Here is a 57671-nt window from a genome sequence, read left to right on the forward strand (position 1 = left end):
TTCGGCAAGTTCATCGAGAGCCTGTTTATCAAAATGGGTCCTTGGCTGAAATGGATTGACTTGGATCTCTCCGAGAGGAATTTCAAAAATCCCGGTTTTAACCACTTCCGGCAAAATTTCCTCAGACTTGTTTTTGGCTGGACTGTCTTCCAGAAGCGCACCGAGTCCTCTGCCTAGTGCTGTTTTTTTTCGATTGGATTTTTGATCAGCCATAATTAACTAGTCACTTTTTGAAGGCCGTTTTTTAACGCGATTTCGCTGGCCAAATTTAAATATGCCACGGCTCCCTTGCCGTCTGCATCAAAGGCGATGGCAGGCATTCCAAAACTCGGAGCCTCACTGAGGCGCACATTTCTGGGGATAATGGTGTCGAAGACCATATTTTTGAAATGAAGGCGAACTTCCTCTACCACTTGATTGGAAAGTCGAAGCCGGACATCGTACATAGTCAAAAGAATCCCTTCAATTTCCAAATCGGGATTGAGGCGGGTCTGAATGATTTTGATCGTATTGAGCAATTTACCCAGCCCTTCCAGGGCAAAGTATTCGCATTGAACCGGAATGATCACCGAATTGGCAGCGGTAAGCGCATTGATGGTAATCAATCCCAGAGAAGGCGAACAATCAATAATGATAAAATCATACTCTTCCCGAAGTGGGGCGATGACTTCTTTCATTTTTTCCTCCCGATTATCCATATTGATCATTTCGACCTCTGCACCGACTAGGTCAATATGGGAAGGAACCAAATGAAGGTGTTCGATTTCGGTTTTCAGGACGATATCTTTGACTTCATTTCCATCTACCATGCATTCATAAATGCTGGTATTGATCGATTTGGGATTGTGTCCGAGACCAGAAGTTGTATTTGCCTGTGGATCTGCATCGATGACAAGCGTTTTGTATTCAAGGATAGCTAAGCTCGCCGCTAAATTCATAGCTGTGGTTGTTTTTCCCACTCCACCTTTTTGATTAGCTATGGCAATGACTTTTCCCATGGTTCGGTTTAAAATTTAATCTCAATATTAAGCAAAATCCGTTCTTTATCGGTTCCGATGTCGGCTTTTTTTCAGAATGGTTACTTGACATAGAATGTCAAAAGCAACCAAAAATCAAGAATAAAAGTGCAGCAAACCGATTATTTGACTACAAATCCAAAAAAAACTATCCGATACTAAGTGAAAATCTTTCCCTGAAATTTTGATGAATTTTAACGGTTTGATCTGAACTGAGAGTTCTGAATAAATTGGATTGGCAAAAAAAGTCGGGGTTGTTTTTACCCCGACATTTCATTTATTTCTTTTTGTTGGCTTCTGCTGCCTTCATGGCATCTTCCAATCGCTGCTGAAACTTGGATTTTTTCTTCGTAGCATTTTTGACTTTGTTTTCCTCTACTTTTTTACGGATTTTTTCATCATCCACAAAGAGTTTGATCAACGCCTGCTGTCCGAAGGTTACGACATTGGATACGAAATAATAAAAGCTCAATCCCGCCGGATAGGAGTTTAGGATAAACATAAACATGACTGGCATGATGTAGCCCAGATTTTTCATAGGACCAGCTGCTGTCGTAAGCTGATTATTGAAGTGCGTATACACAATCTGAGAAACCGTCATCAGCAAGGTAAACAAACTGACGTGTGAACCATAAAATGGAATGGTAAACGGCAATTTGATAAACTCATCATAGGTGGAAAGATCCTTAGCCCATAGGAAAGATTCCTGTCGTAGTTCGATCGCATTCGGGAAGAAAAAGAACATGGCAAACAAAAACGGCATCTGAAGCAAAAGTGGCAAACAGCCAGAGATCGGACTCACACCCAGCTTAGAGAAAAGCTTCATCTGCTCTTGCTGCATTTTGGTTGGGTCATCTCCGTACTGCTCCTTGAGTTCGTCGATTTCCGGCTTGATGACACGCATTTTAGCCATTCCCATGTAGGACTTATAGGTCAAAGGGAACAATGCAAGCTTGATCAAGAATACAATCAAAATGATGATCACCCCGTAATTGTTGAAGAATTTCTCCAAGAATTCAAAGAGGTTTACTATGATATATTTGTTCACCCAGCTGACGAAAAAGTAACCCATGTCCACATTTTCTTCAAATCCTTCGGTTACATTTTTCAGTACTTTGTACTTGTCTGGGCCGAAATAATGGCTATAGGCCAGTTCGCCATTTTCCATCGGAATGGTCAGGCTAGTCTGCATATTCCGAACAAATGAACTGTCGGTCGGAGTACTTTGCGAAATGCTTACATTTTGGAATTCCTGCTCAGTGATGATTGCTGCGGTAAAAAACCGCTGGCTAAACCCAACCCATTTGACAGGTTCTTCGATGGTCTCAGATTCTGAATCATCCCCAACGCCTAGGTTGTCATAAGTCCCCTCATTGGTAAAATAGTTCAGTTGTGTCTGACGGCGGGATTCGGCTAGGTCTCTTTCGTGGGCTCGGATTTGATCTTCCCAGTCAAAAGTGATTTCTCCACCAGAAAAAATATTTTGATAGCCGTCGATTTTAAGCGTTCGCTTGACTTCGTAGCTTCCCTCTGCAAGACTGAAGGTCTGTGTGATTGAACCGCTCTCCGTGCTGGCCTGAAGCGTAAGGATGGAGGTGGATTGGCCTTCCTCGTTTTCTGAAGTGGAGGTATTTGCTTGAAAATACAGATCATTCAGATTGATTGCTCCATCAGTCCCGGGGAGAATCAAGTTCATCGTGGAGGTTTCCTCGTCAAATAGGACTAAAGGCCCTTCATCCCGGCTTTTGTATTCTTTGAGAATCACCTCTTCGATGGCGCCCCCTTGATTGGATATTGCGACTTCAATCTGCTCATTTTCGAGGGTAAATAGCTCTTCTTCACCAAGAGTCAGGCTAGCCAAGGCGCCGAATTTAGCCACTCGGTCTGCATCGAGCGTACTGTCATTTTGAGCGATGGGCTCCGTGGGAGCTACTGGCTGAGGTGCTTCACCTGCGGCTGTTTCAGTGGTGGTTTCCGTCTCTACAGGAGGGATTTCGGGAGTACTCGCAAAAAAGATAGAGTAGACCAGAATAACCGCGGCAAAGAGGATCAGACCTGTCGCTTGATTTTTGTCCATAGGTAATTAATATGCCCGAAATCGGGGTTGTATTTACTTTACTTTCTTATTGTCAATAGCCGCTTCAATAAATTTTTTGAAAAGTGGCTGTGGATTGAGTACTGTGCTTTTGTACTCGGGATGAAACTGAACCCCTACAAACCAAGGATGGTTCTTGATCTCAACGATTTCTACCAGATTTGTTTCTGGATTTTTTCCGGTAGCTACCATTCCGGCGCTTTCCATTTCGTTGATATATTGATTGTTAAACTCATATCGATGCCGATGTCTTTCCTGTATTTTGGATTTTCCATAGGCTGAATATGCTTTAGAAGCTCGTTTCAGTTCGCAAGAATACGAACCCAATCGCATAGTCCCACCCATTTGGTCGATATTCTTCTGCTCTTCCATCAAGGCAATGACCGGATGCGGGGTGTGAGGTTCCATTTCCGTGCTGTTGGCATCTTTGAGATGGAGGACATTCCGTGCAAATTCAATGACCGCAACCTGCATTCCGAGACAGATTCCAAAAAACGGAATTTTATTTTCGCGGGCATAGCGTACAGTTTCGATCTTGCCTTCAAAACCCCGTTCACCAAATCCCGGAGCAACCAGGATTCCGTCCAAATCTTCTAATTTCGATTCGTAGTTATCCGCATTGATTTCCTCTGAGGAGATCAGCTTAAGGTTGACCTGACATTCGATCGCTGCACCGGCATGGGTAAATGCCTCAATAATGGATTTGTATGAGTCCGGTAGGGATACATACTTTCCAATCAAGCCGATGTTTACCTCCTGAGTTGGATTTTTGAGTTTGCCCAAAAAGTCTTTCCAGTTTTCCAGATCGGTATTCTGCTTGGACGAAAGCTTCAATTTACTCATGACTCGCTCGTCAAGTTTTTCCTTCTTCATCAGAAGAGGGACATCGTAGATGGTTTCTGCATCCATGGCTTCGATGACCGAGTTGAGCTGGACATTGCAGAAAAGCGCCAGTTTTTTCTTGACATCCATAGGGAGGTGGTATTCGGTACGGCATACCAGAATGTCCGGTTGAATTCCCGCCTCCAAAAGTTGTTTTACTGAATGTTGGGTTGGTTTTGTTTTTAGTTCTTTGGCGGCTTTGAGAAATGGGATGAGTGTCAAGTGAATGACTAGAAAATTATGAGGTCCTAGATCCCATCTTGCCTGCCTTACTGCTTCGATAAAAGGAAGCGATTCAATATCGCCCACGCATCCACCGATTTCGGTAATGACTACATCAAATTTCCCATCCTCACCTAATTTGTAAAAATTACATTTGATTTCGTCTGTGATATGAGGGATGACCTGGACGGTTTTTCCGAGATACTCCCCTTTACGTTCTTTCGTAATGACGTTGTTATAAATCCTTCCCGTGGTGATGTTATTGTCTTGGGAAGTTGTCACGTTTAGAAAACGCTCGTAATGCCCTAGATCAAGATCAGTTTCTGCACCATCGTCAGTGACGTAGCATTCCCCATGTTCATAGGGATTAAGCGTACCCGGATCGATGTTGAGATAGGGGTCAAATTTCTGGATGGTTACCGAAAAACCTCTGGCTTGCAAAAGTTTGCCAAGAGAAGCGGCGATGATGCCTTTGCCGAGTGAGGAAGTCACTCCGCCGGTGATGAAGATGTATTTGGTGGATGAAGCCATAAGAATGGTGCAGGGATGAGATTTGATTGAATTCTTATGGGGCTCAAAATTAGGAAAATTATCCGATTCCTCTGATTAATTTTTGCATCTCTTGGAAAATGAATTTCGGATTTAGGATTATACAGTTAGTTTTTCAGGAGTGAATTCTTCGGCTGCTTTCTAGTAATTTATCTCGCATTCGGCTTGATAAACTATGCTACTTACAGGTTTTTTATTTTGATACTAGGGATGGAAGATGAGTAGTTTATTCTAGAATAAAACTTCATATTTTGTCGTTAGACTTAGATTATTACCATGGCTTGTTTAACCTGTTCTCGCTAAAAATTGATGTGATTTGAAATAAATAATGAAGGAGATTGTTTAAAAAATGAATAGTGAAAATCAAATCTGGAGCAGTTTCTTTCGGCTATGGTAAAATAGCATAGACTCCCTTGATGATTTTATTAAATTTTAACTTAAAGAATTTAAAAATAGAGATTAAATATATATCTTGCGGTAGTTTTTTATCAAATACATAATTCTATTAATCATGAGAGAACTTATCAAAGAAGCAATCGCCGATCTTAAAAAGAATGAAGGCTTTATTTATGTAACTTCTGAAGGCAAAAGAATTGATCTTCACGAAGCAGCTACTCGGGGAATTCCTGTCACTCCAGTCAATCCAAAAGATGATGTTATCAAAAAATTGGAATCTGCTGGATTGTATGTTACAGATGGTCGTTTTATGAATGATTTAAACGAATTGGTAGGTTTGATTAGCGGAAATTCAACTGGAAAGACTTCTAAAAGAAGAACTTTTACAGACGCTGAGAAATCCAAAATACTCGAAGAGTGGAAAAAAGTAGAAGCTGCTGGGAAAAAGACCAAAGCTGCTTTTGCCCGTGAAATAGGGGTAGGTTATCAAACCTTCATCAACTGGTTGAGAGGATAATTAATCTAAAGCAAAATAAAAAAGGGGACGAGTTCCCCTTTTTTATTTACCTCATTTCCGAAAGTTTATTCTTAATCAGGATTACAGCCACGCTTAAAGTGATAAATGCCAAGGTAGCTTGCATCATGATCCCGGTTTTTACAAATTCCGGTAAACTAGGCGTGGCAAAAGAAAATGATATAGAAGGGAGTGTTAATTCTGGAAACTCAACAAACATTTTGGTCCAAATACTTTCTATTGGACTTTGGAAAAATGATAATAATATAACGACTGCAAATATAGAAGCGATCATGCCCCATTGTTTTTTAGAAATTATTGGTTCATAGGTCGTTATACTTTTTTTCTCCTCTAGCCTAGACATGACTGATCGCAAAATGTCCTCATGGGGAGATTTAGGACTAGCTTCTTGAATCCATTTGAATAAGGGATCATGCTCATTTTTCAACCGATCATTCATGATATTTTCAAGCTTTCTTTATGATACAAACTAGTGATTTCTTTTAATAAATTTTTTCGGCCGCGGTGGAGAAGAATCTTTATGTTTGATTCAGAAAGTTCAGTGATTTCCACTATTTCTTTGATGGATTGTTCGTCTAGGTAGAATAGTGTCAACACAGCTGATTCGGCGGACTTGAGTTTGTCCAGAGCTAGCTGAATCATCTGCTTTCGCTCATTCGCTTCCAGCTCGTCCAGTCCGGTTGGAAAATCACTCACCTCCTGAAACTCCTGATCTATTTCGTCTAAACCTAGCAGTTGACTTTTTTGTCGACGCAGTTTGCTCAGAGCTTCGTGATAAACAATTTTATAAAGCCAGGTTTTGAAGCTGGATTTTCCTTCAAATGAATGGAGGTGATGATAAATTTTGATAAATGAATCCTGTGCGACCTCCTTGGCATCTTCTTGGTTTTTAAGAATCCTCAAGGCCAGGGTATAAGCAAAAGACTGATACTTCATGACCAATGGTCCAAAAGCCTGTCGGTCTCCTCTGATGACAGCGGCGATATAAGTAGCATCTTCTTCGAACTTCATTTTTTACTTGGATGCAGGAAGTATGTAAAAAGTTACAGAATTTTTTTTCCCGTTTGTAACCTTTTGCCGCAGGCTGGCATCCAAGAAAGAAAAACTAACCAAAATTATCATGGCTTCAGATATTCTAATTCCCTTCTTCATTTTCTCCTCCATTTTCGGGATTGCGTATGTTTACTTTACCACCCGAAACAAAGAACGACTCGCGCTGATCGAAAAAGGTGCAGATGCTCGTCTCTTCAATTCAGGAAAGCGTTTTAGTTTTGGTGAAATCATCCTTAATCTAGCGCTTTTGTCCATTGGAATCGGAGTGGGTGTCTTAGTCGGTGCTATGCTGGAGCAGGGAGGAATGGATTCTGATGTTTCTTTTCCTGCCAGTATTTTCATTTTTGCGGGGATTGGTCTTACGGTCAGCTTTTTTGTGAATCGTAAATTATCCCAAAGCGAAAGTTAATTTTCTCAAAACAACAGCCTAAAATGCCTCTTCCTCAGGGAGAGGTTTTTTTGTTTTCGCTCCGCTCTCAATAATCTGATTATTTTTGTGAAAAAATTACATCGCATTGGACCATTCCGTACTTGTCAAATTATTTCGTGATCAGGGGTTTATTACTATCCGGGAGGGAAACGGTAAATCCATAACCCTCATCAAACCAGAGGACTGGAAACAAGACCAGGGAAATGAATGGATATATTTACTGTTTGATTTGTTCCAGATCAGGACTATTTCGGAGCAATTTTCAGAGGTGTCTTTGGACATCGTGGAGTTTGCCTCCAAACCCACGATCTACTCGAGTCCTGCAAATAACCGGGTTCCTGCGGACTTGAAAAATGACGGACTGATCAGATTTTCCCTTATCCGTGATCCCGATTGGAATAAATTTTTGTTTCAACTTTCCCAGCCTGTCCTAGCCAAACTGGACTCTTCCAATATACCTGATGTGGAAATCAAAAATTATTTCCCACTCTATGGTCCTAATGTCAAAGAAATTTATCTCGGTGCCGAAGGCGACGTGAAAATCATCAAAGGATGAATTTTAGCAAAGAACTAAACCAAAACGAATTATTTGAAAAAGTTGCTTTGGCTGCTCAAAAGCTGAACTTAGAAACCTATGTGGTAGGAGGTTTTGTCCGTGATCTGATTTTGGGGCGCCCGAGCAAGGATCTGGATTTTACTTGTGTGGGCAGCGGAATCGCCCTAGCCGAAGAAGTGGCCCGGCAGTTTGACTACCATGTTCCCTTGTCTTTGTTCAAAAATTTTGGGACAGCCATGCTTAAAGTGGGAGACAGCGAACTGGAATTTGTCGGAGCTAGAAAAGAATCTTATCGCAGCGAAAGCCGGAAACCCATTGTTGAAGATGGAACTTTGGAGGAGGATTTGGAGCGAAGGGATTTTACGATCAATTCGATGGCTATTTCACTCAACTCGGATAACTATGGGGAGCTCTTGGACCCCTTTGATGGGCTGGGTGATTTACGCAAGAAAATCATAAAAACGCCGCTCGACCCGGAGGTTACCTTTTCTGACGATCCCCTCCGGATGATGCGAGCGGTGCGATTTGCCAGTCAACTGGAATTTGACATCGATGCAGATACGTTTTTTGCCCTCGGTCAGCACGCCCATCGCCTACGGATAGTTTCTGCAGAGCGGATTATCGTCGAATTGAATAAAATTATCCTGACAGAGAAGCCTTCCTACGGCTTCAAATTGCTATTTGTGGGCAAACTCTTGCATGAGTTTTTTCCCGAAATGGTCGAACTCCAAGGTGTCGACTCTGTGGATGATAAATCCCATAAAGACAACTTCTACCATACGCTACAAGTCTTGGACAATGTCAGTCAGGTCACCAATGATCTTTGGCTGCGATGGGCTGCGATTCTACATGATATTGCCAAACCTGCCACCAAGCGGTTCAACTCCAAGGTGGGCTGGACTTTTCATGGGCATGAGGATAGAGGAGCCAGAATGACTCCTGCTATTTTTAAGCGTCTAAAATTGCCCATGGATGAGCGGATGCGGTATGTGCAAAAGTTAGTCAGGCTTCACCTTCGCCCGATAGCGCTGGTAAAAGATGAGGTAACTGATTCGGCTTTGAGACGCTTGCTGTTTGATGCCGGCGATGATATTGATGACCTGATGAAGCTCTGCCGTGCGGATATCACCTCAAAAAACAATAAAAAAGTCAAGCGATACTTGGAGAATTTTGACAAGGTGGAGCAGAAGCTTCGGGAAGTCGAGGAGAAAGACCATGTCCGTAACTTTCAGCCTCCAATCAGTGGGGAAGAAATCATGGAAACATTGGGTCTCGAGCCCTCAAAAATCGTAGGGGAGATCAAAGAAGAGATAAAAGAAGCTATATTGGAAGGCAAAATTCAGAATAATCCCGAAGAAGCTCGACGATTGATGCATCACCTAGCCCAAGCGAAAGGCTTGATAAAACCCTAAAAAAAATAATAACTAAAAACAATTATTGTATATGAAAAGTGTAATCACCTTACTGGTTTTGGTCATGACCCTACACATGAGTTATGGTCAGGAAACAAACGATTCGATTCCAAAATTAGATTCCAAAACAAAACGCATACTTAATATCGAGGATCAGGCCGCTTATCAATTGGCGATGCGGTACAATGATCCCGGCATGGCAAAAACCAAATTGTATAATCTGATCATCCGAAACCCGGAGAATTTAAGATTTCAAGAAGCCTTGGGAAGCCTATATTTTGAGATGGGTGAATCCACCTCTGCTGCCTTGGTTGCTTTAGATATTCTTGAAGTTAATGATAAAAGCATAGGCGCATTGGAAATAGCCGCCTATTCCCTGGAGCAGGTAGGAGCATTGGATCGGGCTTTGCCTCATTTCGAATCTCTGTATTTATTAACTGGGGATAATTTCAGTCTGTATAAGAGTGGTTTTTTGCAGTATAGCCTAAAACGTTATGAAGAAGCGATGAATTCCGCAAATTTATTGGTAAGAGAAGCTAAAGCTGATGAAAAAATCGGATTTCCAAAAACTCAAACGGAAACTCAAGAAGTGTTAATGAAAGCTGCAGCACTTAATCTGAAAGGAATGATTTATCTGGAGCAAGGTTCCAAAGAAGATGCTAAAGTAGCTTTTGAGGAAGCAATCCAATTGGATCCTAGTTTTGATATGGCCAAAGAAAATCTTCAAAAAACTCAATAAGAATAAATCAGCGTCATAAGAAACCGGCCTTTGGTCGGTTTTTTTTGCTCAAATAAAATCCAAAATGATCAGATAAAAAGGATGTAGGCGAGAGTGGTAGTAACGATCGATAATCCAAAACTTAACAAAATAATCTTACCGTAGTTTGTGACCCATTGTTTGACCTTACCACCATTCATGACGACCAATTCACTTTTAGGTTTGATCACTTCTTGAATGATAGCAAGGGTTCCAAGAAAATAAATCAATAGGATCAATATAAAGCTCGCGACTGCCTCCATTTTTCAAAAGTAACAATGCAGGACTTTCTTAAAGAATAATATTAAAAAGTTAACGATTTGATAATAAAGCAAAAGCGGCTCACTTCTGTGAACCGCTTTCTGGGTTTTATTTATTTCACTGCGATAGGATCTGGATCTCCATCTGGATCTCCGTTCGCCGTACCGTCAGTTTGGGGAGTGCCGGTTAGAAGAATTCCCGCTACATGTGGAGAAGCCATCGAGGTGCCGCTGTAAGTGGCGTATCCACCGGGGACAGTTGACTTAACGGCTACTCCCGGCGCGGCATAATCTACTGGAGGATTTCCGAAATTAGAAAAGGATGCAAAGTTATCACTAGAATCAATTGCCGACACGGTATAGATATTATCTCCGTTTGCTCTTGCTGGGGATGAATTACTCGCATCTTGAGATTCATTTCCAGCTGCTAAAGCTACTTTCACTCCAGCGCTAGCCATACTGATGACAGCTGCGTCAAGTGCATCAGAAGCTGGGCCTCCCAAGCTCATATTTGCTACGTCACCAGGGTTGGCATTGGCAGTGACAAAATCCACCCCAGCAATCACTCCTGAATAGGAACCTGATCCTCTACTGTCCAATACTTTGATCGGAACGACTGTCGCACCAGCGGCTACTCCTATTACCCCAATATCATTATCATTGGCGGCGATAGTTCCAGCTACGTGTGTGCCATGACCATTTCCGTCTACACTTAGATTCGCATCTTTTCCTTTGGTAAAGGCATTGAATCCAGCACTTGCATCTACGGTGAGGTCTGGATGACTTGCGTCTATTCCTGAGTCAATCACATAAGCTTTAGCAGACCCAGTGTAAGCAGCGCCTCCATTTACTCGGTTGATTCCGTAAGGAGTTTCCTGGGTAGGATCACTTCCTCCTCCTCCTGGACCTTTGCCTGAAGGTGGGGCTAGGGCAACTATTCTATCGGGCTCGATAAGCTGGACCGCAGGATCTTTGGATAATTCGTTGAATTCTTCATCACTCAAACTAACCGAAAAACCTTCGATAGCATTGGCGTAAACATGCTCCAAATTGCCTTCAGCGATGCGGTATTTAGTCAAGAGTGCCGTCCCGATCTTCCGCATTGCCGTTTGATTGGCCGCATAATCCTTGGTTTTTCTAAAATTCAGTTGATTAGGATTCAATCGTACAATGTACTGCCCTGGGATGATATCTCCGTTTTTAGCATTTACTACTTCTTGGAGTGGACCTGTCAACGTAGGACTTTCTTCCATTGGCTGGCAGGCAAATGTCAGCCCACCCAGCATTAGCCCGGCATATAGGGCTGGTTTTTTCCATGAATGTTTGTTCATAAGGTTGGTTGATTAATGAATAAAATTAGGTTAAACGGTACTTATTCGAAATAAGTGGTTTAATATGGAATAAAAATTCCAATTGTCCTATTGAAAAGCTGAAAAATAGCGAAAGAAAATATTCATTTAAATTGAAATGATTTTTGATCGCAGATAAATGAGTTTCATCCCTGAGCAAGAAAAAAGCCCCTTGGGGTAGGGGCTTTAATTTAGTTTTTGTGAAGACTTTTAGATTCTATCATGGTTCCGGCTCGGGTTTTATGATCCAGTGTACTGCCTAGGTCAATGCGGTCGAGCTTTTCAATTCTTCCAGAGGAAGGCGTTCCAGTAATTTGCTCGATGGCTGTTCTTAGTAGCAATTCATTGACATCCCCAAATTGCCGTGCTCGTTCTTGATTTTCTGTCACGGTGATGTTGGGCGTAAAGCCTTCCGTATAATCCGACTCATCATCGCTGTTGAAACTTTGAGTCACTATAGGCAGGATCCCGTAGCTATTCTCCGGGTTTTCATCATCTTCAAAGGGAATAGAACCGACGTTTTTACCAGTGGTCACATCTCCGATCAAAAACACGTCCATGTAAGGTCTGAGTCCATTGATAATCAATTCAGAGGCAGAGGCTGTTCGTCCAGAAGTCAAAAAATACACTCGATTTCCAGATAATGTATTTCCAAGATTTTGCTCTTTTGTTCTGAACTCAGTCTGCACATCCTGAAAATCATCAAATTGACTCAAGAAGCTGTTGTATTTTGTTTTCGAAAAAACAGATCCCTCACCCACACCGGGAGCGATCAAACTGGCTAAGTTGACAGCAGAGGAAACAAAACCCCCGCCATTATATCTAAAATCAACGATCAAATGATCAATCCCTTCCGCTTTGAACTCCGCAAAAATTGCATCCATTTCCTGATCGTAAGAGGTACTGTTGTTGCCAGAGCCAGGAGCAAAGAAATGATAGACCACATATCCAATCTTTTGATTTTCGATGGTATAAATGCTGTCAAGGAAGTTGGGATTTTCGGCCAATTGAACGGGAGTTAATTCGAGGTCGCCCTGGCTTTCATATTGATCACTTTCCTCATTAAACCGCAAAAAATTAATGGTATGGGTACTTGATATTTCACTGAGAATGGTCTGAAAATTATCAACATTCATTTGCTGCCCGTTGATCGTTTGGATGATATCCCCTCGCCGCAACCCTGAATCTTTGGCAGGGCTGTTACGCTTTACATAGCTGATTTGGGCGATTACATTATCACTTTCGGCACTTTCTCGGTAGAGAATAAATTCATATCCCGCTTCGAGTTCGATACCATTGAGTGAATTGATTAACTCTTGAAAATCTGGATAAATCACCGAGAATCGGTCTGTCGGACGGAAAAGCAAGGATTCGAAGTAATCTTCCGGATCTGACTCTTCGGCAATTGGAGTACCGATATCATCCAGCCAATAATAAACTTCGTCCATTACGTCCTGAATCCACTGGTTTACCGCGGCATTTGACCCCGGGTCTACTTGAGGGGTAGGTTCTTCTCGATCCTTACAGCTGATCGAAAGTCCGAGGATAAGGAGTAAAGTTGAATATTTGAGTAGTTTCATATTCTTAAGCATGACAAATCCAATAAACTAACGCTGATTTCAGATAGATGTTTTGCTAGTAGGGAGAACCAAAGGAAACGTCATGTGTCTGACTATCCAGGAGTTTTCCCGCCTCACATTTCAGCACTCGATAAGGGTATTTTCTAAGGAGATCATGATTATGGGTAGCCATCAACACAGCCGTTCCTTTTTTATTAATCTCCTGAAAAAGCTTGAAAATCCCGTCAGCGACATCCGGGTCCAAGTTTCCGGTAGGTTCATCAGCCAATAAAATCGAGGGCTCGTTGAGCAATGCTCGGGCAATAACCACCCGCTGCTGCTCTCCGCCGGAAAGCTGATGGGGCATTTTCGAAGAAGAATTGTTTAGCCCTACCAGAAGGAGAACCTCGGCCATTCGTTCTTTGATTTTTCCTTTGTCTTTCCATCCGGTGGCCTTCATGACAAAGGCTAGGTTTTCGGCGATAGACCGATCATTAAAAAGCTGGAAATCCTGAAAAATAATTCCCAGTTTCCTCCTTAGAAAAGGGACTTCATTATTTTTTATTTTGTTTAAATCAAAGCCGGCAATTTCTACCTTCCCGCTTCTGAGGGGTAGATCCGCATAGAGTGTTTTGAGCAAGGAGCTTTTTCCGCTTCCCGTTTTTCCGATAAGAAAAACAAACTCATGTTGCTCCACGGAGAAGCTTACATTGCTCAGAATAGGATCTATTCCCTGAAAAATCGTGGCCTGGTCGACCTTTAGTACTGGTTGGGTGGCAAAATCCATCTGCTGTTAGAGTTCTAGTTTTTGTAATTTTCCAAAGGGAAGGTTTTTGATCAAGTTTTCCAATGCCTCCTCTTTCCCTTCCAGACCAAATTTTTCGATGTTTTTCATGGGACGGTCGGCTCTAAAATAAGCCACCAAGACAAAGTTTTCGTCCCGAATCTGTATGTAGTCGGGAATTTTTGCTTTTCCTTTTACTTTGATAATGTACATGGTTTTTTCCAAAAAAAGCGGTTGACCCATTAGAGGCCAACCGTTTTGATTTTTTATTTGCCGGCGGCTTTGGCATGATCTGCCAGAAACTGTGCCAAACCTGAGTCTGTCAAGGGATGCTTAAGCAATCCGGTGATTACTTTTAGCGGACAGGTAACGACATCTGCACCGATTTCGGCGCATTTGATCAAGTGCATTGAGTGGCGAACGGAAGCGGCCAATACCTCAGTGGCATAGCCGTATGTTTGGTAGATGTGGACTATCTGCTCGATCAGCTCCAATCCGTCAAATGAGATATCATCCAATCTGCCGATAAATGGGGAAACATAACTTGCTCCCGCTTTGGCTGCCAATAAGGCCTGACCTGAGGAAAATACCAAGGTACAGTTGGTCCGGATGCCTTCACCGTGGAAATATTTGAGCGCTTTGACGCCATCTTTGATCATCGGGATTTTGACCACGATTTTATCGTCGATTTTGGCCAGTTCCTTTCCTTCCCTGATCATTCCTTCAAAATCGGTGGAGATTACTTCCGCACTGACTTTGTCGTCGACGATATCGCAGATTGCTTTGTAATGTGCTCGGACATTTTCGTCACCGGTGATTCCTTCCTTTGCCATTAGCGAAGGGTTGGTAGTTACACCATCAAGAACGCCTAAATCGTATGCTTCACGGATTTCGTCAAGATTGGCGGTGTCAATAAAGAATTTCATTTTAAGAAGGTTTTAAATAGATGAGAAAGATAAATGGCTTGACAGGTGGTCAATCCGATACTAAACGTAACAAAGTTAAAAGATTAATCCCGTTTGGAAAGCTCAAAAATTAAAGCTTGATATTTTTCAGGGCAAAAAAGAAGCGGCATCGCACCGCTACAACCGCTTACCCTTGCTTCCTTCCGGACCTGGGGGATTCAGCAGGAGCTGGTCGTGCCGCTAGGTCACAAAGGTACGCTAAAATCCACTTAAATCAATATTCGGGATTATTTCTTTCGGGTAGAATCCCTTTTGGATTGATTATCAATAGATTTAAAAACGCGGTATTTAAAAGTTTTTGATTCTTTTGACTTTTATCTCCAGTTTAGTTTAGGCTTTGATTCAGATTTTACCCTGACGTTTGCTTTTGTAAGTTTTGAAATTTGATCTAATCTTTAAAAGATATTGCAAAGTTTCGTTTCAAATTGGTTCAAAGGAATTATTTTTACTTAGATAAATTTTGTATTGCTTTTCACTTGACCTTCTTTCAAACTTAAAATTTACCATGACTATATCAGCAGACGAACTGGCTCCCGGAAGTAAAATCGCCCATCCGAAATTTGGTTCGGGAATGATCCTTTCTGTCGATGAAAAATTTTACAAAATTTACTTTTACCAATCTGAGGAAATCAAACTACTCGCTAGAGATTTTGATGGCTTTACCGTAGAGGAGGCCAAAAAACCGGATTTTCCCATGCTGACGATGCGCGATGTGGAGAGGGCAATACGGGAGGCTCTGATTGCTACATCGGAACGAGCACCGATTGTGCCTTTGGGAGGAAAGTGGATCGGGGGATCAATCAATATTTTGCCGGGTGATCCAAGCCTTCAAAGCAAGGAAATCCCGATGGATTCTTTTTTTCATAAAATTGTCATGGTGAGAGAGAAGCTTCGGGTTTTGGAGCAAAATATCAACAACCACCCCAAACTAGATGACGAAGACCGGGTGCACCTTCAGCAATACATTACCCGATGCTATGGTTCATTGACCACCTTTAATGTGCTGTTTGCATACAAAGAAGATCAGTTTAAAGGGAGTAGTGGAAAAGAGTAAGTATCTGGAAAGAAACTTATGGTTTAACTATTTGATTTTTAATGATTTTTTCGATTGATAGCATGAAAAAAAATCTCAATTTTGTCTTTGTTATCCTTTAGTAAATATGGCGGAATCGGAATTTTTAAACAAAATAATCTTGGTGGACGATGACCCGGCTTTTCATCTGATAGCTAAGAAAAATCTTAAAAAAATTGAGGTAAACGTACCTTTCCAATCGTTCTATACGGGAAGAGAATTGCTTCAAAATATCATGGATCAAAAAGATGAGGCAAGACCGGATTTCTCCAATTTGGTATTGTTGGATCTCAATATGCCGGATATGAATGGCTGGGAATTTTTGGAGGCTTTTTCACAATTGGATCATTCCATCCAATTGGGATATTACATTGTAATTCTGACGAGCTCTATCTCACTGGAAGAGCGAAACCGGGGTTTATCCTATCCCATGGTCAAAGGGTACTATCACAAGCCGATGAATAAAAATGGCATTCGGGGCATATTGGATGATTATTTGGCCAAAGTCAATCCCGAAATTTAGGCTGAAGCACTCGGTAATTTTACCATTTCTGACCAAAAACCCTCTATGGCACTGACTGCATCGTCAAACGACTCCATATCGACGGGTTTGGTGATGTAAAGATTGGCAAAAGACTGGTAGCTTTTTTTGATGTCATCAGGAGAAGAAGAAGTCGTGAGGACGATAATCGGAATATGCCTGGTCTTGTTGTTGTTTTTCAGCGTTTTCAAAACTTCATGTCCATTTTTGAGGGGCAGGTTGATATCCAATAAAATCAAATCGGGACTGACTTCTTCCTTAAAGGCACCTTTTTTGGTCACAAAATCAATCCCTTCTTGACCGTTAGTTGCCACTGATATTTTTTTGATAAAGGGACGATCTGAAAGTACCTCCCGGATCAATAAAATATCACCCTCATTATCCTCAATCAGTAAAATGTGCATTTTCTTCGTATGGTTTTTTAGGTAAGGTAAAAGTAAAAGTACTTCCTACATCTAGTGTTGATTCGACCCAGATCTTTCCGCCCAAGCCTTCTATTATTTTTTTAACTATTGCCAGCCCCATTCCAGTCCCATTGTATTCTTCTTTTCGGTGTAAGCGTTGAAAAATAACAAAAATTTTATCAAAGTAATCGGATTTGATACCGATACCATTGTCAGAAACTGAAATGGTCCAATAAGTGGCAAGTTCTTTACAGGTGACTTCTACGATCGGAGGGACATCGGGTTTACTATATTTGATAGCATTGCCGATAAGGTTGTGAAGGACCTGTAGAAGTGGTGAAGGGTAGCTCTTCACTTTCGGGTGTCCATCAAAGATGAGTTGCCCGTTTTTTTCTTCCAACACCCGCTTTTGGAGTAGCCCAACTTCTTTGACAAGCTCCTGGAGATCGATGGGTTTGATTTCCTCCTCTTGTTTGCCAACGCGTGAAAATTCCAAAAGATCCAAAATAATCTGACGCATTCTTACTGCCCCGCCTTTGGCAAAATCGATGTAGCGAAGCGCTTTTTCATCCAGTTGGTCTTGATAGCGTCGCTCCAGTTGGGTTAGAAAGCTGGAAACCATCCGAAGCGGTTCCTGCAAATCATGGGAGGCGATGTAGGCAAATTGTTCGAGTTCGGAATTTGAAATCGCCAGTTCCTTTGCCTGTTTTTCCAGATTTTCATTGAGTCGCTTGAGGGATTCCTCGTAGGATTTTCGCTCGGTGATATCCGTCATAGCCCCAATCGCCCTGATGGGGACGCCATTCGTATTTCGAATAAATGAGGCTCTGTCTGTGACAAAAGAATAAGTGCCATCTGATTTCAAAAACCGGTATTCCTCGATCCAATGATTGGATTCCGATCCTTTCATCATTTCTTCAATTTTATCCACGATTCTAGGCCTGTCCTCTTGATGAATCAATCCGATGAGTTTTTCAAATCGGGGTTGGAAAATATCCGGATCGTAGCCAAAAAGCGTCAGGAATCCTTTTCCCCAAAAGAGCTGATCATTTTGGATGTCATAATCCCAAATCGCGTCATTAGTTGCTTCGGCTACCAGTTCAAAGCGCTCATTGGAAGCTTCCAATTCTGCCTTGGCTAATTTTTCACTGGTGACATCTTTAAAATACACGGTAAGTCCCATCTCTGAGGGAAAAACCGAAACATCAAACCAGCGCTCAAGCTTGGCAAAATAGTCCTCAAAATGCTGAACGTTCCCGGTTCTCATGGCCTTTTGATAAAAGTCACGGGAAACTGGATTTGCTTCATCATCGAAAACATCCCAAAGATTTTTCCCTAAAATTGATTCTCGGGAAATCTTCAACATCTGCTCAGCTTTATAATTCCAATAGGTCACGTTGAACTTGAGATCCAGTGCAAAAAATCCATCCCCAATACTCTCAAGAATAGTATTCCGCTCTTCCAAAAGCTCCTGCAAATCAATTTCAGCGACTTTTCGATCATGAATATCCTGAAAACTTCCATAAGCCCTAAGCACCAATCCATTGACGACCTGAGCATTTCCGATGCAGCGAATCCATTTGGAATTCCCCCTTGGTGTGGTCAGCAGCAACTCGATGTCAAAACCCTCTCCAAAACGAATCAATCGCTCCATGGCCTCTCGGGCATGATTTTTATATTCCCCCTGATAGAATGAATAAGCGAAATCAAGTTCGATTCCCTGCTTGTCGGATTCCAATATTTCCCGGGTGGTGTTGGACCATTGGAGCAATAAAGGTTCTGCGTCAGGAATTACTTCCCAACTGCCGATTTTGGCCATTCTTGCGGATTGTTCCAGTAGGTTTTCCAGGTTTTTTTGGTCAGTAGTATCCATGACTAAGCTGTCCCAAATAATCCTGCCGTCAGCCATGCGATGCGGAGTACCGACTCCTTTGAGGTAGCGGATTTTACCATCGTGAGAAAGGACCCTCCATTCACAGCTCCAGTTGCTGAGGTTGCGGGCAGAATCTTCGATGCTTTTTTGCAGGTTATCGAAATCTCCACCCATGGCCACCTGAGTCCAAACCAAACTGCTGTCCCGCTCGCAATCTTCAGGACTCAATCCCCAGATTTTGTGGGAACCGCGACTGACGTTTCGAAGCTTATTGCTCCCGTCAGGAAATAAAACGTATTGGAAAATGACTCCGGGAACGCTATCCGAAACGCTCTTGAAGCGCATCTCCACCATTTTCCGTTCGTGAATATCCTGAATCGAACCAAAAACCCGAATGCATTTCCCATCCACAAATTCCGCCTCACCAATCGATCTTATCCAGCGTTCTTTTCCTTTTGAGGTAATTATTGGGGCTTCAAATTCAAAGTTTTCTCCAGTTTCAATAGCCTTTTGAACCTTTTCACTGACCATTTCCCGATATTCTTTTCTATAAAATTCTATTGCATTATCGATAGTAAGTGGAGTGTTTTGATCAGTTTCGTGGATGTCGTGAGTCATCCATGACCACTTGATCTCATTTTTCAAAAGATTGACCTCCCATCCACCTACTTTGGAGAGTTTGGAGGCATTGTGGAGCAATTCCTCCAGTTTTTTGAGCTCAGTGATATCCCGACCAAAGGCAAATACATTAGAGTCGCTGCCAAAGATTCCCGAGGAGCTCCAAGAGATAAAGCGGTATTCTCCTGATTTGGTCCGATACCGATTGACAAAGTTACGCGCTAAGCGATCCCCTGTTTTAGTTTCACTGTATTCCTTATTGGTATTGGTCAGGTCATCCGGATGGACAAATTCGACAAAGGGAGTATGGGTTAGCTCTTCTGCCGAGTAGCCCATGATTTGGCAGAAGGCAGGGTTGACTTTGGTGAAGTATCCGTTGGGTGAGGCGATAGCTAGGATATCAGGGGCATTTTCAAAAAACTCCATGAGCTCTTCCTCTTGCTGTTTTCGCTCGATTTCTTTTCCCAAGACTTCTTGGATGATCTGAAGAATGGACTGGGTATTGTGGTCTTTTTCAAGATCTGAGCTGGAAAGAATGACAAAGGACCCGATCATTTCTCTGTCAGATTCGATGGGAATCCCAATGCCGGATTTCAACCCAAGTTCTTCGGCGGATTTTGACCGAATGAAATCGGTGTTTTTTTCCAGATGATTCCAGACCTGAACCTTTCCTGATTTTAAGGCTGCTCCAGGAAGACCTTGGCCACGAGTCAATTCAGTGATGGCAAGGTCATTTTTATAAATAGATGAATATTTGTTGTCTTTAAGGCTTTTCCCAACCAATTTGAGCTGGGCTCGATTGGAGCTTTTCAGCCAGATTTCAGCAATTTCAAAATTTCCGAATTCCGCAATGAGCTGACAGATTATAGGATAGGTTTTTTTCAGGCTTTGATTCGATTTAAATGACTCCGAGATCTTGGCTTTCAGTTCTTTTTGCTCTTGTTCGATGTAAAGCTGAGTTTGATCTCTGAGTACCCCGATCATTCGGATGGCTTTTCCAGATGCATCCCTGATCATAAATCCTTTTTCTTCCACAAAGGCATAGGTATTATCTCCTTTCAAAAGACGGAAGGTATTATCCCATCGGGACTGATGGGGATTTTTGATGAATTCCTCCCATTCTTTTTCTTTTTTTCCTCCATCCTCTGGGTGCATCAGCTTGCTCCAATGCTCCAGGGTGAAATCCTCTAAATCGATCTGATGGCCAAAAACCCGGGTGAAACTTTCTCCCCAAGTAAAAATGTCTTTCTCCACATCCCAGTCAAAAATAGCCTCATTGGTAGATTTGTTGACATATTCGTATCGCTCATTTGAGCTTCGGATTTTCTCCAAGTAATCAAACTTAGCCATCAAAATGGACACGAGTCGGTGAGTCCGTTCCAAAGTTTCCAGTTCCTTAGGAGATGCGGACTTAGGGTAGGGGAAATAGTAAGCAACTGTCCCGATGACCTGAGATCCTGCCGAAACCACCGGGAAGGACCAGCAAGCACCGATTTGATGGCGTTTGGCCAATTCTCTGAAATCTTGCCAATAAGGGCTTTTTTGGACATCCTCTACTATGACATTTTCCTTGAGAAAGGCTGATGTGCCACAAGAGCCTTGGTTCAACCCAATAGGCTTTCCTTCGATTTCAGCAATATATTCGATTGCTAGGGAGGGAGAACTCAGGTTGCGGAGTTTATCATCTTTGATCCGAATAATGGATCCTTTGAGATCCGGGATCAAGCCTTCGAGTTGGAGTATCAATTGATCAAAAATTTCTTTTTCGGATGCATTCTCTTTAAAGCTGGCTTCCATGGCTTGCTTTTCGATGGCTTCCAAAGTTCTGAAGTAATGTTCCCGGCTGATGTCCCGCATCGCTCCCACGGCGCGAATGGCTTTTCCTGTTTTATCCCTTAGTATGATGGCTTTATCATAGACATACGCGTAGTCTTGAGGTCCCCGCAAAAGTCGAAACTCCATTTCCCAGACTTCCTGGTTTTTGTTTTTAAGGGCAGCTCTAAAGCTGTTTAGGACCCTTTCTTTATCCTCTGGGTGAATGGAATTGTTGATCAAATCATTATTCTCTTCTTCCGATTTAACCTGAAAGTTGAAGCTTTTGCGAAAGCCATCTCCCAAGAAAAGGGAATGATCTTTTGGATCGTAGTCCCAGATGCTCTCGGAACCGGCTTGCATGACGAGCTGAAAACGTTCATTGCTTTTTTTGAGGAGATTTTGTGCATGAATCACCTCGGTGACGTCCACGGAATTGACTACGATACCTTCGATATCGGGATCATCCAGCAGATTGGTAGCTACGCTTTGGAGCCAACGCCAGCCATCATGCTGATGCTTTAGCCGAAAGGGTTTTTCCTTGATTTGCTTTTGGGTTCCTATATTTGAAAAATCCCGATTTACTTCTTCCAGATCTTCGGGATGGATAAACTCAGTACCGTTCTTCCCGATCAGTTTGGCAATAGGTAATCCCAGGAAGGACTCATAGTTAGGGCTAAGGTATTTGTATATTCCGTCTTCGTCCAAAACGGCTACCAAATCAGCACCTTCCTGAGCAAGCGCTTTGAATCGTTTTTCACTTTTTTGAAGGTTTTCTTTAGCGAGATATTCGGCCGTGATATCCTTAAAATTATCGACAATCCCATTGATGACCGGGTCATGAAGCATATTGGTGATCGTCGCAGAAACCCATCTCCAGGAGCCATTTTTGTGCTGTACGCGAGCAGTATGACCGGAAAGAGATTTCCCAGGCTTGGTTAAGGCTTCTTGAAGTTGTTTTTCTACTCCAGCAAAATCATCCGGGTGGACAAGTTTGTCCAGACTGATTTTCATCGCCTCGGATTCAGAATAACCCAACACCCGATGAATAGATGGGGAAACGTAAGTTGGTTTTCCGTCTAAACCCAAAATGGCAACGGCTTCATCACTGTTTTCAACTAGCGTCCTGAACCGTTTTTCACGTTTAATTATCTCCTGATTTGCAATAACTTGCCCCGTAATATTTGTATGCGTCCCAAACATCCGAACGGGTTTGCCTTCCGCATCCCAATCCATCACTTGCCCGCGGTCCAAAACCCAAATCCAGGAACCGTTTTTATGCTTCATCCGGACCTCACATTCATAAACTTGGTTTTTGCCTTTGAGGCAGCTTTCCAGCCAGAGATCGGACGTTTCCAAATCTTCTGGATGAATAAATCTCAATCGGGTTTCACGGGTGATTTCCCCCAATTCTTTTAGAGTGTAGCCGATCATTTCTGCCCAACTCTCACTGTAATTCAGTTCATTTTTGGCAATATCCCATTCCCAAGTACCGACCTTGGTGGCTAGAATAATATTATGTAGGCGAAGGTGCTCTTTTTCAAGTTCATTCCTGATTTTCTCCAATTGGGCTTTATGCTGATTGAGTTCCAGTAAATGAACAACCTGGGAAGCGAGTTTTTGTAATCCTTGGAGCTGTGTGTCGGAGAGTTTGCGGGGCTTTTGATCCATGACACAAATACTACCAATCAGTTCACCTTTACTTCCTATGAGTGGAGCTCCTGCATGAAAAGCCACCCCGTCCGCAGTGTTGACAAGGGGATGATCCAGATAACTGGGATTTTTTTTAATATCCTCCAAGACAGTGATGTCGCCCGGTTTATCCAAAAGCTCCCGACAGAGGGATTTTTTAATCGACATGGCAGGATGTTTTATGCCTTTACTGGCTTTAAAAACCTGTCTGCCATTGATAAAAAAGGAGATAAAGGCATAGGGGACTTGGCAGAGCTCACTAGCCAGTGATACGATATCATCAAATTCCCTTTCTGAAGAGGTATCTATGAGCTTTTCTAGTGTAGAATCAGGTTTGCCATTTTTTTCAGAATCCGTCATGCTATTTCCGTGAATAAAAAAGTGTGTTTGGTATTTTATCTTCAATGTAAGGATATTTTAGAAAAATTAAAGAGAGCTAATATCGAAAACATTTTGAAGTCTGATAAAATATCAGTGAAGTGCTTTTTCATGCGATTATCGACTCAGCCTTGATCAGCCTTTTGAAGTCGTAAAATGGGAAAAAATGCTTTTTCCGTAATTGGAAAAAATTATATTACTCCATATCCGTTTTTAGTTCAAGGAATAAGATAGCTAAAAGTAACGACGAAAAAGGACTATCTTAAGAACCATGATTAATCCAAAGTCCCGGATGGATTTCTGAGTGGAAACTAAACTGAAATTAAATAAAAGAATCATATTGTGCATGTTGCAATTTTTAGAGATATTTGACTTATCGATTTTTATACGATTTCTCAATCCCCCTAAAAATGATGAATCCCGATTGGTCAAAAGTAATAAATAATGCCGTGGAGGTATTGCAAAAATCCGATAATGGTATTGTCTTACTGGATATGTATAACAATATAATGACTCCAGAAGAAGCCGCTTTTAATAAAATCACCGTTACGCCTTACAATGCACTTAAATTTATTCAGCAGCAGTTTGCTTCACTAGGTTTTGATATTTACAAAAAAGAAAACCGAATAAAAATGATTGCCTTGCTGGAGGAAATAGATAGGCAAATGAATGAAAAGCGGAAAGCAAAATTTTGATTTCGATTAATTTTTATTGGTAGGTATTGGTATCGTTTTGAAGGATCAATTTTATTAATCCGCAATACATTCAATTTACCAGTGAATTATTCTTAACTTTTACGCAAGGGTTGCGAGTAATAAGTGATTCTTGCATAAGAAATAATTCTAAGCACATTTACCCAGCTTTTCAGATGAGGTTTTGGAATGCGTACAAAAAAGTCATTTGGAATAATTTAGACCTTAAGGACCTGACTGTCCAAGGGCTGACTTTTTGGCAAAACCAACTTTTTTATATCACTCTGATCTATTTGATTCCATTTAGTTTGGTGGTGTTTTTTCCGGGGTTGTATGTGGCATATCTGGAGGAGCGATGGTTTTTGATTGGAAGTGATATTTTCCTGATGGGTGTTTTGGGGATCATAGCTTTTAGTCCGTGGCCAAATGTGAAGGTGAAAAAATCCCTTTTTATCTTCTTGATTTATTTTTTAGCAACGGTACTGATGATTGAACTGGGACTTTTGGGGCCTGGATTGATGTACCTTGTGGGTGGCGCCGTTTTCACTGCCTTGCTTTTGCCTAGGTCCTTTTGGAAATTGTCAATCGGTGTCAGTCTATTGGTTTGTCTTCTTTATTATTTGGCCCAGGGAATGTCTTGGGCTTCTATTCCTGAAGATCAAAAAATAGCATTTATTCCCTTTTTGGCGGTGATTCTCAATGTCTTTTTTGTCAATGCGATCATTGCGATTCTTCTTCCCTTGCTTCTTCAAAAAATGGAAGAAAATCTACTACTGCAGCGAAACTTGATGGAGCAATTAGAACAGAGTAACAAGCGGCTTGATAGTTCTCTGAAGAAACTGGAATTTTATAATCTCAGTATGGGGCAATTGGTCAAAGTGACCTCTCAAGAACTCCAAGAACCGCTACGGATGATTTCCGCTTTTCTGAAGCGAATCAAGGATAAATATTACGATCGATTGGATGAAAAGGGGCTGACCTTTATTGATTTTGCCATGAAAGGCGAAAAGGATGTGCGGGATATCGTGATGCGGCTTTGGGAATTTTCCATCGCTGAAAAATCCGAATGGAAAGTAGAAGCTATCGATCTCAATCAACTAGTTCAGGAGATCATTCTCACCCACAAGCGGGAAATCGAAACCTATTCGGTGCACATTGAAGTAGGATCACTACCTAATTTAAAAACGGATAAGGATATGATTACGGCCATATTCACCAATCTTCTGATGAATGCGGTGCAGTTTTCTAAACCAACTGAGGAAAATAAAATTGAGATAGCTTTTACTGAATTGAAAAATGAGTTGGTTTTTGAGTTTGGTGATAATGGAATAGGGATAGAAAAGGAGCAGATTGATAAAATCTTTTTGGCCTACAAACGAATCCCAATCCAAAACTACAAGCGCAAACGAATAGGTCTTGGTCTTCCTATCGTAAAACGAGCAGTGGAAGCCTTGCAAGGCGAGGTATGGGTGGAATCAGTTTTTGGAAAAGGGACCACAGTTTTTGTTTCTATCCCCAAGCACCTCCGCGAGGATTACCCGATAGCGGATATGAACCTCGTCGAGAATTGATTGCTAGCTAAGGGTTATTGATTAGGCCTCGGCAAAGCTGCTTTGGTAGCGATCAGCCATTCAAATAGCTGTGTCCTGAGGTCAGCGGCTAGCTGTGGTTCTTTTGCAGCAAGATTTTGCTTTTCCCCAATATCATTTTTGATATTGTATAATTCTACCTGCTGACTTTCATAAAAATAGATCAACTTCCAGTCACCTTTTCGAATCACCGAACCCGGGTTGCCTCCCTGATTTCCATAGTGTGGATAATGCCAGAAAAGCGGTCGATCTCCCAGTTTTCCAGAATCAGTAATTAGATTTTTCAAACTTTTGCCGTCTTCATCTTCGGCTTCTCCGCCTATTCCTACCATATCCAAAATCGTAGGCTTCAGATCCATGGAAATGACCGGAGTTTGGATTTCTTTCCCTTCCTGCAATTCCCCCGCCCAATTCATGATTAGCGGCACACGAATTCCACCTTCATATAGCCAACCTTTTCCAGCGCGCAGCGGCAGGTTACTTGTGGGACTTCCCTCTGCGGTGGATAGGCCGCCATTGTCTGAAAAGAAAACGATCAGAGTGTTTTCCTCCAAGCCTTGCGCTTCGATTTCGTCGAGTACTTTTCCGATGGCCTGATCCATAGCTTCGACCATTCCCGCATAGATAGCATTCGCTTGGGTAGTTCGGTTTTTATTATTCCATTCGGGTTCGAAGCGATCTTCCAAACCCATTTCTGTCCGTTTTTTTATATATTTTTCTTCCAATTCAGGTGTGGTCATGAGAGGAGTATGCACCGCATAAAAAGCCAAATAAGCAAAAAATGGCTCATCGCTGTGCTTTTTGATAAAATTCACCGTTTCATCGCCAAGTCGATAGGGGAGGTATTCTCCATCGGGTCCATCTTCCAGTCGGGGATTATTGTAGGGAGAAAAGTACTTATTTCCGGTGGAGGGAGCTCCTTTGCTATTTCCGCCTTTATTGATTTCAAATCCCTGATTTTCCGGCCAGAATTCCTCGGTTTCGCCCAAATGCCATTTTCCGGCAAAGAAAGTCCGATAGCCCGCATCCAGAAATTCCTCTGCCAGTGTTTTTTCTTCTAAAGCCATATTCGGCTCGTAATGCGCGGGTTTGAGCGGCTTGTCTCGCGTCCAATGCTGGGAGATTTCATCCGGCTGCGGAGCACCAAACCAGTCCGTATTGTAGGTTTTGGAGGGATATTTTCCGGTCATGATGCTAGCTCGAGTAGGTGAGCAAACCGGAGAAGCGGTGTAGGCTTGGGTGAATTTTATTCCTGATTTTGCCAGTCGGTCCAAGTTGGGCGTTTCATAAAATTGGCTTCCCGCATTACTCATGTCCATCCAGCCAAAATCGTCTGCCAGAATAAATATGACATTGGGCTTTTCCCTCTGCTGAGCCAAAGATGGAAAAGCTGTGAATATCAAACTGAAGCAAAGGATCAGATTTTTAGACATGATGACAAGAGTGGTTATTGGAAATTAATACTAAGACTCCTTTTCGAAAATCCCTAATTGAATTTTCAGGAATCATGGCCTTTGAATGTTCAGTCCTTCGAAATGAATGATTTCACCCATTTTTAAGATCGTCCGGAATAGGTCTTCTCATGATATGATGAGAGCTGCACCTTGATTTTTACTTTTTTGCCTTCATCCGATGAGTTTTTTAGAAGGATATGACTTTTGGAATGAATGATTTGTACCCCCGATTCTTTTGCTGCGAGGGTAGCTTTGATTTCGATTCAAAAACTTTAACCCAAAAGACCATGAAACACAATTACTTGTCAATGAAAAAAGTCTTGATTTTCGTTTTGGTTGGTTTCGGGATTTGTGCAACTTCAATTGCACAAAAGAAGACGACTGGAAATGGAAATCCCTGTAATTCCTCCGGCCAATATTTGTACTGGACCGGTGAAGCCAATGATGATTTCTTTGATGAAATGAACTGGCGACTCACTCAAGAGAAACCCAGTGCGCCAATACCTCCCGGATTGAATGGAGAAAGTGGCGAATCTGCGAAGCCTGCCTGTCTCCCCGGAGCGAATTCAGAACCTTGGGAGATTTGTCCCAATTCACAGGATCCTCAAAAAGACTCTCATCCCCAAGCCGGAACCTTGGAACCTGGAAAAGCAATAGCCTATAATCTTTGGATTGAGGGAGCGGAAATTACCGCATTAGGAGACATTAGCTTTGCCTGCAATCAAAAAGGTATCACAGCAATCACTTCTCAACTTGAAGTACAAGGAAGTATCGAGCAAGGGGTTTTGTCACTCGATGAAGAAAGCACCGTCAAAACCCAAAATGAAGTATGGACCTCAAGCTTCTCGGTTAATTTTCTTGACCCGGCTTCCTGGCTTTACGTCAGCGATGTCAATCCGCTTGAGCTGCAGGATCAGCTTTCCCAGATTTTGATTTCAAATGAAATTGGAGTCCTGGATGAAAATTTCCGCATCAATCAATACTATCAAAAAGGAGCGGTCATTCGTCCCTTGGATCCGGATTTTGCGCCGATTTCAGTTTTTTCAACCTCCGGCGAGGAGGGGGCTGGTGCTACACTTCAAGAGGATTTGATTTACAAAGGTGGAGCAATTCCTTTGGGTGATAATGCGCTTTCTTCTTTCGAGCTGAAGCGAGGATTTATGGTCACTTTGGCCAATAATCTGGATGGAACGGGAAAGAGCAAAGTTTACATCGCCTCGGAGGAAGATTTGACAGTGGACAATTTACCAGCTGCCATGCAAGGGAATGTGAGTTTTCTCCGTGTGGTGCCGTGGAACTGGGTGACTAAAAAAGGAACCGGCGGATTTTACGATGGGCTAGATGCCGGTTGGTATTACAATTGGGGCCTGGGTGAGGTTTCCCGGCCCAATTACGATTACGTACCCATGGCCTGGGGGGCAGGAGGAGCATCTCCGGCTAATATCCAGAACATGATCAATAAAAAGAAACCTTCTCATGTCTTGGGATTCAATGAGTCGGATAATTGTAACGGAGAGTCCGGTCAGTTCAACAATCTTTGTGAGCCTGCGGTAGCTGTCGCTTATTATGAAAATCTGATGGGTTTGGGTGTGCGCTTGGGTTCGCCCGCTCCGCGGGAAAACGGTCCTACCGGCTGGCTTCGCGAGTTCAATGAAATCGCCAAAGCAAGAGATGTTCGCTTTGATTTCGTAGCCGTTCACTGGTACGATTGGGGAAGTAATCCAGCCAACAGTCCCAATGCCAATGCTCAGGATATTTTCAACCGGTTCAAAGCTTACTTAAATAACGTACACCAAATTTACAATTTGCCGATTTGGATCACGGAATTTAATGCCAACCCCAATCGAGGAAATGCCATTCAGGAGGAGTTTTTAGAATTGGCCTTGCCTTATCTGGAAAGCTTGGATTATGTGGAGCGCTATGCTTATTTTCAGCCCAATCCCGCAAATTCTCAAAACGATGTCGAGCCGGCTTTTTATTATGACGATAATGACAATCTGACCAATATCGGAAAACTCTATCTCAATCATCAATCCACTCCTTCGATTCCACTATCTACCTATGCTGCTCCCAACAATCTCGAGCAGATGGACGAGCCATTTGTCGAAACTCCAGTCAATGTGCTCGCCTTCGAAGCGGAATGCGGGGATTATTTGGGGAATCAATGGAATATCCTCGAGGACGAATCTGCTTCTAATGGAAAATATATCAAAGGAGCTCCAGGAAAAGAAGGAGAAAGTCCAAACGCCAAGCGAGTCCATTTTGAGTTTGATCTGGAAGAAGGCGATGATTACCGAGTTTGGATTCGGTCAAAATCTGTCGCAGGAACCCCCGGTGCTGTGCGGATCGGCGTTGACGGGAATGAACTGGAGCAAGTGGCTCCGTTTAATAGTTCCGAGTTTATGTGGTTTCAGATTCCAAGATTCTATGATCTTGGAGTGGGAAGACATCGGCTGACTTTGGAGTTTCCAAATGCCAGCATACAGCTCGATCAAGTCGCCATTCTCAATGGCCCAAGCGACTTGGATGGGTTGCTTCAAGAGGAAGGTGCTTGTACTCCAGGAAAGTTTGCTTGGGGCAAGGTATTGACGGATTTGATTGAGTATTATGAAGCTGAGGAAGCAAATCAAGGCCCTTGGTGGGAATTGGAAATCAATGATTTTGCGATCGGTGGATTGGCGGTGAAAAGCCTTGAAGATCAGCAGTCACTGGATGTTCCAGCCGGCGCAAAGGGAATTTTGACCTTTAACCTGGAAGTGGAAGAAGCCGACGAATATGAGTTTTGGGCCAAAATCCAAGCCAAAGAAGAAGCGGATGCAGCACTTTGGATTTCAGTTGATGGAGAGGAATTCCGGAAGTGGGGAGGTCTTCAAAATTCCCTGTATGAGTGGTATTGGAATAAATTTTACCACAGCTATGATTCAGAGGATAGGAACTTCTCCTATTTCTTAAGAGCTGGATCCCATGAAGTTCGAATAGCCCTTGGAACTGGGAATGTTCAAGTGGATCGCTTGGCGCTTGCCAGCAAAGGAAAACTTCCTGAAAATGAAGACCCCAATGTCATCGCCCAAGTCGAAGAGCAATTGGAATTTGAAGCAGAAGATGCTATTATTCTGGGGAATGCCATTATTTTGAACTGTGCTACCTCATCCAATGGTCAGCAGGTCAATATGCGTAATGTAAATACCAATGGAGTGCGTTTTGACCAAATAGTTGCTCAGGATGCAGGCACCTATAATTTGAATATTACCTACATGAGTGCGGTCTCCCGTTCGTTCCGATTGGTAGTCAATGGAGAGTTTATCGGACAGCAAACCGTGAATTCTTCTGGACAGTGGTGTAGTACTGGTGGATCACCTGCAATCTATCAAGTAGAAGTAAACCTCAACTCTGGCATTAATACCATAGAAGTCACTCCATTCAATGGTGATGCCCCTTTTATGGATAAAATCAAATTGGAGAAAGCAGCTTTCGAAACCATTTCTCTCGAAGCGGAGGAAGCAGAATTGATTGGCGGAGTCAATATTGTGAATTGTATCACTGCATCTAATGGCCAACATGTCAATGCATTTACCAGTACAGCTAATGCCATTCGTTTTTCTGACATCAGCATCACTCAAGCAGGAACTTACCTGTTAGATATTACCTATATGTCTGCGGTAAATCGTACCATGAATGTGTCCATTAATGAAGATGCTGCCGAAAACTTGAGCTTTGAGGATTCTGGTGAATGGTGTTTTAATAGTGGCCAAACTAGTGTCAAAACTGTCGAAGTTGAACTAAACCCAGGAAATAATTCCATTGAATTCAAACCGGATGGTACCATGGCTCCATTTATTGACAAGATTGCTATTCGATCTTTGGAGACTGAGAACCTTCGTTTAGTTACAGAGGAAGAAGCAGAAGCGGAAAAACTGGCTAAAGAATGGATGATTTATCCCAATCCTATTTCAAAAGGTAGCCCACTTTATATTTCTGTTCCTGAGTTTGACGGACAAGAATCGCTGATTCAAGTACTAGACCTAAACGGCAAAACCATCCTCACGGAGATGTTGGGGTCGGGCACGCATGAAATGGACTTGTTTGATGGACTTCCTTCCGGACTCTATGTGGTTTTGCTGAAGCAAGGCTATATCTGGCAAAGCAAAAAGCTGATTGTGCAATAACTGGTTGAACTGTTCTTTTTAAAATCCAAGTGCGGAAGAGTCTCGGCTTTTCCGCACTTTTTTTATCCGAAAGCCACAATTTCAATTCTTTTTCCACTTTCTGAATGATTCATCCTCAGGCTTGACCGATTTCACCCCCAGCATAGAGCGGATTGATTGGTAGTTTAGTGCATGCAGCTGAATGAGAAAAGAATTACGTGAAATTGATCTATCCTTTCTTATAAAATTCCTGTCTGTAGTCTTGAAAAAGACTTAAATTACCCACAAACCCAAAATACCCCTGTTCCCATTCGATGCGAACTCTAATCCTCACATGCTGGCTCCTGCTTAGCCTTAGTTCTTTTGCTTTTTCCTTTCAGGACAACCGGGCCGAAGAATTCACCATTGACGTCTTGAATGTCAGACGTGGATTGCTCAGTAATTACGTCACCAAAGTGGTCAGCGATGAATACAACTTCAAGTATTTTGCGACCGAAGGAGGGATTACCAAATTTGATGGGTATGATTTTTCAGAATACAAACCGGGACCTACCTATCCGGAATTGGAAAATGAAAACATCGAAACCCTCTTCAAAGACCGGGAGCACATGATTTGGATCGGAACCAAAGGCGGGGGACTTTCTAAACTTGATCCCCAAAAAAACCAAATCCAATCCTTCAACGAATCATTTTCTGACTTTTCAGATAAGCCTCTCCGAGTCATTGCAATCAACCAATCCAAGGATGGGAAAATCTGGATTGGCACTTGGGGAAATGGGGTTTTTGTTTTAGATCCCAAAACCGAAAAGGTCACTGAACATTTCCAATTCAAGCAGCCCGTTCAACAAATTATCGCCGATCAGTTTTGGAATATTTGGTTTATCAGCGGCCATGAATTGATGAAATTCGACCCTTCGGAAGACCGACTCATTCGTTTTTCTACCGGAATGGTGCCCTCCAATCTTATCGAAGACAGCCAAAGGCAAAAAATATGGATGATCGGAAATGCGCAGCGAAAGGTGATTTTGGCTTCATTTGATCAGGAAAGTCAAAAAATCCAGCGCCATGAGACAGGAATCTCTGCCAATTTTGTCAAAAGCCTGGGGATGGATCAGCGTGGGAGACTGTGGATCGGCAGCTGGGGGGATGGGCTCTTTATCAGTGATGAGCAAGTCGGAAACTTTCGAAAAATCAACACCAATCCTCAAGGCTCAACCGCCGAAAACATCAACTATTCGATCATACTCAGTATTGATATTGACGAAAACGGAATCGCTTGGTTGGGTACTTCCCACGGCGGAGCGTTGATCCTGTATCCAAACAAAGGATTTAATTTTGCCACCATGACACCATCCGAAACCCTGTCGGATCGGAATATTACCGCTTTTCTAATCTCCCAAAATGGGGACTCCTACAAAGGGACACTCACAGAAGGACTCTACTCCAATCGATTGGGTAACAGCTATCAAATCGAAAAAGCCATTAATCGGGCTAAGGTACACACCCTTTACGAATACCGGGACTACTTATTTATCGGGACGGGATTAGGACTTTACATTGCCAAAAATGGAAACCTAGATCAAGCCCAGCATTATTTACCTGACCAAAAAATCACAGGAGTGCTGGTCGATTCCAAAGAGCGACTTTGGGTGGGGACCCAGCAGTCGGGTCTGAAAATGGCGGATTTTTCTGCTTTCCCAAATTTTGGGGATTGGCTCATTTTTAATGAAAACCAAGACCAACGAAAACTCCAAAACAATCGGATCAGCCAAATCAAAGAGGATGCACAGGGCCGGATTTGGCTGGGGACTTATTCTGGACTCAATCGCTTTGATGAATCTACTCAGCAATTTTTAAGTCATGAAGCCATTTTTGGAGAAAAACTGGATATCAACATCATCAATGATTTGTTGATTGACGGGGCTCAAATGTACCTGGCGACTCCGATAGGTTTGGCTGCGGTAGGTTTGGAAGAAGATCAGATGATTTTTCAAGATTTCTATGAAAAAAGCAGGGGGATGGTCAATGATTTTGTCTGTGCCATCGAGCAGGATCACGCTGGAAATCTCTGGCTAAGTACCACGACAACGGTGACCAAATTCAACCCTGAAACCAAAAATTTCATCAATTTCGACCGCGAGGACGGTATCTTGATCAATTCATTTCATAGTGGTTCCTCTTTTCAGGATGAGAGCGGACAAATTTATTTTGGGGGGTCCAATGGCCTGGTGTCATTTGTCCCTGATCAGATCGAAGAAGTTTTTAATGTACCTGAGGTGGTCCTAACCAAGCTGACGGTCAATAATCAAGCACTCCATGTCGGAGACGAAGTGGATAGCTCGGTGATTTTGGAAAACTCCATTCAGAATACCTCAAAAATCAATCTGAATTATTCTCAAAACCACCTCTCTCTCAATTTTGCGGTGAATGATTTCTTTGGGCCGGATAATGTTGCCTATGCTTATCAGCTTAAGGGAATGAACAAGGAATGGGTGGAGCTGGGCACCTTAAATCAACTGAGTTTTACGGGACTGCCATGGGGAGATTATGAACTGATGATTCGGGCCAGTCGAAACAATCAGGACTGGAGTCCGGTGCGATCGCTTTTGATTTCGATTCAGGCTCCACCTTGGCTACAATGGTATGCTTTTGTATTTTATGCAGCCATGGCTTTAGGGATCGTATTTCTAATCCGATACATCTCACTTCGTCAAGCCAAATTGAGAGCTGAACTTCAGATTATTCAGATCGAAAAAGAAAAGGAACACGAGCTGAACGAGGCCAAAATCACCTTTTTCACCAATATTTCTCACGAATTCCGAACTCCGCTGACTTTGATTCTCAGTCCGGTGACAGAGCTTTTGGAGCAATTTGATTTCAAAGAATCAGTCAAAGAAAAACTGCTGCTGGTCGAGACCAATAGCAAGCGAATGCTGCGTCTGATCAATCAACTGCTGGATTTCAGGAAATCCGAGCATGGGCTTTTGAAGCTTCATTTGAGTTATGCGGATTTTGTCGAATTTTCGAAAGAGGTCTATTTGAGTTTTCAAAATCTGGCTTCGCAAAAGCAAATTTCCTATCACTTTGAATCTAATGTAGATGAGCTCACTTTGGAGTTTGACCGCAATCAGATGGAGATTGTGCTGTGCAATTTGCTTTCCAATGCCTTTAAATATACCCGCCAAGGAGGTAAAATTGACGTTCGGCTTCGCGTAGAATCCGAGCAGCTTACCCTTGCGATCGAGGATACTGGTATCGGCATGAGTGCTGAGGAATCTGCGCGGGTTTTTGACCGGTTTTATCAGGTGCAAAATGCCGAAACTTCCAACCTTGTCGGAAGCGGAATCGGATTGGCTTTTTCGAAAAATATTGTCGATCTCCACGAGGGAGAAATCAGCATTCAAAGCGAAAAAGGAAAAGGAACCCAAGTAAAAATTCTCCTGCCGGTCGAAACTGGAGAAAGTCCATCCATCGACACTCAGGAAGAAAAAGTAGATCTACTCACCGAAATCGAAATCAAAGAACAGGGGGATTTAAAAATAGAAGTATCGCCCAAATCAGCCCGGATTTTGATTGCGGATGATCATGAGGATATTCGGAAATATTTGAGAGGATTGCTGGAAGAAGAATATGAGATTTTGGAAGCTGAGGACGGACTCGCCGCTTGGGAACTGATCAACCAAGAAATCCCCGATGTGATCATCAGTGATGTGATGATGCCACGAATGGACGGAATCAAACTCTGTCAACAGGTCAAAAGTCAAATCACGACTTCTCACATTCCGGTGATTTTGCTGACCGCGCGGACATCCTTAAGTTACGAAATGGAAGGTCTCAAAACAGGAGCGGAGGATTACATTACCAAGCCGTTTAATTCGGGAATCGTCAAAACGCGGGTGTCCAATATCCTCGAAAACCGCAATAAACTCCGGGAGTATTATTTGAATAAAGTTCGATTTGAGCCGGATACGCAGACAGCGACCGAAACGGACATGGATGCGGTATTTATCGAAAAGGCTATTCAACTCGTCAATGAAAATCTCCAAAATGAAAACTTTGGAATCGAGATGATGGTGGATCAGCTTTTTATGAGTCAATCTACCCTTTTCCGAAAAATCAAATCCCTGACGGGTCTGTCGATTACGGCATTTATTCGCTCGGTGCGATTGAAAAAAGCGGCACAGATAATTTTGCAAAGCAATATAAAACTAAGTCAGGTGGCCTATGAGGTTGGCTTTAATGATTACAAACATTTCAAAAAATCCTTTCAGCAGCAGTTTGACTGCCTTCCCTCAGAATATAAATTGAAGATTGTCGAAAAGGCAAAGTGAGATCTTTTTCATTCCTACTTCTGAGCACATTTTTTCCAGCGCTTTAGGCCTATCCGTTCAAATTGGGTTGAGATTTCAAAAACACCATTAAATGGCCAATCTGGGTGATTTAGCCCCCGAAATGCTCGATTTGTACCCCGATTTTGAGGCTAAGTTTACCCACCTTAGTCGCATGAATTTATCAATAACCCAAAATCTTCCTTCTATGGAACATCAAAAAAGCGAGAGGTCTACGCCATGCAGGGAGCGTGTCAAGATCCTTTCTGATAAAAAAATCCTACTGGTGGTTTGGTTGATTTTCTTTTCGATTTCACAAGTCTGGGCGTTTCAGGCGGTGAATGTCAAGGGAAAAGTCTTGACCCCTGATGGAGAAGCCTTGCCCGGTGTGGTAGTGCTTGAGAAAGATACCAACAATGGAGTAGTGACGGATATCGATGGAGAATACACGATCTCTGTAGCTTCCCCAGAATCCGTGCTGGTCTTTAGTCTGATTGGCTTCAGCAAACAAGAAGTAATCGTCGGCAATCAAAGTACGATTGACATCACCCTTGAGGAATCGGAGGAATTGCTCGAAGAAATCGTGGTCGTAGGCTATGGCGAACAGAAGAAGCTCAATATGACCGGAGCTGTCGAAACGCTAAAGTTTGATGATGCGGTCAATACTCCCGTGACTAATTCGGCCCAGTTGATGTACGGAAAATTTTCCGGTGTACAACTGACCCAATCAACCGGGCTTCCGGGCTCGGATGGCTCGGCGATCACCATTCGGGGAATCGGTACATTCGGTGGCACCAATCCCTTGGTCGTGATCGACAATATTCAATATGAAGGTTTGGCGGAGTTCAATAATCTGGCTCCTTCAGATATCGAAAGCATTTCGGTATTGAAAGACGCTTCGGCTTCTGCGATTTACGGAGCACGTGGTGCCAATGGAGTGTTGGTGGTGACTACTAAAAAAGGAACCAAAGGAAAATTCTCCGTGGATTATAATGCCTTTACTGGTTTTCAGCGAGTGACTGTAGTGCCCGAATATTTAGACGGTGTAGATTACGCCACATTATTTAACGAACGCACAAGAAATGTTAATGGACCGGATGCTCCACTTCGCTATTCGGAAGCCGACATCGAAGCAATCCGCACAGGCAGCAATCCCGATCAATTTGCCAATACCAATTGGGCCCAGGTAGCCTTGCGAGATGCACCAATTCAGAATCATTATCTATCTGCATCCGGAGGTACTGATCGCATGACGTACCGACTTTCACTTGGCTACCTCAATCAAGAGGCAGTAGTACAGGGAAAATTCAAATCAGATCGAGTTAATTTAGGAATCAACCTTAATGTCAAACCCAATGACTGGTTGACTATTTCCAATGTCACCAATGCTTACTGGTCGAGATTTATGGGGCCAACAGGTGGTGCCGGTGCGATCACCGGAGAAACTGGGATCATCAATCAGTTTCAGCGCTCTTCGCCCACTGTTCCTGTATATTATCAAAATGGGGAGTTTGGAATTGTGGATGGCGCGTATGAAAACGTCAACTTTTCTTTTCCAATCAACAATGTACTCTTGACGGGGACTCGGGGGGATTATTCCAGAGACAATATCAACATCAGTGAGCGAATCGGGCTGACGGCCAAGTTGGCAGAGGGACTTTTCTTCGAAACCAGTGGAAGTGCCATCATCAACTTTGCGAATATTTCCAATTTCAACCCAAGGCTGACCACCCGTGACTGGGAAGGTAATGTGGTCAATCAAAACGATTTGAATTCACTTTCCAACAACCTGAACTTCAACTATCGCTTATTGAATGAAAATATTTTACGCTACAATACCAGTATTCTAGGAAAACACAATTTAGGATTCTTAGTCGGTCACTCGGTTATTTATGACAAAGTGGATGGCTTTAATGGTTCTTTGCAGGGATTTCCATCTGATGCCATCCAAGAGTTTGACGGGGGAGGAGTTCTCAATCCCTCGGTATCTGGAGGTGCTTCTGAGGAAGCTTGGCAGTCGTTCTTTGCCCGAGTCAATTACAATTACGAGGAGCGATACCTCTTTGAGGCGAATGTACGGAGAGACGGCTCATCCAAATTTGGAGCAAATAATCGATACGGAACCTTTCCTTCGCTTTCCGCAGGTTGGAATATTGCGAGAGAATCCTTTTTGGAAAATTCCAGCTTTCTCTCTGACCTGAAGCTTCGTGCTAGCTGGGGATTGAGTGGAAATGACCGGATCGGAAATTACATTTTTGAGCAGACTTATAATACAGGACTGGATTATCATCTGGGACAAGACGTCATTGTACCTGGAGTAGCTTTGACTTCTTTGGCCAATCCTTTTATTACTTGGGAAACCATAGAGCAATTTGATATCGGAGCCGATATTGCGCTTTTGGATAACCGATTGAATATCACCGCGGATTATTTCAAGCGGGTGAGCTCGGATATTCTTTACACCAATTTCCCCATTCCAAGCTCAATCGGGGTGACTAATCTTGCTGCGCAAAATGCGGCCGGAATGGAAAACAGCGGAATTGAGATGACTGTAAACTACCGGGAAACTATCGGAAAATTGACCATGAATCTCAGTGCCAATGTGACCAAAATGGCAGACAATGAAGTGACTGATTTGGGACCTGGAGGGGAGGAGACCATTTCTGGTCAGAGCATTATCAGAATAGGAGTGCCATTTAATGCCTACTACGGCTATCAAGTGGAGGGTGTGTTTCAAACTCAGGAAGAAGTGGATGCTTCTCCTCAACAATTTGGAAACAATCAAACTGCTCCCGGAGATTTTCGCTATGCGGATCTTTCAGGACCGGATGGAGAACCTGATGGGGTAATTGATGCTTTTGACCGTACGGTCATCGGAAATCCTTTCCCCAAGTGGATCTATGGGATCAATGCCAACCTCCAATATTCGGGTTTTGACTTAAGTGTGGTATTTCAGGGTGTAGGCAGAATAGATCGTATCCTCGACGGCAATGGTCAACAGCCCATGCCAGGAGATCGGAATAATGCGCTTTCCTATTGGATTGATCGATGGACACCCGAAAATCCATCCGAGACACTCCCACGATTGGGCGGTGTGAATAACACGGTGACCTCTACCTTTTATGTACAGGATATGTCCTATTTGAGACTGCGAAATATCGAGTTGGGATATACATTCCCAAGCGAGCTTTCCAAAGTGGCTTTGATGCAGCGAGCTCGAATCTTCGTCAGTGGACAAAATCTGCTCACGTTTACCAAAGTGGAGAATTTTGATCCAGAACGGCAGCGTGGTGGTGCGACCGACTTGACGACCCCGCTTTACAAAGTAATCTCTGCTGGTGTCAACCTTAAATTCTAAGAATCATGAAAAAGTTATTATATCTAATCGTCACCATCTCGCTAATTTCTTTCTCTTGTTCGGAAGATTATTTGGAGCGTGGCTCATTGACTCAATTGGCAGAAGGAAATTTCTGGCAAAATGAACAGGATGCGCTTTTGGGCATCAACGGTATCTACGAGGTGCTGCAAGACAGAGTGATGTATAGTGGTAATCTAAATGGAACTGCCGGACTGCCTCAGCATGATAGTTTTGCGGATAATACCTTCAACAATTACAAATTTGAAGGTCCTGGAAATTTCGTGGAAGGTAGAGCAGATCCTTCCTATGGATTTTTCGATACTTTTTGGACGGCACTATATCGGGGAATCGGTCGGGCAAATAATGCACTGGAAAATATCGAGAATATCCCTGCTGAAAATATCGATGCGGAAAATAAGGATGCGTTGATTGGACAGGTTAAATTCCTTCGAGCTCTGTTCTATTTTCATTTGGCCGTGTATTTCGAAGATGTACCGTTGATTACCGAATTTCAGACTTTGGAAGAAGCCTACGTGCCCAAAGCCAACTACTCAGAAATTCGGGCTTTTATCGAGCAAGAATTGCGTGAGGCAGCGGCAGTTTTGCCGGTGAGCTATCCGGCCTCCCAGTTTGGCTATGCGACTCGTGGAGCAGCGTTGAGTTTGCTTGCCCGCTTCGAATTGTACAATGGCAACTATCAGGAAGTGGTTAACCTGACTTCAGAAATCATGGGGCTTGGCTATTCCTTGCATCCGGATTATGGACAGCTTTTCACCGAAAATGCAGAGCAGTCTCCAGAAATCATTTTCTCGGTTCGCTTTATTCAGGATCAATCTGACAATGGTGAGACTTTCTCTTCTACTTTTTTGGGGATTCCCAAAGTAAACGTTCAACCCATGCCCAACATGGTGGATGCGTATTTGGCTTCAGATGGATTGCCGATTTCGGAGTCTCCCCTGTATGATCCAGCTGATAGAAAAGCAAATCGGGATCCGCGTTTGGGGCATTCGGTTTATTTTAATGGGGATATTTTCCTACTCTACCTCAATCGTCCTTTTAGGGGAAATACAGCAACTACGTTTGGTTTGAAAAAATATGTCAGAAACGATGTCTCCGACGATGGAATCAATCCTGGGGCACCGGGGGGACAGGATTTTTATGTCATTCGATATGCGGATGTATTGCTGATGCGTGCGGAGGCTTTGGTTGAAACTGGCCAATTTGCAGAGGTTTATGATTTGCTGGATCAAATCCGCCAACGGGCGGGAATGCCTACCGTCACTGATGTAAATGGAACAACCTTGAGTCAGGAAGAATTATTGGATTTGGTGAAATTGGAGCGTCGAGTGGAATTGGCTTTTGAAGGACTTCGATTCTTTGATGTGAAGCGATGGGGAGAAGTCGAAGAGGCTTATGCCCGGGCTGCGGCTGATCCCGTGGGACCTTACAATCCGGAGTACCGCGGAAGAAGATCTGAAGTCTTTGCGATTCCGCTATCGGAGTTGGATGCCAATCCAAACTTGGTGCAAAATCCAGTCTGGGATTAATTAATTAGGGTTTTTTACATAGATAGATACACTGCTCCTGCCTTTGGCGGGGGCGGTGTTTGGTTTTCAAATGAAAAAATTCAAAGTATTCGTCTTCCTTTTCTTCGCATTGGCTATGCCTGCTTTTGCGCAGCAATCTCCACCCAATGTCCTGATCATTCTGACCGATGATCAAGGCTATGCCGACGTGGGCTTTAATGGAAGTACGGAAATCCCGACCCCCAATATCGATCGAATCGCCAAAAACGGGACAGTTTTCACCAATGGCTATGTGTCATTTGCTGTATGTGGACCGAGCAGAGCGGGATTGATCACGGGACGATACCAGGATCGCTTTGGGTTTTCGCGAAATCCCCTGATGGCACCCAAGGACTCTACAATGGGTTTGCCCCAATCCGAGGAGACGATGGCTGAATTACTAAAAAAAGCGGGCTATCGAACTGGCGTTCTCGGCAAATGGCATCTCGGTGCACACGAAAACCAGCGACCCAATAAGCGGGGATTTGATGAGTTTTATGGATTTCTCTCTGGAGGGCATCGTTATTTTCCGGAAGAGTACACCTTTCAAGACCTTTCTGAGATCAAGGCTCAATTTGATGCCTACCGAACTAAGTTACTACGAAATGAAAAACGAGTTGAGGAAACGGAATACCTGACGGATGCACTTTCCCGTGAAGCGGTGAGTTTCGTGGAGCGAAACCAAAATCAGCCTTTTTTCCTCTATTTAGCCTATAATGCTCCCCACGCGCCCATGCAGGCCACTCAAAAATACCTGGATCGATTTCCGAATATCGCCGATGAAAAGCGGCGAACCTATGCGGCGATGGTCTCTGCTGTGGATGATGGAGTAGGGGATTTACTGGACAAAATCGAGGAACTCGGTCTGACGGAAAACACGCTGATCTTTTTCCTCTCTGATAATGGCGGACCGACCAAAGACAATGCGTCAAGCAATGCGCCACTACGAGGATTCAAAGGAGATTTCTTCGAAGGGGGAATCAGAGTGCCCTTTGCCGTGCAGTGGAAAGGGAAAATCCCAGCAGGAGTAAGCTACGATTACCCGGTGATTTCATTGGATATTTTCGCTACTGCGGCGGAATTGGCAGCGGTAAATCCCAAAAATAAGTTGGATGGGGTGAATTTGATTCCCTACTTGACAGGAAAAAATTCAGGTAGACCTCATGAGGCTTTGTACTGGCGAAATTACGACGCTAGGCGTTTTGCGATTCGACACTTGGATCAAAAATTAATTACGATGCCTGATCGGGCATTTCAGTTTGATCTGAGTTCGGATTGGAGTAAAAAGCTAAATCTTCATCAAGAAAACCCTTCGCTTTCCGAGCGACTCCGAGGATTGATTGAGACTTGGAATGAAACCTTGGAACTTCCCCGATTTCTGGGTTTGATGCAGGATAAAGAATATTCCCGCTTAAACCCAGACCGATTTAAAAAGAAATAAAAATTTGATAAACCCATCTCTGTGAACCTATTTTCCTATTACCGACTGCTGTTTTCAGCTTTCTTTCTGACTATCTGCCTCAGTACTTCGCTTTTTGCGAAAGATTATTATTTCCACCCCCGTTTGGGTTCGGATGCTCAGTCAGGATTGAGTGCTGAGGAGGCTTTTCAAAATTTATCCAAAATTCAAAGCTTGGAACTAAACCCTGGAGACCGGATTTTATTGGCTTCGGGAGAAGAGTTTTCCGGCAGTATTTTGATCGACAAATTCAAGGGGACAAAAGAAAATCCATTGCTCATTCAGTCTTTTGGTGACTCGGCATTACCGTTTGCCCTGATCAATGCCGCTGGAGAAGAAGCTGGGGTTTTGATTCAAAATTCGGCTTATGTTCAAGTGAAAAACCTTCGAATAAAAGCCAATGGAAAGGGGAGAACTGAGGCATCTTTTCCCATGCGTGTTGGAGTTTTGGTTAGATCAACCAAAGGGAATTCAACAAGCAATATTTTATTGATTGACCTGCAAATTGAGCAGATATTTTATGAATCGGCGGGATTTCAGCGTGGGGCAGCTGAGGTCAAAACGGCCAATGGAACCCAAAAATACGGTTGGGGAATCCGGCTGATGGCCAATGGGCAAGATCAGGAAATTGAACAAGTGGAAATTAAAAATTGCGACATCCGAAACTTGGCCCACACTGGAATCAAACTTACCGGAAACAATCAGCAATCCATCCGAAATATTACCATTACAGGAAACCAAGTCGAGCAAGTCGGCGGGCCGGGAATTCAGATGTCGGGAGTGAAGTTTGTCTATGTGGCAGACAATCTCGTAAGTCACTCGGGAAGCACTGACGACAGCCGAAAATGGGGAAGAGGTAGCGGGCTTTGGACCTGGGGTAGCTCCATGGTGCTTATCGAAAAAAACCAATTTCTCTATTCCAATGGACCCGGTGATTCGGCGGGGGCGCATATCGATTTCAACTGTGATAACATTATTTTGCAATACAATCTGAGCGCTTACAATGCCGGAGGTTTTTGTGAGATTTTGGGAAATAATTACAACTGTGCCTATCGCTACAATATCAGCGTAAATGATGGCCATCGAGTCAAAGGCGAAAATGGGGCTTTTCAGGAGGGAAAAACCCTTTGGCTAAGTGGCTATCAAGGAGAGAAAAAGCCGAGAAAAGGCCCTGTCAATTCCTATATTTACAACAATACCATTTTCGTCTCTGGGGATATCGTCTCCAAAATTGCCATTGACAATCGCTCAAAGGGAGTTTTGATCGCCAATAATATTTTTCACATCGAAGGGAAAAGCCAACTCGTGGCCGGTGATCAATATAAGCCGGATGATGAATCATCCCGTGAGCTGAAGGATGTGTTTTTCAAAAATAATATGTTCCTCCATGCTGAAAACTGGCCCAATCAGGCACTGATTCAGCCTGAGGATTCTCACTTTGGGAATGTTGATTTTACCAATCCTGGCGGAATGTCAGTAGAGGATTACATTCCTCAAAAAAGTGAAATGCTGAAAGGAATCGCCATTCCATTTTTACCCGCTGACCAATTTGGTTTGATGAAAGGAATGGAATTGAAACAGGATATTTTGGGAAATCCTATTGGAAAAAATCCGGGAATCGGAGCCATTAACTTTATCGAAAAGCCATGAGAAAAAAACGAATATTACTACTAGGGCTCTGTTTGATTTTGGTCGGTTTAGTCCTTGCTAGTTTTCAGACGGATTATCAGCATTTCTTTCCCGGAAAAGAATGGAAGGATGATCGAGGAGTCCACATCAACGCGCATGGTGGGGGCTTTTTGATCCATGAAGGCACCTATTATTGGTTTGGGGAGCATAAAATTGCAGGCAAGGAAGGTAACAAAGCTCACGTCGGCGTACGTGTCTATTCCTCCAAAGATCTGTACAATTGGAAAAATGAAGGCGTCGCCCTGGAGGTTCATGAAGATCCAAATTCTCTTTTGGTCAAGGGCTGTGTGATTGAGCGACCCAAGGTGATTTACAATGAGAAGACCGGGAAATTTGTGATGTGGTTTCATCATGAACTCAAAGGCCAAGGATATAATGCGGCATTGACAGGAGTGGCAGTCAGCGATCAGATTACGGGTCCCTATACCTACATCGAGAGTGTCAATCCCAATGCGGGAATCTGGCCGGAAAATTATCCGGATAGCTTAAAATCCAAGCCGGTAAATTTGGATGAACTGGAACCTTGGTCTCCAGAATGGAAGGAAGCAGTCGTAGACGGGATATTTGTGAGAAGGGATTTTGAGCGAGGCCAAATGGCTAGAGATATGACGCTATTTGTCGATGATGATGGGAAAGCTTATCACTTTTTCTCTTCCGAAAACAATCAAACGCTACACGTAGCGGAATTAAGCGATGACTATTTGAGCCATACTGGGCGATACACGAGAGTCCTACCTGGACAGCAAAACGAAGCTCCGGCGATTTTCAAAAAAGATGGGAAATACTATATGTTTTCCTCAGGCCTCACGGGATGGAAACCCAATCCTGGAAAATCTGCTGTAGCCAATCATCCCTTAGGGCCTTGGACCCCTTTGGGCAATCCAACTCGCGGAACAGAAGAAGAAATGAAGACGACCTTTTGGTCACAGAGTACCGCTGTGATTCCTGTTATGAACAAGGAGGATGCTTTTATTTTCGTTGGAGATCGCTGGAATCCAGAAAATCCCATTGATGGGAAGTACATTTTCCTTCCGGTAGAATTTGAAGACTCCAAACCCATCATTCGCTGGCAAGATCAATGGGATTTATCTTTCTTTGATCAAAATAAAAATACAGATGATTAAGGCGATCGGCATATTTTTATTTCTGATCTCAGGCTTCGTTTTGAGCGTTTTTGCTCAAGAGCAAAAGCCTAATATAGTGCTGATTTTGGCAGATGATCTGGGCTATGCCGATTTGAGTTTGACGGGAAGTAATCAGATTGAAACACCAAATATCGATTCGATTGCAAAATCCGGAGTTCAGTTTACACAAGGCTACGTTTCTGCCCCGGTTTGCAGTCCTTCTCGGGCGGGATTGTTGACAGGAAGAAATCAGGTAACCTTCGGCTATGACAATAATCTGGCAGAGAATCAAAAGGGATTTGATCCTGCTTTTGCCGGCTTGCCGGTGGATCAAAAAACCATGGCTGATCGACTGAAAGAAGCCGGGTATGTGACTGGATTGGTTGGGAAGTGGCATCTGGGTTCGCAGGAACAGTTTCATCCCTTAAACCGTGGATTTGACGAGTTTTGGGGATACCTCGGTGGAGGACATCATTATTTCAATTCAAAACCCGAAGGAAAAGGCTATTTGGCGCCATTGATCAGCAATTATAAAGAGCCTCAAGCGATCAGTTATTTGACTGATGACAAGGGAGACGAATGTGTGGATTTTATCAGAAGACATCGTGATGAACCCTTCTTCCTCTATGCTTCTTTTAATGCCCCTCATGCTCCTTTGCAAGCGACTGAGGAAGATTTACGTTTGTTTGAACATATCCAAGATCTCGATCGAAGGACCTATTTGGCCATGGTACATCGCTTGGATCAAAATGTGGGTAAAATCCTGAATGCGCTTGAATCGGAAGGATTGGAGGAAAATACAATTGTGGTTTTCCTCAGTGACAACGGTGGCCCTGTCGATAGCAATGCTTCACTGAATGCACCCTTCAACGGGCAAAAGGGAATCTTACTTGAAGGGGGCTTGCGTGTGCCTTTTATGATGAAATGGCCAGCCAAAATTCCGGTAAATTCCCGATTTGATCAAGCTATCTCCTCACTCGATTTGATGCCTACCTTTTTGGAAGCTGCTGGGATATCTGTCGAAAATGAAAAGCTGGACGGCGAAAACTTGATGCCTTATTTATTGGGAGAAAAAGTATCTGCTCCACATTCGAGTTTAAAATGGCGATTTACGATCTCAGCGGGTATTCTGGAGGATAGCTGGAAGCTGATTCGATTGCCTGATCGATTGCCTTTGCTATTTGATCTTTCCAACGATCCCTCAGAACTTACTAATCTGGCGGATAAGCACCCTGAAATCACCCAAGATCTGCTCAAAAAACTTGGTGATTGGGACTTGGGCTTACCCCATCCACTTTTCTTGGAGGGTGCCGAGTGGAAAGTCCGACAACGGGACCTTTACGATCAAACCTATATTTTGACCCAACCCAAGAAAAATAATTAATAAACCTAAAACCTATGAAAATAACCCAGATTTTCTCATTCCTCTCTTTGTGTTCGATTGCCCTGTTTTTTAGCTGTCAGCAGGAGGAAGTTCAGGAAGAATCCCAAACCGAAAAACCAAATATCGTCTTCATTTATCTCGATGATTTGGGCTATGGGGATGTGAGCGCTTATGAAGCCGGAACTTTGGAAACGCCAAACATGGACCGCTTGGTCAATGGGGGAGTAAAATTCACCAATGGCTATGCTTCCTCGGCTACCTGCTCACCCAGTCGCTATGCGATTCTGACGGGAACTTACCCCTGGCGAAATAAAAATGCCAAAATCCTTCCCGGAACTGCTCCGCTTTTGATCGATACTGCCCAATATACGCTGCCCAAAATGCTCCGAGATCAGGGGTATGCCACGGGAATTGTGGGCAAATGGCACTTGGGACTAGGCTTAGGAAATGTGAATTGGAATGAAGAAATCAACCCCGGACCCAATCAGGTGGGTTTTGATTATTCTTATATTCTGGCAGCTACCCAGGATAGAGTTCCGACCGTCTATATCGAAGATGGTCATGTGGTCAATTTGGACCCGAATGATCCGATCGAGGTGAGCTATGAGGAGAATTTTCCGGGGGAGCCTACGGCTATCGATAATCCAGAACTAGTGGAAATGAAATGGCATCATGGGCATAACAACAGCATTGTGAATGGCGTGCCTCGAATCGGCTTTATGAAAGGGGGAGAGGCCGCAAAGTGGAGCGATGTAGATATGGCAGATCATTTTTTGGAAAAAGCGCAAAGCTATGTGAAAGAGAAAGCCAGTTCCGATCAGCCTTTCTTTCTGTATTATGCCTTGCAGCAGCCTCATGTACCAAGAACTCCGCATCCGAGATTTGAAGGGAAATCCGGCATGGGACCTCGCGGAGATGTGATTTTAGAAGCGGATTGGGTGATTGGTGAATTTTTGAAGACGCTGGAGGAAGAAGGGGTTTTGGAAAACACACTGATTGTCTTTAGCAGTGACAATGGACCAGTTTTGAATGATGGCTATTACGATGATGCGGTAGAAAAGCTGGGCGATCATACGCCTGCAGGACCTCTTCGTGGAGGGAAATACAGCTTATTTGAAGCGGGAACTCGGGTTCCTTTTGCGACCTATTGGAAAGGAAAAATCGAGCCGGGCGTCTCTGATGCTTTGGTGACCCAAATTGATTTGATGGCTTCGATTGGGGCATTGATTGGAGTGGAGTCAACCGCTCCGGATAGTCAGAATTTGCTAGCAACTTTTATGGGAAAAAGTCAGGAGGAGCGTTCGGAATTCGTTTTGGAAGCGACCACCAAAACGGCCCTAAGGCAAGGGAACTGGGTGATGATTCCGCCCTATTCGGGTCCGGCTGTGCAGAATCAGGTGAATATTGAATTGGGTAATTCGGAAAGCTATCAATTGTACAATTTGTCCGAAGATATTGGGCAACAAAGTAATTTGGCTGAGAGTAATCCTGAAAAGCTTCAGGAAATGATCCAGTTATACGAGCAGATTAGGGGAACCGAAGCCGGAAATGTGGAGCAATTAGAGTTGAAATAAGTTGATTAATCACCGAGAATAAAAAGATTTGTGCATTCGTGGCCTGATTTTTTAGCCACGAATGCGCGAATTTGATTTTTTGAATCGAAATGTAGTATTAGGTTTTAAGAGGCTGTCTCATAAATAGCTTTAATGTCAGCCTGAGCGGAGTCGAAGGCCATTTCTACCGTTTTAGCCCACATTTCGACTTCGCTCAATGTGACAAACTTCTCTTTTGAGACAGCCTCGTTTTGATGATAGCCTCAGATGGAGGGGGGTGGAAACAGAGCTTCGAAGAAGCGATTTGATTGGGTTAGATTTTTCTTTAATCGATGAGTTCCGGTTTGTGAGGACCCAAACCAAAGTAGGTGAAAACCAACAAATAATTCGTGAATTCGTGGCTTCCCTTTTTAGCCACTTTCTGCAATCGCCATAAAATCCTCAAGCTATGAAAGCTGGGCATCAAATTGATAAATTTGTATCTTTGACTAAAAGCCAAAAAACATGAACCTAGATGCTCGAAAAATAGAATTTGTTAAAGAGTTTTTAAAACTTCAGAGTGAAGAAGTGGTGTCACAGCTTGAAAGAATTTTGAAAAGTGGGGGAAAAGTGACAGAGCAAAAAGCATTTGAACCTATGACTCAAGAGGAATTGGATCAGCGGATTGACAAATCGGAGTCTGATTTTAAAAATAATAGATATAAAAGCAGTTCAGAGCTCTTGGCCAAATATGAGTGATGCCTTTCAAAATCATTTGGTCTGAATTTGCGGAAACTCAACTTGACGATATTTTTGATTATTATCAGAAAGAGGCTGGTTCTCGAATTGCCAAAAAATTGTTAAAGGAAATTGTAAGTGGAGTTAAAAAATTAGAAAAATCTCCTTGGATTGGGCAAGAAGAAGATCTTCTAAAGCATAGAGGTATTAAATATCGGTATCTAGTAGTTAAGAATTATAAACTCATTTATTCTGTGGATCAGGTAAATGGGTTAATTAAGATCGCTGACGTATTTGATACTCGACAAAATCCCTCCAAAATCAAACGAACCAATTAATTTATTTTTTTAGATACAAACCTGGGTTGGAGAGCCAGGCAAGAAAAAATCTTCGATTTAGTGGTCACCATTTTCTTTAGCCAAGAGTGCAGGAATTGTGTTTTTTGAATCGAAATGGTGGGTTAGCTCCTTCAAAATAGGGAATGGCGATAATGGGCCGGCTTTAGCCAAAATTAGAATTTATTGGACTAAAGCCAAGGGTTTATTTCATTTCCATCTTTAGCCCTGATGGATCGGGGCTGGAGGCAATTCAAATCGCCTAGCCATTGAATCGGAATGGCGCTTTAGCTCATTCAAAAGAGGGACGGTGATAATTGGCTGGGCTTTAGCCCAATTTGGAGTTCATTGGGCAAAAGCCCGGGGTATCCCATGAATTGACGGTTAATAAACTAACCCAGCAGAGAAAATATTCCGATGCTGATCTATATGAGTTGCCAGGTTTATTGAGGGTATCTATAGGGTAAATCTGATTCTTGTATAGTCTATTTTTAGGTACTGTAGCTATATATACCCTATATTTTTTCTTTATTATTTTATAAAAACACTCATTTACAATGACTTAAATTCCTGCTTTTCCTAAATTAAGCTTAGTTTTCACCAAATCAGATTACTTATGGGAAATCTACCGCCAAAAAACCTCTTCTTCCCCCAGGGGAAAATCGGCAATCTGGTCTTCTATTCGATGAACGGAAAGACCGTCGTTCGCACCCGCCCCAGTGGTACGCACAGAAACAAAACCCATCCCTCCCCACTCCAACTCCTCCAGCGCGAAAAGCTCAAAACCATCAACCGCTTTCTCAAACCCCTGAAGCGGGTGCTGGATTTTGGCTATCAGGAATACCTCACCCAGAGAAAAAAGGAATCCATCTGGCCTATGCCGAACTTAATCATAAGGGCTATCATCCCGAGCGGGAACCCAAAATCGACCCGGCCTTCCTGAAGATCAGCAGGGGGAATCTGCTGGAACTCCAAAATCCAACCCTCGAGAAAACAGATTCCGGTTTTCGAATCAGTTGGGATGCCAGTTCGGCGGAAGGAAAGTCTATGCCAAGCGACGAGACCTTTATCGTCCTTTACCAGCCCGAGCAGGGAAAATACATCTGGGTAGAGCAGAAGTTCAGGAGATCGGAGGGTCTGGCAGAGGTTGATCTCAGCAATGTTGATAAGGACTTTCCCTGGCATGTCTATTTTGCCTTTAGCCAATTTAATATCTGGAGGAAATCATACATCCTTAGCAATTCGGAATATTTGGGGATGATTGAATTGTAGAGTAGAATCAAGACCGGAGAAAGGAGACGGAAGGAAATGACACTGACATCTATCAAATTATTCCTTTTCGTGCAGACACGAACAGAGGCGAAAGCTAAGAAATAAGAGCCGAGAGATAAGAAATGAGAGGGAAGACCGGAGACGGAAGGAATTGACACTGACATCTATCAGATTATTCCGGTTCGTGAAGACACGAACAGAGGCGAAAGCTAAGAAATAAGAGCCGAGAGATAAGAAATGAGAGGGAAGACCGGAGACGGAAGGAATTGACACTGACATCTATCAGATTATTCCGATTCGTGTGGACACAAAACGGTGCGAAAAGTCACGGAGTGACGAGCGATTTTCTTGCCAGCCGTTTTAACGGCTGGAAAAATAGCTGAGATCTAGCTTGGGAGTCCCGTAGGGACGGAGCATTTTTATTTGGCGGGGATAAATACAATAAAAAAATTCGTGCATTCGTGGCTATTAAAGAGGCAAGAATTAAGAGATAAGAAATGAGAGTAATAGAGTAAACAGGAAATCATTTATGAATCAGTTGCTTTCCTTTTTTCTTTAGCCACGAATCCACGAATTGGAATTTTTGAATTGGAATGCGCTTTTATGCCAATTTGCAGAACGGAAGCCGGCGGCAATTCAAATGACTCCTCAATTGAATATCATAAGAAAACATGCTAATGATCATTAGATAAATTGGAGATTATTTCACGCGACAGGCTTCTATTTTATCATCAAGAATCTGTTTTCAGCGTATAATCATTCCATACGAAAAGCACTTTTACTTCAATTCATTAGCTATGAAAAACCCCCATTTACCTATTGCCGTCTTCGTCCTGCTTCTATGCTTTACTTCCTGTGAAAATCTTGAAGAAAAGCTCCAGGAAAAGGTGAATCTGATCAATGAAAAGGCAGGTTCTTTAGACTCCCTCATGAATAAAGAATTGGAGAAAATCAATTCCTTGGATTCTTTAGTGAATAAAGAATTGGATAAAGTACAAAAACTGGATTCCATGCTCAACCGAGAAATACAAAAAGTGAGCTCTGTGGATTCTTTGTTCAACTCAACTGGCAGTAAAATCGATTCTATGGTTCAAGATAAAGTGGAGCGGATCAAACAAATCGGTAATTAAAAGTTTTTCAAAAATATTCGCTTCGTTTTTTAGTTTGATTCATTAAACATTTCCTTTCCCTATAGTTTCAATCTCCCAAAATTGATGCGATTATCGGGACAGACATTTCAGTATCATTCATTTTATCGAAAATATGTCTTAAAAAATATGATCTCTGAATCGGTCATGCCTGTCTACCAAATACAGGCAGGTCTACGGCATTGGGTTGGGGTTAAGCGGCAAGTCACGGAGTGACGACCGGTTTTCTTGCCAGCCGTTTTAACGGCTGGAAAAATAGCTGAGATTTAGGTTGGGAGTCCCATCGGGACGGAGCATATTTTAGTTTCTGTGCATGAAGACAAGAAAATAATTCGGGGCTTCTTTTTTAGCCACGAATGCACGAATTGGATTTTTTGAATGGGAATGGTGCTTTAGGCTACTCCACAAGAAGTTACAGTGTTGCTAGCATTAACCCAAAATCTTTTACTTCACTGCCGAGGTCTGTGTCTCACAGACCATTTTCGCCACCTTTCTACTTATTTCTGTTCGTGAGGACACGAATAGGGGCGGAACAAAACTTTACTCTAATTTCGGTTTGTGAGGACCTGACTGTCCGTCAGGCAGGCACAAACCGGGGCGGTTGGGAGAAAAATTCGTGAATTCGTGGCTTTAGCCTTTCTTTAGCCACGAATTCGCGAATGAATTTTATCTATTACTCACAACTCACCGTGGGATTAAAGTCTGCAAATATTCCTGCAGGATTTTCCCGATGGGTCCAGACATGCAGGGCCCAGATTTGTTGTTCGTGGTTTTGATGAAAGGGTTGATTGAAAAGTACGGGAGGCTCCGCCGTTTCGGGTAAAATGTCAAACGGCACAATGTATTCCACCCCAAGCAGATCCATCTCTCCATTTTCATCAGGAGCAAAAAGCATCACCTGAGGCTCCAATGGATCTACCCGCCCATCCATAAATTCCAATCGGGCAAAATGATGTCCCATTCCGCCCAAATCCGGATGTGCTACACAACCCGATAAATCCGTATCCCAACCCGCAGCTGTGGCACTTTCGAAGTTTCCAAAAGTGGATACATGCTCACGGACCATATCCACTTGTGCCTCAATCCAATAATCGCAAGTCACCGTTGGGTTGAAATCCGCAAAAATTCCAGCGGGATTATCTCGATGAGTCCAGACATGCAAAGCCCAGATTTGCTGTTCATGATTAGCTTTGAAAGCCCGGTCAAAAAGCACGGGAGCTTTTTCCGTCTCAGGCAAAATATCAAAAGGTACAATATACTCCACCCCGAGCAATTCCATCTTTCCTTTTTCATTTATGGCGTAGAGAAGCACTTCGGGTTTTAATAGTTCTACTTCAGCATCAAAATACTCCAAGCGAGCAAAATGATGCCCCATTCCGCCCAATTCCGGATGCTCCACACATCCGGACAGGTCTGTATCCCAGCCCGCGATCAGCCCATTTTCATGATTTCTGTATGGGGCCATGGCCGCCTTTAACTTTTGTAACTCCCTATTCTGGAAGAAATCTTCTGGCCATTCTTCCCGGCAAGAGATCAATAAAATTAGAGCAAGGAAAAGGACAAAGTAAGATTTGATTGTAACTGTTTTCATGATGTTTTGGGTTAAGGTTTTGCTGGTGTAAATCGCTCTACGGCATGTTCATAAGGCGCTAAACTCATCAAATAGTGATATATCGCACGAAGATCTTCTTCTTGCATCCCGGCGTACATTTTCCAGGGCATGATGGTTTGAAATTCTCCGGGTTGGACTGTAGCTAATTGGCTGTCTGGGACATCGTATTGTTTAAAGCGCTGGATAAAATCCGATTCGCTGAGGTATTTGATGCCCGTCTCATGGGGCGTCAAATTTGGAGTTCGGAGGATGCTGCCATCTGGAAATCCAAACTCCCGACCGCCACCGCCAACCGGACCGACAAAACTCCCTCCTTCCATTTTGGTATGGCAATCCCCGCAAGCTGCTGCGGTAAACATATATTTGCCATAAGCCAAAAGATCCGTAGGTTCAGGCTTTTTCATCGGTTCAGGATCCTTGGGCATGGTTCGCATAATGAAATTGACGGGGAAGTCAACCGATCGCTCGGGATGCGTTTTTTCTACCGGATCCAGGGTGCGGAGATAGGCAATCACCGCCTTGATATCTTCAGGATCTGACTTCCCAAAACTGTGATAAGGCATAATCGGAAAAATCGGTTCTCCATCGCGCCTGACTCCCGCGGTGATCAGCCGGTAAAGCTCTCCATCGGTCCAGCCTCCGATTCCATAAGGTGTGATATTGGGAGAAATAAAAACTCCGGGCAAACCCATCGAATGGTCAAAAACCTCTCCTCCGGTAAATTCAGTTCCTGGGCTTGGAGGTGCTGAAAATTTGCTAAAATCCCGTTTGGAATGGCAATCTGCGCACATCATGACATGATAGGCGAGGTATTTTCCCCTAGCGACTTGCTTGGCATTTCCATCAATTTGAATATCCGGAGCTTCCGATACCTTGGGAAAAGCAATGGATAAATAAGTCAATCCAGAAAGGACAAGTAGTAAAAGTAATCCCAGTCCGATCAATCCGATTTTAGCAATCTTCATAAGCATAGCGTTTAAATTGCTAAGCTAGTTTGGATTAAAAGTGGAAGCCATGAGAAAATGGCGGTAAAAGCTTAGAAAAATAAGGTTTTAGCTCCGGCGGTAGCTGGAAGGCGACTGTCCTAGGTGGGTTTTGCAAAAGCTGCTGAAATACTCAGGAGAAGAAAAGCCCAAATCAAAACTGATTTCTTTCACGCTTTTTTCACTGAATTTGAGATTTTTTCGAATTCGGATAATCAATTGCTCCAGAATCAGGTTTTTGGCATTGATCCCCAATACTTCCTGAACAGATTCATTGAGATAACTCGGGCTGACATGAAGGCGCTCACAATATTCTTTCACGTCGTGTAGTTCCATGATATGGGTATTGATCAGTTTTTTGAAGCGGTAGACTAGGCTGGCCTTGCTGTTGCGCTGCCCAAGTTCCCGTTTGATATTGCATTTGCCATCGCAGTAGACAAAAAACGTGTTGATCAGCGAAAGGATAGCTGCTTCGCGATGGTCCAATCCGGTAGTGAGGAGTTCATCGATCATTTCAATAATCGACAAAATTCTGCCTTCGATGATTGGGGAAAGCTGCGCATGATGAATCTGATCCGAGTGCAAAATCCGCACATCATTGATTTGCAATTTGCTGAGCATAGGTTCATTGAGGATTTGCTCGGAAAGGTAAAGGACAAATCCGCTGCAAGGGTGTTTTCCACGTCTTTTGAGCTGCCAGTGGAAATTTTTATGGATAAAAAGTACGGCATTTTGAACTGTCTCTACCTGCACACCGTCCACAAAAAAATCACATTCCTGATCAGCCACCATAAGGGTGGCATAAAATTGCCCCGGTATTTTTTCAGTATTTCCAGGCTGAATTCGGTTTACTTTGACATGGTCTATGATTTGCTTTTCGATCATTTTGATTTCGGGAAATTTTTCCTTTCCATCTAAAAATCCCAAAATTTGAGTTGAATCAAAAATCAAAGAGTAAAAATTGTATTTTTTCCTAGCTCAATTCCATTTTATGCGGAGGGAAAAACGGATAACGCTTTAACCTATAAACTGGACTTAGGAATAAAATCTACAATAGTCTACTTATGATAGGTGAAATAAAAAGAGGCTGTTTCAAAAGTGAAGTTTGTCACATTGAGCACTTGAGAGACTTGAGTCTCGAAATCGAAATGTGGGCCAGAACGATAGAAATGGCCTTCGACTCCAGTCACCCTAAGTCTTAAATATTCTTCGAACATACAAAAAGGAGATGACGAAAATTATGGTTTGAATCAAATTTTTGGTCACGCTGAGCACTTGAGAGACGATAGTCTCGAAATCGAAGCGTCCTCGTACCTTCAGACTCCCTTCTTTCGGGTGCTCGGACTGACCCCAATTTTGTGATATTAAGCATCTCTGTCATTGGTAGCACCTGACCAACTAGAGTTGGGCAGTACGAAGGGTTAGGTTGACATTAGAGTGATTTGTGAGACAGCCTCTTTTTGGATTTGATTGAAGGATCACCACTTGACCTGATACCGGATCAATATTGGGTCTTCCTCGTCATTTAATTGCTGTGAAGCTGCCTCAAGTTTTTTGCCGAGTTCATCCCCTAGAGACTGATCTTCCAAAATTCCATTCCAGTCTTCAGTGTAGAGTAATCGATAAAAATATTCCCCGTCCGAAAAAGATCTCCCAGACATTTGTTTTACGATTTTAGTGGCCTTGATTGCTTGCATTTCCGGATGGATAAATACCTCAAAAATCGGTAAATTATCGGGTAAGCTTTCCATTTCCTCTAATTCTGACATGGGAATGGGAGCGGGTTTTATTCCAAAAGCATGAAAACTTATACTTGCACCAGCCACATTAATATCTCCCAAATTGAGATCATAATCCTGTGTGGAAATCATTCCTGCTAATTCTTCATCCAATTGATCCTCAGTTTTCATCCGCATCTCGTCGGGTAATCTCCGGTCTCCATAGGATAATGCCAGCAAGGCTTTTACCTTCCCATCGACATACTGATAAAGGGTATCCGAGAAGCCGAAGTTAAGTAAATAACCATCTTGGTATGGAGCAATCGCTCCATCTCCACCAGAACCTGAAGCAGGGTAGCTTTTGAGAGGAAGGACTTCATAGGTGATTGAATCTTTGTCAAAAATCGCAAAGTTTTGAGTAAATCCATCTTCGTCTGGTTCTGTCCCCCGCAATGCTAAAAACCAAGTTTGAGCATCCAAAGCTTCCAAATCCGAAATCGAATAAAAGGTTCCGTCCTTATTGGGATTGATTCTTCGGGTAATATCCATTTTATCATCAAATTCCAGCAAAGTAAAATCTGAAACCACCGCCAATTGATCATCCGCTGTGATACGAAATTGATCAATATTTCCATACTCATTAGGTCCTCCGCCTTTGCGATCGATGGTTTGTAGATGATTTCCGCTATAATCAAACAGGTGAAGTGTAGGATTCATATAGGGATCGGTATTGAGGAAAATTTTATTCTCAGCAAAAGCCAAATAAGGATCAAATCCAAAATACTGAACGGGAGTCCCCTCTGGGAATTTCAACGGAATAAACTCTACCGAAGTCAGTACATTTTCTGGTTTATCGACCATGCCCTCGTGAAGTTCGAAAGTTGGGAAATCAATGGAGTTGTCTTCCTCAGTTGGGCTGTTGCAGGCTAAAGTTAAAATAAACGAAACGTACAGTCCTGAATTTTTTAAAGTCATATTTTTTCTCCGATTAGTTAAAAATTTTCAGCGTTAAATATGTTTCCAAAAAGAATTAATTCAAAAAATACCGGGATTTTTCTTATTTCTCACAGATTTCTTTCAGCTTTTCCAAGGCTTTTGGCCACGTGTCATTAAAGTGATCCTTGTATTCGCCCACAGACTCGATATCGACCTGAAGGACGGTTTTGTCATTTTTAGCAGAAAAGGAATAGTTTTCTGTAATCCCTTGGAAAGTTTCGATTTCAGGCCCTGAGGTGATTTCCTTTCCCTTGTCAATCATGCCCAGATGCTCAATGGAAATATAGTGATCGGGGATGTGTTGGAGTATTTTGCTGATCATTCCGGATTTCTCACCATTCTCATCTTGGGTCAAAAAATAAATTTGGCTTCCTTTTTTCCAATTGCCCTCATAATAAGAACCCGGAGAAAAGGGTGTCGTCCACAAGCGATAGCTTTCCTCATCGAGCATGTGTTTTTTCACCTGCGATACGGGAGCTTGGATTTCAATTTCGAAATGAAGGGCATCTGGAGCTATTTTTTCAACATAGCTTTTAAAATTGTCCAGAATTGCTTGCCAACCGTTTCGCTGAAGTTCCTCAGAGTGGGTGTTTTCAGCCTCGAAAGTTTCAGTGATAATGCTCTCTTTCCCCAATTGGGTAAAGGTGATTTCCACCGATCTACCATCCTCGATGAGGTAGCTGAGTTTTTTATTAGGGATAATGCCCCGATAAGTTCCGTTAAAATCAAAGCCCATGCTGCCATCCTTAGCTTCCATTCGATGGGTGAATTTGCCGCCGATTTTCAACTCCCCTTTTGCCCAGGGACAATGCCAATCCTCGGATGCAAAATTCCAATTTGGAATATGCCTTGGACTAGTAAAAGCGGTCCAGATGAGATTGATCGGTGCTGTGATTTGGGTTTGGATTGTAATTTTCATAGCGCTATATAGTTTGGGGTTTGAAAATTTACATAAATCCGATGAATAGGAGATTGTGGTGAATGAATTTTGTGTTTGATCCCTTTCTTCAGAAGGGAGTCCCAAAGATCCACCGCTTTTTTCGACGATAAAAAGGAAAAGAAAACGTGCGGTTTTATTCTTCCATCCATTTGAGAAAATCCGGAGTCTGATTTTGACTGCAGATTAGCAATCGTGATAATCCCGATAGTTTGATCGCTACCGAATTTTTGGAATAGCGCTCCGTAGCCTGTACAAAGTCTTTGTTGATTACCTCACTTCGATTAATCCTGAAAAATTGTTTGGGGTCCAAAAAAGCCTCGATTTGTTTGAGTGTGGTTTCTTTAAGCAGGTGTTTTTTTTCAGCTCGGTCCACGGCGAAAACCACCCCATTTTCTGCAAG

44 protein-coding genes and 1 other RNA gene (2 of these 45 cut by a window edge) are annotated in these 57671 nt (G+C 42.9%); 23 read left to right on the forward strand and 22 right to left on the reverse strand.

From position 1 onward, the window contains the following. The 4 genes from BM043_RS00270 to BM043_RS00285 all read right to left on the reverse strand — a co-directional run. Positions 1-213 carry the beginning of a ParB/RepB/Spo0J family partition protein gene (locus BM043_RS00270; protein WP_092788245.1) on the reverse strand. 699 nt of this gene lie to the left of the window's left edge, so only the first 213 of its 912 coding nucleotides appear in the window; it begins with the start codon at positions 211-213; the stop codon falls past the left edge of the window. A 2-nt stretch (positions 214-215) separates the two neighbouring features. Then, on the reverse strand, positions 216-998 hold the full coding sequence (locus BM043_RS00275) for a ParA family protein (protein WP_092788246.1): 783 nt from the start codon (positions 996-998) through the stop codon (positions 216-218). A 295-nt stretch (positions 999-1293) separates the two neighbouring features. After that, positions 1294-3093, reverse strand: coding sequence for a membrane protein insertase YidC (gene yidC / locus BM043_RS00280; protein WP_092788247.1), 1800 nt, complete (start codon positions 3091-3093; stop codon positions 1294-1296). A 33-nt stretch (positions 3094-3126) separates the two neighbouring features. Next, entirely contained in the window at positions 3127-4746 is a 1620-nt protein-coding gene (locus tag BM043_RS00285; protein ID WP_092788248.1) for a CTP synthase, read from the reverse strand. Positions 4747-5275: 529 nt separating this feature from the next. Between BM043_RS00285 and BM043_RS00290 the strand changes: the two genes are divergently transcribed. Further along, on the forward strand, positions 5276-5677 hold the full coding sequence (locus tag BM043_RS00290) for a hypothetical protein (protein ID WP_092788249.1): 402 nt from the start codon (positions 5276-5278) through the stop codon (positions 5675-5677). A gap of 46 nt (positions 5678-5723) precedes the next feature. Here BM043_RS00290 and BM043_RS00295 read toward each other — a convergent pair whose 3' ends face one another. Further along, on the reverse strand, positions 5724-6134 hold the full coding sequence (locus BM043_RS00295) for a hypothetical protein (RefSeq protein WP_092788250.1): 411 nt from the start codon (positions 6132-6134) through the stop codon (positions 5724-5726). Then, a complete protein-coding gene (locus BM043_RS00300) occupies positions 6131-6706 on the reverse strand; it encodes an RNA polymerase sigma factor (RefSeq protein WP_092788251.1) in 576 nt (191 codons plus the stop codon). The genes BM043_RS00295 and BM043_RS00300 overlap by 4 nt, the downstream gene beginning before the upstream one ends. 109 nt (positions 6707-6815) lie before the next feature. On the opposite strand from BM043_RS00300, the gene BM043_RS00305 reads away from it, so the two are divergent. The 4 genes from BM043_RS00305 (at position 6816) to BM043_RS00320 (ending at position 9885) form a co-directional block, all read left to right on the forward strand. After that, the gene (locus BM043_RS00305; RefSeq protein ID WP_092788252.1) at positions 6816-7157 is read left to right on the forward strand and encodes a DUF6249 domain-containing protein; all 342 of its coding nucleotides are present in this window, start codon (positions 6816-6818) and stop codon (positions 7155-7157) included. A 106-nt stretch (positions 7158-7263) separates the two neighbouring features. After that, the gene (locus BM043_RS00310) at positions 7264-7734 is read left to right on the forward strand and encodes a hypothetical protein (protein WP_092788253.1); all 471 of its coding nucleotides are present in this window, start codon (positions 7264-7266) and stop codon (positions 7732-7734) included. Then, on the forward strand, positions 7731-9146 hold the full coding sequence (locus tag BM043_RS00315) for a CCA tRNA nucleotidyltransferase (RefSeq protein ID WP_092788254.1): 1416 nt from the start codon (positions 7731-7733) through the stop codon (positions 9144-9146). Before BM043_RS00310 ends, BM043_RS00315 begins: the two co-directional genes overlap by 4 nt. 31 nt (positions 9147-9177) lie before the next feature. Then, positions 9178-9885: a tetratricopeptide repeat protein gene (locus BM043_RS00320; RefSeq protein WP_092788255.1), complete on the forward strand. Its 708-nt coding sequence runs from the start codon at positions 9178-9180 to the stop codon at positions 9883-9885. 68 nt (positions 9886-9953) lie between these two features. On the opposite strand, the gene BM043_RS19605 is transcribed toward BM043_RS00320, so the two are convergent. The 7 genes from BM043_RS19605 to ffs form a co-directional block, all read right to left on the reverse strand. Beyond that, positions 9954-10166, reverse strand: a complete 213-nt coding sequence (locus BM043_RS19605; protein ID WP_092788256.1) for a hypothetical protein — start codon at positions 10164-10166, stop codon at positions 9954-9956. A 110-nt stretch (positions 10167-10276) separates the two neighbouring features. Continuing rightward, complete coding sequence (locus BM043_RS00330; RefSeq protein ID WP_218144115.1) at positions 10277-11494, reverse strand: S8 family peptidase; 1218 nt, start codon at positions 11492-11494, stop codon at positions 10277-10279. A 209-nt stretch (positions 11495-11703) separates the two neighbouring features. Further along, positions 11704-13092, reverse strand: a complete 1389-nt coding sequence (locus tag BM043_RS00335) for a S41 family peptidase (protein WP_092788257.1) — start codon at positions 13090-13092, stop codon at positions 11704-11706. 55 nt (positions 13093-13147) lie between these two features. Continuing rightward, positions 13148-13858, reverse strand: a complete 711-nt coding sequence (locus BM043_RS00340; protein ID WP_092788258.1) for a cell division ATP-binding protein FtsE — start codon at positions 13856-13858, stop codon at positions 13148-13150. Positions 13859-13864: 6 nt separating this feature from the next. Next, the gene (locus BM043_RS00345; protein ID WP_092788711.1) at positions 13865-14068 is read right to left on the reverse strand and encodes a fructose-6-phosphate aldolase; all 204 of its coding nucleotides are present in this window, start codon (positions 14066-14068) and stop codon (positions 13865-13867) included. 53 nt (positions 14069-14121) lie between these two features. After that, positions 14122-14781 (reverse strand): fructose-6-phosphate aldolase, encoded by a 660-nt coding sequence (gene fsa / locus BM043_RS00350; RefSeq protein ID WP_092788259.1) that lies wholly within the window; start codon positions 14779-14781, stop codon positions 14122-14124. 136 nt (positions 14782-14917) lie between these two features. Continuing rightward, an RNA gene (ffs, locus tag BM043_RS00355) (signal recognition particle sRNA small type) lies at positions 14918-15004 on the reverse strand. Positions 15005-15325: 321 nt separating this feature from the next. Between ffs and BM043_RS00360 the strand changes: the two genes are divergently transcribed. Continuing rightward, positions 15326-15874 (forward strand): hypothetical protein, encoded by a 549-nt coding sequence (locus tag BM043_RS00360; RefSeq protein WP_092788260.1) that lies wholly within the window; start codon positions 15326-15328, stop codon positions 15872-15874. Between the two features lie 106 nt (positions 15875-15980). Further along, positions 15981-16415 carry a response regulator gene (locus BM043_RS00365; RefSeq protein ID WP_092788261.1) on the forward strand — a complete coding sequence of 145 codons (435 nt, stop codon included), beginning with the start codon at positions 15981-15983 and terminating at the stop codon, positions 16413-16415. Here the strand turns inward: BM043_RS00365 and BM043_RS00370 are convergent. Both BM043_RS00370 and BM043_RS00375 read right to left on the reverse strand, forming a co-directional pair. Then, complete coding sequence (locus tag BM043_RS00370) at positions 16412-16837, reverse strand: response regulator (RefSeq protein WP_092788262.1); 426 nt, start codon at positions 16835-16837, stop codon at positions 16412-16414. The two genes, BM043_RS00365 and BM043_RS00370, sit on opposite strands and share 4 nt — an antisense overlap. After that, positions 16818-23192, reverse strand: a complete 6375-nt coding sequence (locus BM043_RS00375; RefSeq protein ID WP_092788263.1) for a PAS domain-containing protein — start codon at positions 23190-23192, stop codon at positions 16818-16820. Before BM043_RS00375 ends, BM043_RS00370 begins: the two co-directional genes overlap by 20 nt. 428 nt (positions 23193-23620) lie before the next feature. Here BM043_RS00375 and BM043_RS00380 point away from each other — a divergent pair, with 428 nt between their 5' ends. Together BM043_RS00380 and BM043_RS00385 are read left to right on the forward strand one after the other, a co-directional pair. Further along, positions 23621-23905, forward strand: coding sequence for a hypothetical protein (locus tag BM043_RS00380; RefSeq protein ID WP_092788264.1), 285 nt, complete (start codon positions 23621-23623; stop codon positions 23903-23905). Between the two features lie 173 nt (positions 23906-24078). Next, entirely contained in the window at positions 24079-25473 is a 1395-nt protein-coding gene (locus BM043_RS00385; protein WP_092788265.1) for a sensor histidine kinase, read from the forward strand. A gap of 14 nt (positions 25474-25487) precedes the next feature. On the opposite strand, the gene BM043_RS00390 is transcribed toward BM043_RS00385, so the two are convergent. Then, positions 25488-26924: a sulfatase gene (locus tag BM043_RS00390; RefSeq protein WP_092788266.1), complete on the reverse strand. Its 1437-nt coding sequence runs from the start codon at positions 26922-26924 to the stop codon at positions 25488-25490. 308 nt (positions 26925-27232) lie between these two features. On the opposite strand from BM043_RS00390, the gene BM043_RS00395 reads away from it, so the two are divergent. The 14 genes from BM043_RS00395 (at position 27233) to BM043_RS00455 (ending at position 51004) form a co-directional block, all read left to right on the forward strand. Beyond that, positions 27233-31111 (forward strand): glycosyl hydrolase, encoded by a 3879-nt coding sequence (locus BM043_RS00395; RefSeq protein ID WP_177188392.1) that lies wholly within the window; start codon positions 27233-27235, stop codon positions 31109-31111. 293 nt (positions 31112-31404) lie between these two features. Beyond that, on the forward strand, positions 31405-35421 hold the full coding sequence (locus tag BM043_RS00400; RefSeq protein ID WP_092788268.1) for a hybrid sensor histidine kinase/response regulator transcription factor: 4017 nt from the start codon (positions 31405-31407) through the stop codon (positions 35419-35421). A 205-nt stretch (positions 35422-35626) separates the two neighbouring features. Next, complete coding sequence (locus BM043_RS00405) at positions 35627-38776, forward strand: SusC/RagA family TonB-linked outer membrane protein (protein WP_177188393.1); 3150 nt, start codon at positions 35627-35629, stop codon at positions 38774-38776. A 5-nt stretch (positions 38777-38781) separates the two neighbouring features. Continuing rightward, positions 38782-40323, forward strand: a complete 1542-nt coding sequence (locus BM043_RS00410; RefSeq protein WP_092788270.1) for a RagB/SusD family nutrient uptake outer membrane protein — start codon at positions 38782-38784, stop codon at positions 40321-40323. 70 nt (positions 40324-40393) lie between these two features. Further along, entirely contained in the window at positions 40394-41782 is a 1389-nt protein-coding gene (locus BM043_RS00415) for a sulfatase-like hydrolase/transferase (RefSeq protein WP_092788271.1), read from the forward strand. 21 nt (positions 41783-41803) lie between these two features. After that, entirely contained in the window at positions 41804-43450 is a 1647-nt protein-coding gene (locus tag BM043_RS00420) for a right-handed parallel beta-helix repeat-containing protein (RefSeq protein ID WP_092788272.1), read from the forward strand. Then, the gene (locus BM043_RS00425; protein ID WP_092788273.1) at positions 43447-44613 is read left to right on the forward strand and encodes a glycoside hydrolase family 43 protein; all 1167 of its coding nucleotides are present in this window, start codon (positions 43447-43449) and stop codon (positions 44611-44613) included. Before BM043_RS00420 ends, BM043_RS00425 begins: the two co-directional genes overlap by 4 nt. After that, positions 44606-45997: a sulfatase gene (locus BM043_RS00430; protein ID WP_092788274.1), complete on the forward strand. Its 1392-nt coding sequence runs from the start codon at positions 44606-44608 to the stop codon at positions 45995-45997. The genes BM043_RS00425 and BM043_RS00430 overlap by 8 nt, the downstream gene beginning before the upstream one ends. Before the next feature lie 14 nt (positions 45998-46011). After that, positions 46012-47571, forward strand: coding sequence for a sulfatase family protein (locus BM043_RS00435; protein WP_092788275.1), 1560 nt, complete (start codon positions 46012-46014; stop codon positions 47569-47571). Between the two features lie 483 nt (positions 47572-48054). Further along, complete coding sequence (locus BM043_RS00440) at positions 48055-48288, forward strand: hypothetical protein (protein ID WP_092788276.1); 234 nt, start codon at positions 48055-48057, stop codon at positions 48286-48288. Further along, complete coding sequence (locus tag BM043_RS00445) at positions 48288-48605, forward strand: type II toxin-antitoxin system RelE/ParE family toxin (protein WP_092788277.1); 318 nt, start codon at positions 48288-48290, stop codon at positions 48603-48605. The genes BM043_RS00440 and BM043_RS00445 overlap by 1 nt, the downstream gene beginning before the upstream one ends. 613 nt (positions 48606-49218) lie before the next feature. Next, complete coding sequence (locus BM043_RS19305) at positions 49219-49545, forward strand: DUF6266 family protein (protein WP_143071009.1); 327 nt, start codon at positions 49219-49221, stop codon at positions 49543-49545. Positions 49546-49565: 20 nt separating this feature from the next. Continuing rightward, a complete protein-coding gene (locus BM043_RS19310; RefSeq protein WP_245752911.1) occupies positions 49566-49874 on the forward strand; it encodes a DUF6266 family protein in 309 nt (102 codons plus the stop codon). A 797-nt stretch (positions 49875-50671) separates the two neighbouring features. Next, positions 50672-51004, forward strand: a complete 333-nt coding sequence (locus tag BM043_RS00455) for a hypothetical protein (protein ID WP_092788279.1) — start codon at positions 50672-50674, stop codon at positions 51002-51004. Positions 51005-51695: 691 nt separating this feature from the next. Here BM043_RS00455 and BM043_RS00460 read toward each other — a convergent pair. The 6 genes from BM043_RS00460 to BM043_RS00485 all read right to left on the reverse strand — a co-directional run. Next, positions 51696-52613 (reverse strand): hypothetical protein, encoded by a 918-nt coding sequence (locus BM043_RS00460; RefSeq protein ID WP_092788280.1) that lies wholly within the window; start codon positions 52611-52613, stop codon positions 51696-51698. A gap of 11 nt (positions 52614-52624) precedes the next feature. Next, positions 52625-53599, reverse strand: coding sequence for a c-type cytochrome (locus BM043_RS00465; protein ID WP_218144116.1), 975 nt, complete (start codon positions 53597-53599; stop codon positions 52625-52627). 87 nt (positions 53600-53686) lie between these two features. After that, positions 53687-54502, reverse strand: a complete 816-nt coding sequence (locus BM043_RS00470) for a helix-turn-helix domain-containing protein (protein ID WP_218144117.1) — start codon at positions 54500-54502, stop codon at positions 53687-53689. Positions 54503-55095: 593 nt separating this feature from the next. After that, the gene (locus BM043_RS00475; protein ID WP_092788283.1) at positions 55096-56310 is read right to left on the reverse strand and encodes a 6-bladed beta-propeller; all 1215 of its coding nucleotides are present in this window, start codon (positions 56308-56310) and stop codon (positions 55096-55098) included. An 82-nt stretch (positions 56311-56392) separates the two neighbouring features. Then, positions 56393-57250 carry an SRPBCC family protein gene (locus BM043_RS00480; RefSeq protein ID WP_092788284.1) on the reverse strand — a complete coding sequence of 286 codons (858 nt, stop codon included), beginning with the start codon at positions 57248-57250 and terminating at the stop codon, positions 56393-56395. A gap of 154 nt (positions 57251-57404) precedes the next feature. Beyond that, positions 57405-57671 carry the 3' end of a LytR/AlgR family response regulator transcription factor gene (locus BM043_RS00485; protein WP_092788285.1) on the reverse strand. 507 nt of this gene lie beyond the right edge of the window, so the window shows 267 of its 774 coding nt (coding positions 508-774); its start codon lies off the right edge, out of view; the stop codon is at positions 57405-57407.

Source organism: Algoriphagus hitonicola (genome assembly GCF_900113375.1).
Taxonomy (GTDB): Bacteria; Bacteroidota; Bacteroidia; order Cytophagales; family Cyclobacteriaceae; genus Algoriphagus; species Algoriphagus hitonicola.

Excerpts from the sequence above, each read along its gene's own strand:
- BM043_RS00440 (WP_092788276.1), top strand. The coding sequence starts at position 48,055 with ATGAACCTAGATGCTCGAAAAATAGAATTTGTTAAAGAGTTTTTAAAA.
- BM043_RS00370 (WP_092788262.1), bottom strand. The coding sequence starts at position 16,837 with ATGCACATTTTACTGATTGAGGATAATGAGGGTGATATTTTATTGATC.
- BM043_RS00340 (WP_092788258.1), bottom strand. The coding sequence starts at position 13,858 with ATGGATTTTGCCACCCAACCAGTACTAAAGGTCGACCAGGCCACGATT.
- BM043_RS00315 (WP_092788254.1), top strand. The coding sequence starts at position 7,731 with ATGAATTTTAGCAAAGAACTAAACCAAAACGAATTATTTGAAAAAGTT.
- BM043_RS00335 (WP_092788257.1), bottom strand. The coding sequence starts at position 13,092 with ATGAAACTACTCAAATATTCAACTTTACTCCTTATCCTCGGACTTTCG.
- BM043_RS00400 (WP_092788268.1), top strand. The coding sequence starts at position 31,405 with ATGCGAACTCTAATCCTCACATGCTGGCTCCTGCTTAGCCTTAGTTCT.
- fsa (WP_092788259.1), bottom strand. The coding sequence starts at position 14,781 with ATGAAATTCTTTATTGACACCGCCAATCTTGACGAAATCCGTGAAGCA.
- BM043_RS00375 (WP_092788263.1), bottom strand. The coding sequence starts at position 23,192 with ATGACGGATTCTGAAAAAAATGGCAAACCTGATTCTACACTAGAAAAG.
- BM043_RS00320 (WP_092788255.1), top strand. The coding sequence starts at position 9,178 with ATGAAAAGTGTAATCACCTTACTGGTTTTGGTCATGACCCTACACATG.
- BM043_RS00295 (WP_092788250.1), bottom strand. The coding sequence starts at position 6,134 with ATGAATGATCGGTTGAAAAATGAGCATGATCCCTTATTCAAATGGATT.
- BM043_RS00345 (WP_092788711.1), bottom strand. The coding sequence starts at position 14,068 with ATGTACATTATCAAAGTAAAAGGAAAAGCAAAAATTCCCGACTACATA.
- BM043_RS00425 (WP_092788273.1), top strand. The coding sequence starts at position 43,447 with ATGAGAAAAAAACGAATATTACTACTAGGGCTCTGTTTGATTTTGGTC.
- BM043_RS00330 (WP_218144115.1), bottom strand. The coding sequence starts at position 11,494 with ATGAACAAACATTCATGGAAAAAACCAGCCCTATATGCCGGGCTAATG.
- BM043_RS00290 (WP_092788249.1), top strand. The coding sequence starts at position 5,276 with ATGAGAGAACTTATCAAAGAAGCAATCGCCGATCTTAAAAAGAATGAA.
- BM043_RS00455 (WP_092788279.1), top strand. The coding sequence starts at position 50,672 with ATGAAAAACCCCCATTTACCTATTGCCGTCTTCGTCCTGCTTCTATGC.
- BM043_RS19305 (WP_143071009.1), top strand. The coding sequence starts at position 49,219 with ATGGGAAATCTACCGCCAAAAAACCTCTTCTTCCCCCAGGGGAAAATC.
- BM043_RS00460 (WP_092788280.1), bottom strand. The coding sequence starts at position 52,613 with ATGAAAACAGTTACAATCAAATCTTACTTTGTCCTTTTCCTTGCTCTA.
- BM043_RS00300 (WP_092788251.1), bottom strand. The coding sequence starts at position 6,706 with ATGAAGTTCGAAGAAGATGCTACTTATATCGCCGCTGTCATCAGAGGA.
- BM043_RS00415 (WP_092788271.1), top strand. The coding sequence starts at position 40,394 with ATGAAAAAATTCAAAGTATTCGTCTTCCTTTTCTTCGCATTGGCTATG.
- BM043_RS00390 (WP_092788266.1), bottom strand. The coding sequence starts at position 26,924 with ATGTCTAAAAATCTGATCCTTTGCTTCAGTTTGATATTCACAGCTTTT.
- BM043_RS00275 (WP_092788246.1), bottom strand. The coding sequence starts at position 998 with ATGGGAAAAGTCATTGCCATAGCTAATCAAAAAGGTGGAGTGGGAAAA.
- BM043_RS00465 (WP_218144116.1), bottom strand. The coding sequence starts at position 53,599 with ATGAAGATTGCTAAAATCGGATTGATCGGACTGGGATTACTTTTACTA.
- BM043_RS00395 (WP_177188392.1), top strand. The coding sequence starts at position 27,233 with ATGAAACACAATTACTTGTCAATGAAAAAAGTCTTGATTTTCGTTTTG.
- BM043_RS00380 (WP_092788264.1), top strand. The coding sequence starts at position 23,621 with ATGATGAATCCCGATTGGTCAAAAGTAATAAATAATGCCGTGGAGGTA.
- BM043_RS00385 (WP_092788265.1), top strand. The coding sequence starts at position 24,079 with ATGAGGTTTTGGAATGCGTACAAAAAAGTCATTTGGAATAATTTAGAC.
- BM043_RS00480 (WP_092788284.1), bottom strand. The coding sequence starts at position 57,250 with ATGAAAATTACAATCCAAACCCAAATCACAGCACCGATCAATCTCATC.
- yidC (WP_092788247.1), bottom strand. The coding sequence starts at position 3,093 with ATGGACAAAAATCAAGCGACAGGTCTGATCCTCTTTGCCGCGGTTATT.
- BM043_RS00430 (WP_092788274.1), top strand. The coding sequence starts at position 44,606 with ATGATTAAGGCGATCGGCATATTTTTATTTCTGATCTCAGGCTTCGTT.
- BM043_RS00285 (WP_092788248.1), bottom strand. The coding sequence starts at position 4,746 with ATGGCTTCATCCACCAAATACATCTTCATCACCGGCGGAGTGACTTCC.
- BM043_RS19605 (WP_092788256.1), bottom strand. The coding sequence starts at position 10,166 with ATGGAGGCAGTCGCGAGCTTTATATTGATCCTATTGATTTATTTTCTT.
- BM043_RS00365 (WP_092788261.1), top strand. The coding sequence starts at position 15,981 with ATGGCGGAATCGGAATTTTTAAACAAAATAATCTTGGTGGACGATGAC.
- BM043_RS00470 (WP_218144117.1), bottom strand. The coding sequence starts at position 54,502 with ATGATCGAAAAGCAAATCATAGACCATGTCAAAGTAAACCGAATTCAG.
- BM043_RS00405 (WP_177188393.1), top strand. The coding sequence starts at position 35,627 with ATGGAACATCAAAAAAGCGAGAGGTCTACGCCATGCAGGGAGCGTGTC.
- BM043_RS00410 (WP_092788270.1), top strand. The coding sequence starts at position 38,782 with ATGAAAAAGTTATTATATCTAATCGTCACCATCTCGCTAATTTCTTTC.
- BM043_RS00445 (WP_092788277.1), top strand. The coding sequence starts at position 48,288 with ATGCCTTTCAAAATCATTTGGTCTGAATTTGCGGAAACTCAACTTGAC.
- BM043_RS00435 (WP_092788275.1), top strand. The coding sequence starts at position 46,012 with ATGAAAATAACCCAGATTTTCTCATTCCTCTCTTTGTGTTCGATTGCC.
- BM043_RS00475 (WP_092788283.1), bottom strand. The coding sequence starts at position 56,310 with ATGACTTTAAAAAATTCAGGACTGTACGTTTCGTTTATTTTAACTTTA.
- BM043_RS00360 (WP_092788260.1), top strand. The coding sequence starts at position 15,326 with ATGACTATATCAGCAGACGAACTGGCTCCCGGAAGTAAAATCGCCCAT.
- BM043_RS00305 (WP_092788252.1), top strand. The coding sequence starts at position 6,816 with ATGGCTTCAGATATTCTAATTCCCTTCTTCATTTTCTCCTCCATTTTC.